Annotated in this window: 54 protein-coding genes, 4 tRNA genes and 1 pseudogene (1 of these 59 running past the window's edge); 39 read left to right on the top strand and 20 right to left on the bottom strand. The window is 72.5% G+C overall.

The window, feature by feature from the left end; genetic code table 11:
• From B5M43_RS07600 to putP, 4 genes are all read left to right on the top strand, one after another.
• Positions 1–248: transposase (locus B5M43_RS07600; RefSeq protein ID WP_230667788.1), on the top strand; the 248-nt coding region annotated here is incomplete at its 5' end.
• 63 nt (positions 249–311) lie between these two features.
• Positions 312–2651, top strand: a complete 2340-nt coding sequence (ligA, locus tag B5M43_RS07605) for an NAD-dependent DNA ligase LigA (RefSeq protein WP_055991233.1) — start codon at positions 312–314, stop codon at positions 2649–2651.
• 13 nt (positions 2652–2664) lie between these two features.
• Positions 2665–3654 (top strand): aldo/keto reductase, encoded by a 990-nt coding sequence (locus tag B5M43_RS07610; protein ID WP_134746835.1) that lies wholly within the window; start codon positions 2665–2667, stop codon positions 3652–3654.
• A gap of 102 nt (positions 3655–3756) precedes the next feature.
• Entirely contained in the window at positions 3757–5253 is a 1497-nt protein-coding gene (putP, locus tag B5M43_RS07615; RefSeq protein WP_055991239.1) for a sodium/proline symporter PutP, read from the top strand.
• Positions 5254–5310: 57 nt separating this feature from the next.
• Here the strand turns inward: putP and B5M43_RS07620 are convergent, their stop codons facing one another.
• The gene (locus tag B5M43_RS07620) at positions 5311–7110 is read right to left on the bottom strand and encodes a DEAD/DEAH box helicase (protein WP_134746833.1); all 1800 of its coding nucleotides are present in this window, start codon (positions 7108–7110) and stop codon (positions 5311–5313) included.
• A 38-nt stretch (positions 7111–7148) separates the two neighbouring features.
• Positions 7149–8846 (bottom strand): long-chain-fatty-acid--CoA ligase, encoded by a 1698-nt coding sequence (locus tag B5M43_RS07625; RefSeq protein WP_134746831.1) that lies wholly within the window; start codon positions 8844–8846, stop codon positions 7149–7151.
• Positions 8847–9138: 292 nt separating this feature from the next.
• Here B5M43_RS07625 and B5M43_RS07630 point away from each other — a divergent pair, with 292 nt between their 5' ends.
• The 12 genes and pseudogenes from B5M43_RS07630 (at position 9139) to B5M43_RS07680 (ending at position 19271) form a co-directional block, all read left to right on the top strand.
• Positions 9139–9525 carry a hypothetical protein gene (locus B5M43_RS07630; protein WP_134746829.1) on the top strand — a complete coding sequence of 129 codons (387 nt, stop codon included), beginning with the start codon at positions 9139–9141 and terminating at the stop codon, positions 9523–9525.
• Positions 9522–10730, top strand: a complete 1209-nt coding sequence (locus B5M43_RS07635) for an acylneuraminate cytidylyltransferase (RefSeq protein ID WP_134746827.1) — start codon at positions 9522–9524, stop codon at positions 10728–10730. Before B5M43_RS07630 ends, B5M43_RS07635 begins: the two co-directional genes overlap by 4 nt.
• A pseudogene (locus B5M43_RS07640) lies at positions 10727–11389 on the top strand (N-acetylneuraminate synthase family protein); the annotation flags it as partial. The gene B5M43_RS07635 and the pseudogene B5M43_RS07640, both read left to right, overlap by 4 nt.
• Before the next feature lie 288 nt (positions 11390–11677).
• On the top strand, positions 11678–11839 hold the full coding sequence (locus B5M43_RS15440; protein WP_374198161.1) for a DUF6716 putative glycosyltransferase: 162 nt from the start codon (positions 11678–11680) through the stop codon (positions 11837–11839).
• A complete protein-coding gene (locus B5M43_RS15445; protein WP_134746825.1) occupies positions 11797–12285 on the top strand; it encodes a DUF6716 putative glycosyltransferase in 489 nt (162 codons plus the stop codon). The genes B5M43_RS15440 and B5M43_RS15445 overlap by 43 nt, the downstream gene beginning before the upstream one ends.
• Before the next feature lie 9 nt (positions 12286–12294).
• Entirely contained in the window at positions 12295–12594 is a 300-nt protein-coding gene (gene gatC, locus B5M43_RS07650; RefSeq protein WP_055991257.1) for an Asp-tRNA(Asn)/Glu-tRNA(Gln) amidotransferase subunit GatC, read from the top strand.
• On the top strand, positions 12591–14105 hold the full coding sequence (gene gatA / locus B5M43_RS07655) for an Asp-tRNA(Asn)/Glu-tRNA(Gln) amidotransferase subunit GatA (protein WP_134746823.1): 1515 nt from the start codon (positions 12591–12593) through the stop codon (positions 14103–14105). Before gatC ends, gatA begins: the two co-directional genes overlap by 4 nt.
• Complete coding sequence (gatB, locus tag B5M43_RS07660) at positions 14105–15622, top strand: Asp-tRNA(Asn)/Glu-tRNA(Gln) amidotransferase subunit GatB (RefSeq protein ID WP_134746821.1); 1518 nt, start codon at positions 14105–14107, stop codon at positions 15620–15622. The genes gatA and gatB overlap by 1 nt, the downstream gene beginning before the upstream one ends.
• A 2-nt stretch (positions 15623–15624) precedes the next feature.
• On the top strand, positions 15625–16824 hold the full coding sequence (locus B5M43_RS07665) for a glycoside hydrolase family 3 N-terminal domain-containing protein (RefSeq protein WP_230667790.1): 1200 nt from the start codon (positions 15625–15627) through the stop codon (positions 16822–16824).
• Between the two features lie 35 nt (positions 16825–16859).
• Entirely contained in the window at positions 16860–18119 is a 1260-nt protein-coding gene (locus B5M43_RS07670; RefSeq protein WP_134745485.1) for a DNA polymerase IV, read from the top strand.
• Between the two features lie 257 nt (positions 18120–18376).
• Positions 18377–18697, top strand: a complete 321-nt coding sequence (locus tag B5M43_RS07675) for a hypothetical protein (protein ID WP_134745486.1) — start codon at positions 18377–18379, stop codon at positions 18695–18697.
• Positions 18681–19271 carry a hypothetical protein gene (locus B5M43_RS07680; protein ID WP_230667794.1) on the top strand — a complete coding sequence of 197 codons (591 nt, stop codon included), beginning with the start codon at positions 18681–18683 and terminating at the stop codon, positions 19269–19271. Before B5M43_RS07675 ends, B5M43_RS07680 begins: the two co-directional genes overlap by 17 nt.
• A 7-nt stretch (positions 19272–19278) precedes the next feature.
• On the opposite strand, the gene B5M43_RS07685 is transcribed toward B5M43_RS07680, so the two are convergent.
• The 5 genes from B5M43_RS07685 to orn form a co-directional block, all read right to left on the bottom strand.
• Positions 19279–19761 (bottom strand): DUF2017 family protein, encoded by a 483-nt coding sequence (locus B5M43_RS07685; protein ID WP_230667796.1) that lies wholly within the window; start codon positions 19759–19761, stop codon positions 19279–19281.
• Complete coding sequence (clpS, locus tag B5M43_RS07690) at positions 19758–20057, bottom strand: ATP-dependent Clp protease adapter ClpS (RefSeq protein WP_134745487.1); 300 nt, start codon at positions 20055–20057, stop codon at positions 19758–19760. Before clpS ends, B5M43_RS07685 begins: the two co-directional genes overlap by 4 nt.
• Positions 20057–20407, bottom strand: coding sequence for a metallopeptidase family protein (locus B5M43_RS07695; RefSeq protein WP_055991281.1), 351 nt, complete (start codon positions 20405–20407; stop codon positions 20057–20059). The genes clpS and B5M43_RS07695 overlap by 1 nt, the downstream gene beginning before the upstream one ends.
• Before the next feature lie 22 nt (positions 20408–20429).
• A tRNA-His gene (locus B5M43_RS07700) sits at positions 20430–20505 on the bottom strand.
• Positions 20506–20544: 39 nt separating this feature from the next.
• Positions 20545–21171, bottom strand: a complete 627-nt coding sequence (gene orn / locus B5M43_RS07705; protein WP_055991284.1) for an oligoribonuclease — start codon at positions 21169–21171, stop codon at positions 20545–20547.
• A gap of 75 nt (positions 21172–21246) precedes the next feature.
• Between orn and B5M43_RS07710 the strand changes: the two genes are divergently transcribed.
• Together B5M43_RS07710 and B5M43_RS07715 are read left to right on the top strand one after the other, a co-directional pair.
• Positions 21247–21319: transfer RNA gene (locus B5M43_RS07710), tRNA-Arg, on the top strand.
• Between the two features lie 125 nt (positions 21320–21444).
• Entirely contained in the window at positions 21445–22143 is a 699-nt protein-coding gene (locus tag B5M43_RS07715; RefSeq protein ID WP_230667798.1) for a hypothetical protein, read from the top strand.
• 52 nt (positions 22144–22195) lie between these two features.
• On the opposite strand, the gene B5M43_RS07720 is transcribed toward B5M43_RS07715, so the two are convergent.
• Positions 22196–22849 (bottom strand): YitT family protein, encoded by a 654-nt coding sequence (locus B5M43_RS07720; RefSeq protein WP_055991290.1) that lies wholly within the window; start codon positions 22847–22849, stop codon positions 22196–22198.
• 61 nt (positions 22850–22910) lie between these two features.
• Between B5M43_RS07720 and B5M43_RS07725 the strand changes: the two genes are divergently transcribed.
• Positions 22911–24344, top strand: a complete 1434-nt coding sequence (locus tag B5M43_RS07725; RefSeq protein ID WP_055991293.1) for a PLP-dependent aminotransferase family protein — start codon at positions 22911–22913, stop codon at positions 24342–24344.
• A gap of 16 nt (positions 24345–24360) precedes the next feature.
• On the opposite strand, the gene B5M43_RS07730 is transcribed toward B5M43_RS07725, so the two are convergent.
• On the bottom strand, positions 24361–24627 hold the full coding sequence (locus B5M43_RS07730) for a hypothetical protein (RefSeq protein WP_055991296.1): 267 nt from the start codon (positions 24625–24627) through the stop codon (positions 24361–24363).
• 121 nt (positions 24628–24748) lie between these two features.
• On the opposite strand from B5M43_RS07730, the gene msrA reads away from it, so the two are divergent.
• From msrA to sufU, 7 genes are all read left to right on the top strand, one after another.
• On the top strand, positions 24749–25291 hold the full coding sequence (gene msrA / locus B5M43_RS07735; protein WP_134745489.1) for a peptide-methionine (S)-S-oxide reductase MsrA: 543 nt from the start codon (positions 24749–24751) through the stop codon (positions 25289–25291).
• Positions 25292–25443: 152 nt separating this feature from the next.
• Entirely contained in the window at positions 25444–25950 is a 507-nt protein-coding gene (gene ssb / locus B5M43_RS07740; protein WP_055991302.1) for a single-stranded DNA-binding protein, read from the top strand.
• Positions 25951–25981: 31 nt separating this feature from the next.
• Positions 25982–26545 carry a hypothetical protein gene (locus B5M43_RS07745; protein WP_230667800.1) on the top strand — a complete coding sequence of 188 codons (564 nt, stop codon included), beginning with the start codon at positions 25982–25984 and terminating at the stop codon, positions 26543–26545.
• An 80-nt stretch (positions 26546–26625) separates the two neighbouring features.
• Entirely contained in the window at positions 26626–28308 is a 1683-nt protein-coding gene (ettA, locus tag B5M43_RS07750) for an energy-dependent translational throttle protein EttA (RefSeq protein ID WP_055991305.1), read from the top strand.
• 26 nt (positions 28309–28334) lie between these two features.
• A complete protein-coding gene (locus B5M43_RS07755) occupies positions 28335–28814 on the top strand; it encodes a thioesterase family protein (RefSeq protein ID WP_055991507.1) in 480 nt (159 codons plus the stop codon).
• Between the two features lie 76 nt (positions 28815–28890).
• The gene (locus B5M43_RS07760) at positions 28891–30147 is read left to right on the top strand and encodes an aminotransferase class V-fold PLP-dependent enzyme (protein WP_082543103.1); all 1257 of its coding nucleotides are present in this window, start codon (positions 28891–28893) and stop codon (positions 30145–30147) included.
• A complete protein-coding gene (gene sufU, locus B5M43_RS07765; protein ID WP_055991311.1) occupies positions 30144–30578 on the top strand; it encodes a Fe-S cluster assembly sulfur transfer protein SufU in 435 nt (144 codons plus the stop codon). The genes B5M43_RS07760 and sufU overlap by 4 nt, the downstream gene beginning before the upstream one ends.
• Positions 30579–30592: 14 nt before the next feature.
• Here the strand turns inward: sufU and B5M43_RS07770 are convergent, their stop codons facing one another.
• Positions 30593–31483, bottom strand: a complete 891-nt coding sequence (locus B5M43_RS07770) for an acyl-CoA thioesterase II (protein ID WP_055991314.1) — start codon at positions 31481–31483, stop codon at positions 30593–30595.
• Between the two features lie 38 nt (positions 31484–31521).
• Between B5M43_RS07770 and B5M43_RS07775 the strand changes: the two genes are divergently transcribed.
• Entirely contained in the window at positions 31522–32187 is a 666-nt protein-coding gene (locus B5M43_RS07775; protein WP_134745490.1) for a hypothetical protein, read from the top strand.
• 49 nt (positions 32188–32236) lie between these two features.
• Here the strand turns inward: B5M43_RS07775 and B5M43_RS07780 are convergent, their stop codons facing one another.
• From B5M43_RS07780 to pepN, 3 genes are all read right to left on the bottom strand, one after another.
• Complete coding sequence (locus B5M43_RS07780) at positions 32237–32668, bottom strand: globin (RefSeq protein WP_055991320.1); 432 nt, start codon at positions 32666–32668, stop codon at positions 32237–32239.
• A gap of 2 nt (positions 32669–32670) precedes the next feature.
• A complete protein-coding gene (locus B5M43_RS07785) occupies positions 32671–33837 on the bottom strand; it encodes a mechanosensitive ion channel family protein (RefSeq protein ID WP_082543104.1) in 1167 nt (388 codons plus the stop codon).
• Positions 33838–33922: 85 nt separating this feature from the next.
• Positions 33923–36472 carry an aminopeptidase N gene (pepN, locus tag B5M43_RS07790; protein WP_134745491.1) on the bottom strand — a complete coding sequence of 850 codons (2550 nt, stop codon included), beginning with the start codon at positions 36470–36472 and terminating at the stop codon, positions 33923–33925.
• Positions 36473–36682: 210 nt separating this feature from the next.
• On the opposite strand from pepN, the gene B5M43_RS07795 reads away from it, so the two are divergent.
• Genes B5M43_RS07795 through B5M43_RS07815 form a run of 5 tightly spaced genes read left to right on the top strand, consistent with a single transcriptional unit; the run spans position 36683 to position 41576 of the window.
• Positions 36683–37840 carry a ferrochelatase gene (locus tag B5M43_RS07795; protein ID WP_055991510.1) on the top strand — a complete coding sequence of 386 codons (1158 nt, stop codon included), beginning with the start codon at positions 36683–36685 and terminating at the stop codon, positions 37838–37840.
• 23 nt (positions 37841–37863) lie between these two features.
• Positions 37864–38352 carry a ribose-5-phosphate isomerase gene (locus B5M43_RS07800; protein WP_055991326.1) on the top strand — a complete coding sequence of 163 codons (489 nt, stop codon included), beginning with the start codon at positions 37864–37866 and terminating at the stop codon, positions 38350–38352.
• On the top strand, positions 38352–39380 hold the full coding sequence (locus B5M43_RS07805) for an Fpg/Nei family DNA glycosylase (protein WP_055991329.1): 1029 nt from the start codon (positions 38352–38354) through the stop codon (positions 39378–39380). The genes B5M43_RS07800 and B5M43_RS07805 overlap by 1 nt, the downstream gene beginning before the upstream one ends.
• Before the next feature lie 22 nt (positions 39381–39402).
• On the top strand, positions 39403–40065 hold the full coding sequence (locus B5M43_RS07810) for an FMN-binding negative transcriptional regulator (protein ID WP_055991332.1): 663 nt from the start codon (positions 39403–39405) through the stop codon (positions 40063–40065).
• Positions 40062–41576, top strand: coding sequence for an amidohydrolase (locus B5M43_RS07815; RefSeq protein WP_134745493.1), 1515 nt, complete (start codon positions 40062–40064; stop codon positions 41574–41576). The genes B5M43_RS07810 and B5M43_RS07815 overlap by 4 nt, the downstream gene beginning before the upstream one ends.
• 60 nt (positions 41577–41636) lie before the next feature.
• On the opposite strand, the gene B5M43_RS07820 is transcribed toward B5M43_RS07815, so the two are convergent.
• Both B5M43_RS07820 and B5M43_RS07825 read right to left on the bottom strand, forming a co-directional pair.
• Positions 41637–42122, bottom strand: a complete 486-nt coding sequence (locus tag B5M43_RS07820) for a Dps family protein (RefSeq protein ID WP_055991338.1) — start codon at positions 42120–42122, stop codon at positions 41637–41639.
• Between the two features lie 183 nt (positions 42123–42305).
• Entirely contained in the window at positions 42306–42488 is a 183-nt protein-coding gene (locus B5M43_RS07825) for a DUF1918 domain-containing protein (protein ID WP_055991341.1), read from the bottom strand.
• A gap of 110 nt (positions 42489–42598) precedes the next feature.
• Between B5M43_RS07825 and B5M43_RS07830 the strand changes: the two genes are divergently transcribed.
• Positions 42599–43138 (top strand): gamma carbonic anhydrase family protein, encoded by a 540-nt coding sequence (locus B5M43_RS07830; RefSeq protein ID WP_055991344.1) that lies wholly within the window; start codon positions 42599–42601, stop codon positions 43136–43138.
• 6 nt (positions 43139–43144) lie between these two features.
• Here B5M43_RS07830 and B5M43_RS15315 read toward each other — a convergent pair whose 3' ends face one another.
• Complete coding sequence (locus B5M43_RS15315) at positions 43145–46012, bottom strand: AAA family ATPase (protein WP_167626762.1); 2868 nt, start codon at positions 46010–46012, stop codon at positions 43145–43147.
• A 52-nt stretch (positions 46013–46064) separates the two neighbouring features.
• Positions 46065–46235, bottom strand: coding sequence for a hypothetical protein (locus B5M43_RS07840; protein ID WP_167626763.1), 171 nt, complete (start codon positions 46233–46235; stop codon positions 46065–46067).
• A gap of 194 nt (positions 46236–46429) precedes the next feature.
• Between B5M43_RS07840 and B5M43_RS07845 the strand changes: the two genes are divergently transcribed.
• The 4 genes from B5M43_RS07845 (at position 46430) to B5M43_RS07860 (ending at position 48847) form a co-directional block, all read left to right on the top strand.
• A tRNA-Gly gene (locus tag B5M43_RS07845) sits at positions 46430–46500 on the top strand.
• 81 nt (positions 46501–46581) lie between these two features.
• Positions 46582–46655, top strand: a tRNA-Pro gene (locus tag B5M43_RS07850).
• A 74-nt stretch (positions 46656–46729) separates the two neighbouring features.
• The gene (gene tig, locus B5M43_RS07855; RefSeq protein WP_134745495.1) at positions 46730–48274 is read left to right on the top strand and encodes a trigger factor; all 1545 of its coding nucleotides are present in this window, start codon (positions 46730–46732) and stop codon (positions 48272–48274) included.
• 72 nt (positions 48275–48346) lie between these two features.
• Positions 48347–48847, top strand: a complete 501-nt coding sequence (locus B5M43_RS07860; protein WP_055991353.1) for a tetratricopeptide repeat protein — start codon at positions 48347–48349, stop codon at positions 48845–48847.
• A 6-nt stretch (positions 48848–48853) separates the two neighbouring features.
• Here B5M43_RS07860 and treZ read toward each other — a convergent pair whose 3' ends face one another.
• From treZ to glgX, 3 genes are read right to left on the bottom strand one after another with little or no spacing between them, the layout of a single operon-like run.
• Positions 48854–50566 (bottom strand): malto-oligosyltrehalose trehalohydrolase, encoded by a 1713-nt coding sequence (gene treZ, locus B5M43_RS07865; RefSeq protein ID WP_134745496.1) that lies wholly within the window; start codon positions 50564–50566, stop codon positions 48854–48856.
• Entirely contained in the window at positions 50563–52857 is a 2295-nt protein-coding gene (treY, locus tag B5M43_RS07870; protein WP_134745497.1) for a malto-oligosyltrehalose synthase, read from the bottom strand. The genes treZ and treY overlap by 4 nt, the downstream gene beginning before the upstream one ends.
• Positions 52854–55019 (bottom strand): glycogen debranching protein GlgX, encoded by a 2166-nt coding sequence (gene glgX / locus B5M43_RS07875; protein ID WP_055991362.1) that lies wholly within the window; start codon positions 55017–55019, stop codon positions 52854–52856. The genes treY and glgX overlap by 4 nt, the downstream gene beginning before the upstream one ends.
• Before the next feature lie 220 nt (positions 55020–55239).
• Between glgX and B5M43_RS07880 the strand changes: the two genes are divergently transcribed.
• Both B5M43_RS07880 and B5M43_RS07885 read left to right on the top strand, forming a co-directional pair.
• Positions 55240–55833: an ATP-dependent Clp protease proteolytic subunit gene (locus B5M43_RS07880; protein ID WP_055991364.1), complete on the top strand. Its 594-nt coding sequence runs from the start codon at positions 55240–55242 to the stop codon at positions 55831–55833.
• Positions 55834–55864: 31 nt separating this feature from the next.
• Positions 55865–56249: the 5' portion of an ATP-dependent Clp protease proteolytic subunit gene (locus tag B5M43_RS07885; RefSeq protein WP_055991367.1), read on the top strand. 281 nt of this gene lie beyond the right edge of the window; 385 of the gene's 666 nt are visible here — the first part of the coding sequence; it begins with the start codon at positions 55865–55867; its stop codon lies beyond the right edge, outside the window.

Consider the following 56249-nt stretch of genomic DNA (forward strand, 5'->3'; position numbering starts at 1 on the left):
AGGCCGTGATCCCCGAACCGTCCGACCAGCAAGGACACCGTAAGCGGCGCGGATCACGCGGCGGCCGCCCCGTCGGACTGGACGCCGCCGACTACCGCAACCGCAATGTCATCGAGCGCCGCTACTGCCACATCAAGCAATGGCGCGGCCTCGCCACCCGCTACGACAAGCTCGCCGTCGTCTACCGCGCCGCCGTGATCCTCAACGCCGTCATCGCCTGGACCCGACAATTGTCAGACACGCCCTAGCTCCGGGCCCCGGCGCGGCGCAAGCGGCGGAGGAACGTCGGACCCCGTTCATAGACTGGGCAGGTGGCTGACGGCGAGATCGACCTTCCCGAACTGACCCTCGACGAGGCGCGCGCCGAGGCGCGCGAGCTGACCGACCGCATCCTCGAGGCGAAGGACGCCTACTACGGCCGCGACGTCTCGCTGGTCGACGACGCGACCTACGACGGGTGGATGCGGCGGCTCGAGCAGCTCGAGCGCGCGCACCCCGAGCTGCAGGGTCAGGACTCGCCGACGCAGATGGTGGGGGCGGCCGAGGGCACCGCGCTCGCGACGATCGAGCACGCCGAGCGGATGATGAGTCTCGACAACGTGTTCACGGTCGACGAGCTGCGCGACTGGTGCGCCAAGACGCAGGATGCCGCGGGCCGCCAGGTCGCGTGGCTGACCGAGCTCAAGATCGACGGCCTGGCGATCAGCCTGCGCTACGAGAACGGCGTGCTCACGTCGGCTGCCACCCGCGGCGACGGCCGGGTGGGAGAGCTCGTCACGGAGAACGCCCTGCGCCTCGCGGACATCCCCGAGCGCCTGGCGGGCGAGGGCCACCCGGCGATCGTCGAGGTCCGCGGCGAGGTCTTCATCCCGGTCGCCGCCTTCGAGCGGCTCAACGCGCTGCAGGCGGAGCTGCGCGACCGCGCGGTCGCCGAGGCGCGCGAGCGCTTCGGCGCGCGCCGCGCGGCGGCCGGCGAGTTCGACGAGGAGCGTGCCCGCACGGCGGCCGCGCGCCGGTTCCCCGCCTTCGCCAACCCCCGCAACGCCGCGAGCGGCGGCCTGCGGCAGCAGCTCGACAAGAAGCAGGGCCTCGACCTCGAGGCCGCCCTCGCGCGCGTCGGATCGCTGCGCCTGTACGTGCACGGCATCGGCGCGTGGCCGGACCCGCCCGTGGCCGCGCAGAGCGAGGTCTACGCGCTGCTGAAGGACTGGGGCCTGCCGATCAGCCCGCACCCAGCCGTGTGCCACGGCATCGACGAGGTGCTCGCCTTCGTGGAGCGCTACCGCGAGCAGCGGCACGCGATCGAGCACGAGCTCGACGGCATCGTCGTGAAGGTCGACGAGCTCGCGCTTCACGACGAGCTGGGCGCCACCAGCCGTGCGCCGCGCTGGGCGATCGCGTTCAAGTACCCGCCCGAGGAGGTGCACACGCGCCTGCTGGACATCGTGGTGTCGGTGGGGCGCACGGGCCGGGCCACGCCATACGCCGTCATGGAGCCCGCCCACGTCGCCGGGTCCGTCGTGCGTCAGGCCACGCTCCACAATCAGGACGTCGTCAAGGCCAAGGGCGTGCTGATCGGCGACACGGTCGTCCTCCGCAAGGCGGGCGACGTCATCCCGGAGGTGCTCGGACCCGTCGTCGAGAAGCGCGACGGCACGGAGCGCGCGTTCGTGATGCCCGCGGAGTGCCCCGAGTGCGGCACGCCGCTGCGGCCCATGAAGGAGGGCGACATCGACCTCCGCTGCCCGAACGCGAAGGACTGCCCCGCGCAGGTGCGGGGCCGCGTCGAGCACATCGGGTCCCGCGGCGCGCTCGACATCGAGGCGCTGGGCGAGGTCACGGCGGCCGCGCTGACCCAGCCGGACGCGCCGGCCGACCCGCCGCTCCACACCGAGGCCGCGCTGTTCGAGCTGACGCTGGATCAGCTCGTCCCGATCGAGGTGGTCGTCCGCGACGCCGAGACCGGCGAGAAGCGCGTCGACGAGAAGACCGGCGAGTACGTGCGCCGAGCCCCGTTCCGGCGCAATCCGACGGCGGCCGAGCGCAAGCAGGGGATCGAGGGGCCGCAGCCGTCGGCGCAGGCGCTCAAGCTCCTCGAGGAGCTCGAGAAGGCGAAGACGAAGGAGCTCTGGCGCCTGCTCGTGTCGCTGAACATCCGCCACGTCGGCCCGGTCGCTGCGCGCGCCCTGGCGGCGTGGTTCGGCTCGCTGGACGCCGTCATGGCCGCGGGCCGCGATGAGCTCGCCGCGGTCGAGGGAGTGGGCCCCACCATCGCCGACTCGCTGACCGAGTGGTTCGCGGTCGACTGGCATCGCGAGATCGTGGAGCGCTGGCGCGCGGCCGGCGTGCGGTTCGAGACCCCCGGCCACCCCGGGCCGGGCGCCGCGACCGCCGCCGGGGGCGTGCTCGAGGGGCTGACGATCGTCGCGACCGGATCGCTCGAGGGGTACACGCGCGAGGGCGCGCAGGAGGCGATCCTCAAGGCGGGAGGCAAGGCCGCGTCCAGCGTGAGCAAGAAGACCGACTTCGTGGCCGCCGGGCCCGGTGCCGGATCCAAGCTCGCGAAGGCCGAGCAGCTCGGCGTGCGGATCATCGACGCGGCCCAGTTCCACCTCCTCGTCACGGAAGGCCCGGGAGCGCTCCCATCCTGACTACGCTCGAGGTATGCAGCAGCGCACTCCCGGACGCACCGGACGCGACGTCTCCGTCATCGGCCTCGGCACCTGGCAGCTCGGGGCGGACTGGGGCGACGTCGACGAGGCCGACGCCCTCGCCGTGCTGGATGCGGCGCACGAGGCGGGGGTCACGTTCTTCGACACCGCGGACGTGTACGGCGACGGGCGCAGCGAGCAGCTGATCGGCCGCTGGCTGCGGAGCAACCCGGGCTCGGACGTGGTCGTCGCGACCAAGATGATCCGCCGCGCGGAGCGCCCCGACCTCGCTCACGCGACGCTCGACAACTTCCGCGCCTGGACCGACCGGTCGCGCCGCAACCTCGGCGTCGACACGCTCGACCTGGTGCAGCTGCACTGCCCCGCGAGCGAGGTGTACGAGGCCGACCGCGTCTTCGACGACCTGGATGCTCTCGTGGCGGACGGCGCGATCGCGGCATACGGCGTGAGCGTCGAGACCGTCGCCGAGGCGCTCCGGGCGATCGAGCGCCCCGGAGTCGCGAGCGTGCAGATCATCCTGAACGCCTTCCGCCGCAAGCCGCTCGACGCCGCCCTGCCCGCCGCCGTCGAGGCCGGCGTCGGCATCATCGCCCGCGTCCCGCTCGCGAGCGGCCTGCTGAGCGGCCGGTACACGCGCGAGACCACGTTCGCGGCCGACGACCACCGCACCTACAACCGGCATGGCGAGGCGTTCGACGTGGGCGAGACGTTCTCGGGCGTCGACTACGAGACGGGCGTCGACGCCGCGGCGCGGTTCGCGGGCCTCGCCCGGGAGGCCGGGCTCGAGCCGGCGACGGCGGCCCTCGCATGGGTCGCCCAGCAGCCCGGCGTGACCACGGTGATCCCGGGGGCGCGGAACCCGGAGCAGGCCCGGGCGAACGCCGCGGCGGGCGAGGTCGGGCCCCTTCCCGAGGCGTTCCTCGACGGCGTGCGCGACCTCTACGACGAGGCCATCCGCCCGCTGGTGCACGACCGCTGGTAGCCCGGGCCGGGGGAGCGGCCGAGTGGCGCGACGTGCTCGCGGTCGCCTAAGGTAGGCGGCCGTGCCCGGGAACCGCCGGGCGCTCGAGGAGGAGCACCACCCATGTCCCCACACACCTGGCTGATCATCGCCCTGGTCATCTACTTCGGCGCCATGATCGGCATCGGCGTCTACGCCGCCACCAAGACCAAGGACCACGAGGACTACATGCTCGGCGGCCGCAACCTGCCGCCGGCCGTCGCGGCGCTGAGCGCCGGAGCATCCGACATGTCCGGCTGGCTCGTGATGGGTCTGCCCGGCGCCATCTACGCCGCCGGCCTGATCGAGGCGTGGATCGCGATCGGACTGACCGTCGGCGCCTACCTGAACTGGAAGTTCGTGGCGCCGCGTCTGCGGGCCTACACCGAGGTCGCGAAGAACTCGATCACGATCCCGAGCTTCTTCGAGAACCGCCTGCGCGACCGCACGCGCCTGCTGCGCATCGTCTCGGCCGTGATCATCCTCGTGTTCTTCACGCTGTACATCTCGAGCGGCATGGTCGCGGGCGGCGTGTTCTTCGAGAGCTCGTTCGGCGGCGACTACACCGTCGGCATGCTGCTCGTCGGCGGCGTGACGCTCGCCTACACGCTGTTCGGCGGCTTCCTCGGAGCGTCGTTCACCGACTTCGTGCAGGGCCTCATGATCCTCGCCGCCGTGCTCATCGTCCCGGTCATCGCCGTCGTCGCGGTCGGTGGCGTCGGCGAGTTCGGCGCGGCGATCGACCCCGCCCACGTGTCGATGCTGGGCGGCGAGGCGCTCACCGGCGCCGCCGCGATCGGCATCGTCTCGTCGCTCGCGTGGGGCCTCGGCTACTTCGGTCAGCCGCACATCATCGTGCGCTTCATGGCGCTGCGCAGCGCGGCCGAGGCCAAGACGGCCCGCCGGATCGGCATGGCGTGGATGATCCTGTCCCTCGCGGGCGCGGTCGCCGCGGGCTTCGTGGGGATCGTGTTCTTCCGCGAGACCGGGGCCGAGCTCGCCAACCCCGAGACGGTCATCCTGGTCATGGCCCAGGCGCTCATGCACCCGCTGGTGGCGGGCCTCGTGCTGTCGGCCGTCCTCGCGGCGATCATGTCGACCATCTCGAGCCAGCTCATCGTCACGTCGTCGGCCCTGGTCGAGGACATCTACCGCGTGGTGGCGAAGCGCACGCCCTCGCAGCGGACGCTCGTCGTCCTCGGGCGCGCGTGCGTGCTCGTGGTCTCGATCGTCGCGGTCCTGCTCGCCCTGAACCCCGAGAGCACGATCCTCGACCTGGTCGGCTTCGCCTGGGCGGGCTTCGGCGCCGCGTTCGGCCCGATCATCCTGCTGTCGCTGTTCTGGCGACGCCTGACGGCCTCGGGCGCGCTGGCCGGCATGGTCGTCGGCGCGGTCGTGGTGTTCACGTGGCCGCTGCTCGGCACGGGCCTCTACGAGATCGTGCCCGGATTCGCACTCAACCTGCTCGTGGCGGTCGCCGTGAGCCTCGCGACCGCGAAGCACGACGAGGACATCCAGGACGAGTTCACCCGCACGGGCGCGATCGTCACGCAGCGTCCGGTCGCCGAGCCGACGCGCTGACCGTCGAGACGAGGACGCGCCCCGGGACGAGGTTCCGGGGCGCGTCGCCGTCTGAGCTCAGTCGCGGCCGTGGCGCGGCTTGCGCGCCGGGCGGTCGTCGCGCGCCGGCCGGCGGTCGCCGTCGCGCGGAGCACGGCGGGCACCGGGTCCGCGGTCGGGCTTGATCTCGATCAGGCGGCCCGAGATGCGGGTGTCGCGCAGCTTCTCGAGCACGCGGCGGTCGAGGTTCGCGGGCAGTTCGACGATCGAGAAGTCGGGGCGGATGTTGATGGCCCCGAAGTCGTCGCGGCCGAGGCCGCCCTCGTTCGCGAGCGCGCCGACGATCTGCCGCGGCTCCACCTTGTGCCGGCGGCCGACCTCGATGCGGTACGCCTCGTAGTCGCCGCGCCCGCGGCGCGCGGGCCGCTCGTCGCGCCCCGCGCGATCCGCCTCGCCGCGCTCGCGCTTCGGCCGGTTGTCCGCCGCCACCGCCGCGGCGAGCGCGTCGTCCTCGGCCTCGATCAGCGGCGGCTTGTCGCCCTGCGCGACGATCGCGAGCGCGGCCGCGACGTCCGCCTCGGGCACGTCGTGGTTCCGGACGTAGTGGGCGATCACGTCGCGGTACGTGTCCAGCCGCTCGGTGTCCTGCAGAGCCGCGGTGATCGCGTCGTCGAACCGGGCCAGGCGCGTGGTGTTCACGTCCTCCGCGGTCGGCAGCTGCATCTGGGTGGGCTGCTGGCGCGTGGCCTTCTCGATGTGGCCGAGCAGGTAGCGCTCGCGCGGCGTGATGAAGCTGATGGCGTCGCCCGTGCGCCCCGCGCGCCCGGTGCGGCCGATCCGGTGCACGTACGACTCGGTGTCGGTCGGGATGTCGAAGTTCACGACGTGGCTGATGCGCTCGACGTCGAGACCGCGCGCGGCGACGTCGGTCGCGACCAGGATGTCGAGCTTGGCCTCCTTGAGCTGGTTCACCGTGCGCTCGCGCAGGTTCTGCGGGATGTCGCCGTTGATCGCGGCCGCGGAGTAGCCGCGTGCGCGCAGCTTCTCGGCGAGCGTCTCGGTCTCGTTCTTCGTCCGGACGAACACGATCATGCCGTCGAAGTTCTCGACCTCGAGGATGCGCGTGAGCGCGTCCACCTTCTGCGCGTACGAGACGACCAGGTAGCGCTGCGTGATGTTCGCGTTCGTGGCCGTCTTCGACTTGACCGAGATCTCCTCGGGGTCGCGCAGGTACTGCTGGGCGATCCGGCGGATCTGCGGGGGCATGGTCGCCGAGAACAGGGCGACCTGCTTGTCCTCCGGCGTCTGCGACAGGATCTGCTCGACGTCCTCCGCGAAGCCCATCTTGAGCATCTCGTCCGCCTCGTCGAGCACGAGGTAGTCGAGCTCGGAGAGGTCGAGCGTGCCCTTCGCGAGGTGGTCCATCACACGGCCGGGCGTTCCGACCACGATGTGCACGCCGCGTCGCAGCGCCGACAGCTGCACGCCGTAGCCCTGACCGCCGTACACGGGCAGCAGGTGCACGCCCTTCATGCGCGTCGCGTACGCCTCGAAGGCCTCGGCGACCTGCAGCGCCAGCTCGCGGGTGGGCGCGAGGACCAGGGCCTGCGGCGTCTTGCGGGACACGTCGAGGCGCTCGAGGATCGGCAGCGCGAACGCGGCGGTCTTGCCCGTGCCGGTCTGCGCCATGCCGACCACGTCGCGGCCGGCGAGCAGAGTCGGGATCGTGGCGCGCTGGATGGGAGAGGGCGTCTCGTAGCCCAGGTCGCGGATCGCGGCCAGCACGGGGCCGGTGATGCCGAGGTCGTCGAAGCCCGGGAGGACGTCGGTGCTGTCAGGGGTCGCGCTCTCGGGCGAGGCGGCGTCGTCAGGGGTCACGTCGCCACGGTATCGGCTGCCGGTTGTGAATCAACCGGTCAGCTCGACACGAGCGCCTGGAGCTGCTCGCGCACGCGGCGCCGCAGGACCTTCCCGATCATCGACTTCGGCAGCTCGTCCATGACGAAGATGCGGCGGGGCACCTTGTACGGGGTGAGGATGCCGCGTGCGAACGCGCGCACGGCCTCGACGTCGAGCTCGGCCCCGGGCTCGACCACCACGGCCGCCACGACCTCCTCGCCGCTGTGCGCGCTCGCAAGTCCCACCACCGCGGCGTCCAGGACATCCGGGTGCTGCCGCAGGGCGCTCTCGACCTCGGTGGGGGCGACGTTGAAGCCGCCCGTGATGATGAGCTCCTTGATCCGGTCGACGATGCGCACGAATCCAGCCTCGTCGATCGTCACGATGTCCCCGGTGCGGAACCAGCCGTCGACGAACACCGCCTCGGTCTCCTCGGGCTTTCCGTAGTAGCCGCCGAACACCTGCGGGCCGCGCACCAGCAGCTCGCCGGGCGCGCCCGGCTCGACGTCGCGCGTCGGCTCGTCGGGGTCCACGACGCGGCACTCCGTCCCGGGGAGGGGCAGGCCGATGGTGCCGGCGACCCGGTTCGCGGCGACCGGATTGGCCATCAGGACGGGGGAGCACTCGCTGAGGCCGTAGCCCTCGACGAGGAACCCGCCGGTCTCCGCCTCGAACGGCTCGACCAGCGCAGGGGAGAGCGCCATGGCCCCCGAGATCGCGATCTCGATGCCCGCGAGCGACACGCCCCGCTCCTTCGCGCGCGCCAGCAGTCGCTCCGCGATGGGCGGCACGAGGGGCAGGAAGGTCGCGGGGTGCTTCTTGACGACGTCGAGCACCATGTCGGGATCGAACTTGGGGAACAGCACGAGGCGCGCCCCCATCGACATCGCGAACGTGAGGCACAGGGTGAGGCCGTAGGCGTGGAACATCGGCAGCACGGCGTACACGACCACGCCGTCGCCGCGCCGGATGGTCGGCACCCAGGCCCGCGACTGGGCGGCGTTCGCGAGCAGGTTGCGGTGCGTGAGCGCCGCGCCCTTCGGCGTGCCGGTGGTGCCGGACGTGTACTGGATGATCGCGAGGTCGTCGGCCGCGGGCCCCGGGTGGGCGGCGGGAAGCGGCGCGGAGGAGAGCAGCTCCTCCCAGCGGATCGCGCCGCGCACCTTCTCGGTGAGCTGCGCCCGCGCCTCGCGCGCCTTCGCGATCGGCAGGCGCAGGGCGGCGCGCGTGGCGAGCGGCATGGCGCGCGTCACGTCGACCGAGATCAGCGTGTCGACAGCGAGGTCTGCGGGGAACTCCTGCACGGTGCGCGCGACCTTGCTCCACACGATGGCGTGCTTGGCGCCGTGGTCCTCGAACTGCTTGCACATCTCGCGGGGCGTGTAGAGCGGGTTGTGCTCGACGACGACCGCGCCGAGGCGCAGCACCGCGTAGAACGCGACGATGTGCTGCGGGCAGTTGGGGAGGATGATCGCGACCGGATCGCCCTTGCGCACGCCGCGGGCGTGCAGGCCCGCAGCCGCGCGCTCGATCGCGTCGGCGAGTTGCGCGTAGCTCGTGGTGCGGCCGAAGAACTGCAGCGCGGGCGCATCCGGCAACTCCCGCGCGGACGTGGCGACGATGTCGACGAGCGAGCCCTCGATCGGGCCCAGATCGGCCGGGACGCCCTCCGCGTACGAGGTGATCCAGGGGCGAGGGGGATCGTATTCGGTCACCCGCCCAGCCTAGACAGCGCCCGCCCCGGCGATCGGCGGCGACCGGATGGGCGCCGGGGACGAACCGACCGTTCACCGCCCGGCGCGCGGCGGTTCACCCGGTCGCGACGCGGCTTTCACCGCCCCGGACGAACGTGGCCCGATACGGCCGCCCCGCTCGCCGGGCGGCTCGACGGAGGGACGGGATCGACGTGTCATCACGATCCGCGGCGCCGCTGGCCTGGGTGGAGTCGCCGCTGCGTTCGACCTCGGCGCCTCGCGGCTGGACGCGCTCGCCGACCGCGGCGCGCGCGTGGAACGCCACCGCTTCGAGTGGACCCGGCGCAGCGCGCCGCCGTGCGACATCCGCGGCCGCGTGATCCTCGGCGGCGCCCTGCCGGTCGACGGCCGGATGCCGCTGGCGGCCTACCTGGACTGGGTCGCGGTGGCGGCGGGGAGCGAGGGCGCCGTGTACCTGCCCCACCGGCGCGAGACCGCGCGCCAGCGCGACGCCGTCGCGCGCATCCCGGGCGTCGAGGTGCGGGTGACCGGGCTGCCGCTCGAGATCACGCTGGCGGGGGCGGCCGACGTCGACGTGCTCACGCTGTCGTCGAGCGCCCAGACGACGCTGCCGCTCGTGCTGGGGGAGCGCGCCGCGATCCGCTCTGCGGCCGATCGCCGGGCGGGGGAGCCCGCGTGACCGGCTGCGTCGCTGTCATCCCCGCGCGGGGCGGGTCCAAGGGCGTCCCCGGCGAGAACCTGCGCCGGGTGGGCGGAGTGCCGCTCGTGGTGCGGGCCGTGCGGGCCGCGCGCGCGGCCCACGGCATCGACCTGGTCGTGGTCTCGACCGACGACGACGAGATCGCCCGCGTCGCGGCCGGCGCCGGCGCCCGCATCGTGCGACGCCCCGCCGGGATCTCGGGCGACACCGCCGCGAGCGAGTCGGCGCTGGTTCACGCGCTGGACGAGCTGGCGGCCGACGGGCTGCACCCGCGGGTGCTGGCGTTCCTGCAGGCGACGTCGCCCTTCATCGACGTCGACGCGCTCGGCGAGGCGGTCGGCCGGGTGCTCGCCGGAGAGGCCGACAGCGTGTTCGCGGCCGTGCCGAGCCATGCGTTCCTGTGGCAGCGCACGGCGGAGGGCGTCACCGGAGTCGGGCACGACATGAGCAGCCGGCCGCGGCGGCAGGACCGGGACCCGCAGCACCGCGAGACCGGCGCGTTCTACGTGATGGACACCGCCGGCTTCACCGCCGCACGCCACCGCTTCTTCGGCCGCGTCGACGTGGCCGAGGTGCTCGAGCTGACCGCGATCGAGATCGACACCGCGGACGACCTCGCCGCGGCGAGCGCGCTGGCCGGGCTGCTGGACCGGCCCCAGCCGGTCGACGTGGACGCGGTCGTGACGGACTTCGACGGCGTCCACACCGACGACACCGCGGCCCTGAGCAGCGCCGGCGTGGAGTCCGTGACCGTGAGCCGTTCCGACGGCATGGGCGTGGCGCTGCTGCGCCGCGCGGGCGTGCCGCTGCTCATCCTCTCGACTGAGACCGACCCCGTCGTGTCCGCCCGCGCGCGCAAGCTGCGGGTCGACGTGCGCCAGGGGCTCGAGGACAAGGCGACGGCGCTGCGCGAGTGGGCCGAGGAGCGGGGTCTCGACCTCGGGCGCATCGCGTACGTGGGCAACGACGTCAACGATCTGGCGTGCCTGGAGGCCGTGGGGTGGCCCGTGACCGTTCCGGAGGCCCATCCGGATGTCCGCGCCGCCGCCCGCGTGGTCCTCACCCGGCCCGGAGGGCGCGGTGCCGTCCGGGAGCTCGCGGACCTGATTCTCGCCGCGCGCGCCGCGCGCGGTCCTGCCCCGGCGCACGCGGGTGCGCCGAACGACGACGGGAGACTGTCATGACCGTTTCACTCGGATCGCGGGTCATCGGCGGCGGCCGGCCCACCTACGTCATCGCCGAGATCGGCCTGAACCACAACGGCGACGTCGACATCGCGAAGCGGCTCATCGACGTCGCGGCCGACGCGGGCGCCGATGCCGTCAAGTTCCAGAAGCGCACGCCCGAGATCTGCACGCCGGAGCACATGCGCGACGTGCCGTGTGAGACGCCGTAGGGCACGATGACGTACCTCGAGTACCGCCACCGCGTCGAGTTCGACCGCGACGCGTACATCGAGATCGGCGACCACGCGACGCTGCGCGGCCTGGACTGGTTCGCCTCGCCGTGGGACGTGCCGTCGGTGGAGTTCCTCGAGGACCTCCGGGTGGTCGCGCACAAGGTCGCGTCGGCGTGCCTCACCGACATCGAGTTGCTCGACGCCCTGCGCGGGACCGGCAAGCCGATCATCCTGTCGACGGGCATGTCGACGATGGAGCAGATCGACGCCGCCGTGGAGCGCCTCGGCACGGACCGTCTCGTGCTGATGCACGCCACCTCGACCTACCCCATGGAGCCGGAGGAGGCGAACCTGCGGATGCTGGGCGCCCTCCGCGACCGCTTCCCCGGAGTGCCGGTCGGATACTCCGGGCACGAGCGAGGGATCCAGATCTCCGCGGCGGCATCTCGATCCCCGCGACCCGGCTGGCCCTGGACCGCCGCCACCAGGCCGACCTCATGATCCTGCACTCCCGTCGCGAGGTGCGGGAGTTCGGCCGGCTGGCGGCCGCCAACGGCTGGGATCATCGCCTGGCGCTCAGCCCGCTGCCGTTCCTCTCGCGGGAGCCGGCGACCGGACGGGGCACCGATCTGGTCTTCGCGGCCCAGGCGCTCGTGCCGCGCGAGCGGTGGCATCGCGAGGCGGTCGCGCGCGCTCGTGCGCGCGGCCCGCGCGGATCCGTCGCGGCGCGTGGTGCTCAAGCTGCGCGGCACTGCCGGCGAGCGGCAGACGCACCACGAGGATCTGCCGTACACCGAGCTGCTCGACAGGCTCGGGAACGTGCCCCCGAACCTGGTGACGTCGACCGCCCCATGGGCCGCGCGCTCGAGACGGCGGAGGGCATCGAGGCCGTGAGCTCGACCGCCGCCGTCGAGGCCGTCGCGCGCGGCGTGCCGGTGCTGGCGCTCGACATGTTCGGCGTGAGCGACGAGCTGATCAACACGGTCTTCGCAGGCAGCGGACTCCTGGGCGGCGCGGACGACCTCGTCGCGCGGCGGTTCCGCCACCCCGATCCCGGCTGGCTCGCGGACAACTACTTCCATCCGTCGGAGGACGACGACTGGACCGCGGTCGTGGCCGAGCTGGTGGGCCGGCGGCGCGCCGGCGAGCTGCCGCCCCGCGAACCCCTGCCGCGCCGCGGCGGCCCGCTGCGCGAGGCATGGCACCGCAAGCGCGTCCTGGGGCCGTACGACCGCAGCGTCGCGGGCGCGGCCGCGCTCGCGCTCGGGCACCCGGCGCGGGCGGCCGTGATCGGCGCCCACCGCCTCCGTCGGGCGTGGGGCGCGGGGCGCGCCGACTAGACTCGGGGGGTGTCTGAAATCACCCCCGATCTCGTGCGCCATCTCGGTGTGCTCGCCCGGATCCAGCTGAGCGACGAGGAGGTGAGCCGCCTGACCGGCGAGCTCGACGCGATCGTCGACAACATCGCCAAGGTCTCGCAGGTGGCCACCCCGGACGTCCCCGCGACGAGCCACCCGATCCCGATGCAGAACGTCTTCCGCCCCGACGAGGTCGCCGAGACGCTGACCACGGCGCAGGCGCTGCAGAACGCGCCGGACGCCGACGGCTCGCGCTTCCGCGTGACCGCGATCCTGGGGGAGGAGCAGTGAGCGACGTGATCCGCCTGAGCGCCGCCGACCTCGCGGCCAAGCTGGCCGCGCGCGAGGTCTCGAGCGTCGAGGCCACCCAGGCCCACCTCGACCGCATCGCCGCCGTGGACGGCGACGTCAACGCGTTCCTGCACGTGTCGACGCGCGCGCTCGACGTCGCCGCCGACGTCGACCGCCGCCGGGCCGCGCGCGAGGAGCTCGGCCCGCTCGCGGGCGTGCCGCTCGCGATCAAGGACGTGCTCGTCACGACCGACATGCCGTCGACCTCGGGCTCGAAGATCCTCGAGGGCTACATGTCGCCGTTCGACGCGACCGTCGTCGCCCGCTCCCGCGCGGCCGACCTCGTGCCGCTCGGCAAGACCAACATGGACGAGTTCGCGATGGGCTCGTCGACCGAGCACTCCGCGTACGGTCCGACGCGCAACCCGTGGGACCTGGAGCGCATCCCGGGCGGCTCCGGCGGTGGCTCGGCCGCCGCGGTGGCCGCGTTCGAGGCGCCGCTCGCCCTCGGCTCCGACACCGGCGGCTCGATCCGCCAGCCCGCGCACGTGACCGGCACGGTGGGCGTCAAGCCGACCTACGGCGGCGTCAGCCGCTACGGCGCGATCGCCCTCGCCTCGAGCCTGGACCAGGTCGGCCCCGTGACGCGCACCGTCCTGGACGCCGGCCTGCTTCACGACGTGATCGGCGGCCACGACATCCACGACGCCACCTCCATCCCGGACGCGTGGCCGTCGTTCGCCGACGCCGCCCGCGAGGGCGCTCGGGGCGACGTGCTCGAGGGCCTGCGGATCGGCGTCGTGAAGGAACTTCCGGACAGCGGCTTCCAGGCCGGCGTCGCCGCGTCGTTCCACCAGGCGCTCGCGAAGATGGAGGCGCAGGGCGCCGAGATCGTCGAGATCAGCGCGCCGCACTTCGAGTACGCGGTCGCCGCGTACTACCTGATCCTGCCCGCCGAGGCGTCGAGCAACCTGGCGAAGTTCGACTCGGTGCGCTTCGGTCTGCGGCTGGACGTGCCGGGCGGCACGGTCGAGGACGTCATGTCCGCCACGCGCGACGCGGGCTTCGGCCCCGAGGTCAAGCGCCGGATCATCCTCGGCACGTACGCGCTGTCCGCCGGCTACTACGACGCCTACTACGGCAGCGCCCAGAAGGTGCGCACCCTCATCCAGCGCGACTTCGACCAGGCGTTCGCCGACGTCGATGTGATCGCGACGCCGACGGCGCCCACCACGGCCTTCAAGCTCGGCGAGAAGGTCGACGACCCGCTGTCGATGTACCTCAACGACCTGACGACCATCCCCGCCAACCTCGCGGGAGTGCCCGGCATCTCGGTGCCGACGGGTCTCGCGGAGGAGGACGGCCTGCCGGTCGGCATCCAGTTCCTCGCGCCCGCGCGCGAGGACGCGCGCCTCTACCGCGTCGGGGCGGCGCTCGAGGCGATGCTGGTGGACGAGTGGGGCGGGCTGCTGCTCGATCGTGCGCCCGAGTTGAAGGGAGCGGCCCGTTGATGGCGACCGCGAAGCTGATGGACTTCGACAAGGCGCTTGAGCTGTTCGAGCCCGTGATCGGGCTCGAGGTGCACGTCGAGCTCAACACCAGGACCAAGATGTTCTCGCCCGCGGCCAACCCCGCGCACGCCGACAACCACGACGCCGAGCCCAACACGCTCGTGGCGCCCGTGGACCTCGGGCTGCCGGGATCGCTGCCCACGGTGAACGCGGAGGCCATCCGGTCCTCGATCAGCCTGGGCCTCGCGCTCGGGTGCTCGATCGCGCCCTCGAGCCGCTTCGCCCGGAAGAACTACTTCTACCCGGACCTCGGCAAGAACTACCAGATCAGCCAGTACGACGAGCCGATCGCGTTCGAGGGCCAGGTCGAGGTCGAGCTCTCCGACGGCGAGATCGTGGTCGTGCCGATCGAGCGCGCGCACATGGAGGAGGACGCGGGCAAGCTGACGCACGTCGGCGGCGCCACCGGCCGCATCCAGGGCGCCGAGTACTCGCTCGTCGACTACAACCGCGCCGGCGTGCCGCTGGTCGAGATCGTCACCAAGCCGATCTTCGGCGCCGAGCACCGTGCGCCCGAGCTCGCCAAGGCCTATCTCGCGACGATCCGCGACATCGCGATCGCGCTCGGGATCTCCGAGGCGCGGATGGAGCGCGGCAACATCCGCTGCGACGCCAACGTGTCGCTGCGCCCGCGCGGCGAGCAGAAGCTCGGCACCCGCACCGAGACGAAGAACGTCAACTCGATGCGCTCCGTGGAGCGCGCGGTCCGCTACGAGATCCAGCGCCAGGCGGCGATCCTCGCCGACGGCGGCACGATCACGCAGGAGACCCGCCACTGGCACGAGGATACCGGCACGACGTCGCCGGGCCGCCCGAAGTCCGACGCCGACGACTACCGCTACTTCCCCGAGCCGGACCTGCTCCCGGTCGAGCCGACGCCGGCGCTGATCGAGGAGCTGCGGGCCGCGCTGCCCGAGCTGCCCGCGGCACGCCGCCGTCGCCTGAAGGGCGACTGGGGCTTCACGGACCTCGAGTTCCAGGACGTCGTGAACGGCGGGCTGCTCGCCGAGGTCGAGGCCACGGTCGCCGCCGGCGCGGCGCCGCAGGCCGCGCGCAAGTGGTGGACGGGCGAGATCACGCGCGTCGCCAACGTGCAGGGGCGCGAGCCCGCCGACCTGGTGTCGCCCGAGCACGTCGCGCAGCTGCAGGGCCTGGTCGACGCGGGGACGCTCACCGACAAGCTCGCGCGCCAGGTGCTCGAGGGCGTCATCGCGGGCGAGGGATCGCCGCAGGAGGTCGTCGACGCCCGCGGGCTCGCGGTCGTGTCGGACGACGGCGCGCTGATCGCCGCGATCGACGAGGCGCTCGCCTCGCAGCCTGACGTGCTCGCCAAGATCCGCGACGGCAAGGTGCAGGCCGCCGGCGCCGTGATCGGCGCGGTCATGAAGGCCATGAAGGGCCAGGCGGACGCCGCGCGCGTGCGCGAACTCGTCCTGGAGCGCGCCGCGCAGGCGTGATCATGCTCCGTCCCGACCGAGGCCGGTCGGCGTGGCTCGCGGCCACGCTGATCGGCCTCGTCGCCGTGTCCGCGGCCCCCGCACCGGCCCACGCGGTGGCCACGACCTCGCTCGCGTCCACGGTGGAGCCGGCGCCCGCCTCGCGAGAGGAGATCGCGGCCGCGGTGGCGGAGCTCATCGTCGACGCCATGAGCGCCGAGGAGCGCGCGTCGGCCGTCGTGATGGGGCACGTGGGCGGCACGGACGCGGGCGCGCTGGCGCGCTACGTCGACGACCGCGATCTCGGCGGGTTCATCCTGATGGGGTCGAACGTGCCGAAGGACCCTCGGGGCCTCGCACGGCTGACGGACGGGATCGACGGCGAGGACGGCGCGCTGCCCCCGCTCGTCGCCGTGGACCAGGAGGGCGGCGTCGTGTCGCGCCTGGCGTGGGACGACGGACCCGCGGGCGCCGAGCTGGCGCGCCGCTCGCCCGAGTCCACCCGCGAGGCGTTCGACGCGCGCGGCGCGCTGCTCGAGGCCGCCGGCATCAGCGTGAACTTCGGGATCGTCGCCGACGTCGGGACCGCCACCAGCGGGTTCATCCGCCCGCGCACCCTCGGCGGCGACCCCGACGCCGCGTCCGAGCGCGTGGCCGCCGCGGTCGCGGGCGAGCGGCAGCACGCGTTCTCCACGCTCAAGCACTTCCCGGGCCACGGCGCGGCGCCGGGCGACTCGCACAGCGTGATCCCCGAGACGGACATGACGCTCGAGGAGTGGCGGGCCGAGCACGCGCCGCCGTTCGCGTCGGGCATCGAGGCGGGTGCGGAGCTCGTGATGACGGGTCATCTCCGCTTCACCGCCGTGGACGACGTGCCCGCCTCGGTGTCGCCGGAGTGGTACCGGATCCTCCGCGACGACCTCGGCTTCGAGGGCGTGGCAGTCACGGACGACCTGGGGATGCTCCTCGCCTCGGGCGAGGAGCGATACGCCGACCCGGTGGACAGCGCGGTCGACGCGATCGCGGCCGGCGCCGACCTGGTGCTCATGGTGGCCGGCTCGAACGCGCGCACGGCGGGGGACATGGCCGACGGCATCGGCGCGGCCGTCCGCGACGGTGACATCCCGGAGGACCGGCTGCGCGAGGCCGCGACCCGCGTCGTGACCCTGCGGGTTCTCGCGTCGGGCCTGCTGGACGGCCCGGAGTTCGACCCGGCCGGCTGAGCGCGGATGTCCCCGCCCGCGGGGAGAATGGACGCATGGGGCGAGCGGACGGATCGGGGCGCATCGTTTCGCCCGACGACGCCGACGACTCCGGCACCGGCATCCTGCACGTCGACATGGACGCCTTCTACGCGTCGGTGGAGGTGCTCGACGACCCGTCGCTGCGGGGCAAGCCGGTCGTGATCGGCGCGCCCGACGGCCGCTCCGTGGTGTCCAGCGCGTCGTACGAGGCGCGGCGCTTCGGCGTCCGCTCCGCGATGCCGATGGGGCAGGCGCTGCGTCTCTGCCCGCAGGCCGTCGTGGTGCTGCCGCACTTCGACCGGTACCAGGCCGTCTCGGCGCAGGTGATGGACGTGTTCCGCAGCTTCACCCCGCTGGTCGAGCCTCTGTCGATCGACGAGGCGTTCCTCGACGTCCGCGGGGCGCGGCGGCTGTGGGGCAGTCCGGGGAGGATCGCGCGGCTCATCCGCGAGCGGATCGCGGCCGAGGTGGGCATCACCGCGAGCGTGGGCGTGGCGGCCACCAAGCACGTGGCCAAGATGGCGTCGACGATGTCGAAGCCGGACGGGCTGCTCATCGTGCCGGCCGACCGCACCCAGGAGTTCCTGGACCCGAAGCCCGTGCGCGCGATCTGGGGCGTGGGGCCGAAGGCCGCCGAGGCGCTCGAGTCGCGCGCGATCCGCACGATCAAGGACGTCCGCACCACGCCGCCGCACGTGCTCGAGCGGATCGTCGGCCATGCGGGCGCCGAGCGGCTGGCGCAGCTCGCGCGGGGCATCGACGTGCGCGAGGTCGAGACCTCGCGCACCGAGAAGAGCATCGGACACGAGGAGACGTTCGAGACCGACGTCGCCGACGTGGAGCTGCTGCGCGCCGAGCTGCTGCGGCTCTCCGACCGCGTCGCCGCCCGGCTGCGACGCGCGGGCTTCGAGGCGGCGGGTGTCGCGATCAAGGTGCGGTTCTCGGACTTCTCCACGATCACCCGCTCCGCCACGCTGCCGGAGCCGTCGGCCGTGGGCCAGCGGCTCGGCGAGGCGTCGCGGGATCTGCTCGCGAACGTCGACCTGCGCCTGCCCGTGCGTCTCATCGGGGTGCGCGCGGAGCGCCTGCGGCCCGCGGGCGCGGGAGGCGTGGCGCTGTGGGACGACGACGCGGACTGGAAGCGTATCGAGGGCACGCTCGACGACGCGCTCGCCCGGTTCGGGCGCGGCGCCGTGACGCGCGCGACCTTCCTCGGACGTGAAGACCGCCGGCACTTCCCGTCGCACCCGCGCCCACCTGCCGACTCGGACTGAGTTCCCCTTTCAGAAGCGTCTCGCACGCTGCGGGGCCGCAAGCGGCACCCTTGCGAGCGAGGCTGCTCGCTTCGCTCCCCGCGGCAGCGCTGACGCGCTGCGGGAGTCGCTTCGCTCCACGCTCGCTTCGCTCGCACGAGGTCGTTGCCCGGCCGTTGAGCGGAGCGACCGCACCTCCACCGGTCGTTGAGCGGAGCGAAGCGGAGTCGAAACGGTCGAAGCCTCCCGCTCGGCATCGCCACGGGTACGGTGGGGACATGCCCAACATCGCACTCGAACTCGGCAGGATCTCCGCGAACATCGGCGTGAACAGCGCCTATGGCGAGCAGCAGGACGTCGACGGCGTGCGCATCGTCCCGGTCGCCGCGACCTGGACAGGCTTCGGCGGAGGGTCGGACGAGTCCGGCAACGGCGGCGGGGGCGGCGGCGGCTTCTCGGCACCCATCGGCGCGTACGTGCGCCGCGGCGAAACCCTCACGTTCGAGCCGAACATCGTGTCGCTCCTGGCGGTCGGGATCCCGTTCATCTGGGTCACCGGGCGCGTGCTGGCCCGCATCATCCGTGTCCTCAAGAAGTAGCGCCGCAGAGTCCTTCCGGAGCGCTCACGACGCCGCGTTCCGGGCGGTCGCGACCGCGGTCGCGCGCCTGGACGTCGCGGCTCCGCGCGTGCTGATCGACGGGCGCAGCGGCAGCGGCAAGACGACGCTCGCCGCCCGGCTCTCAGCGGAGTGGCCGCGCGCGGGGGAGCGGCCCCAGCTGGTCGCGCTCGACTCGCTCTACCCCGGATGGGACGGGCTCGAGGAGGGGACGCGGCTCGCGCACGAGTGGCTGCTCGTCCCGCACGCCGCCGGGATCGAGGGGCGGTGGCGCCGGTTCGACTGGGACGTCCAGGCGTTCGCCGAGCCGCACGTGGTCGCACCGGACCGTCCGCTGATCGTCGAGGGCTCCGGCGCTCTGACTCCGGCCGCGGCCGGTCTGGTGCACGTCGCCGTGTGGGTCGACGCGCCCGAGCCCTCGCGGAAGGCGCGCGCCCTCGAACGCGACGGCGACACGTACGCGCCCCACTGGGACCGCTGGGCGGCTCAGGAGGCGCGCCACATCGAGACGCACGACCCCCGAGCGCTCGCAGACCTCGTCTTCGATCTGCTCTAGAGGCGGATCAGGCCGTGTCGCGCTGCTCGGCCGCCTGCACGAGGCCCTCGAGGCGGTAGCCGAGCCAGTCGTACACGCCGTAACGCGGGTCGTCCGGGTCGTGATCCTGATCGTCCTCGACGATGCCGAGACGGTTCGCGATCACCAGGCGCACGGCGGCCAGCGTGCGCAGCCAGGACTCGATGCTGTCTCCCTCGAGCGACACGTCGACCGGCGCCAGCTCGTCCTCCACCCGCTCCACCCGGGCGAGGTCGTCGAGCACCACGCGCGCGTCGTGCGCGCGCCGGCGCAGCAGGTCGGCCCGCGTGACCGCGCGGAACTCGCGGGACGCCTCCGGGTCCTCGGGATACACGTCCGGCGTGAGCCGCTCGATCGCGGGATCCGGGAGCGTGGGCGTGCTGTCCACGAGATCCGCGAACTGCCGCACGAGGTCGGCGAGGTGCGTGACCTCGATGCGGGTCAGGGTCAGCAGGACGATCCTGTCGCTCACTGGGGGCTCCTCCGTACGGTGGCCCACAGGCCGTAGTCGTGCATGGCCTGCGCGTGCAGCTCCATCTGCTCGCGGGCGCCTTCGGCGACGACCGCGTGTCCCTCATTGTGGACCGCGAGCATCAGCTGGGTCGCCCGCTCGACGCTGTACCCGAAGTACTCGCGGAACACACGGACGACGTAGCTCATGAGGTTGACCGGGTCGTTCCAGACCACGGTCTGCCAGGGGACGTCGGCGGCCTCCTGCTCGTGGAGCCGGACGTCCTCATGGAGGTCGGGGAGCGCGGCGCCGGCCATCACGCCCACCCCAGCTCGTGCAGGCGCTCGTCGTCGATCCCGTAGAAGTGCGCGATCTCGTGCACCAGCGTCGTGTGGATCTCGTCTCGCAGCTCGTCCTCCGTCTCGCACGCGGCGAGATGCGGCTCGCGGTACACGATGATCCGGTCCGGGAGCTCGCCCATGCCGTATCGATCCCGCTCGGTGAGCGCGAGCCCGTCGTAGAGCCCGAACAGATCGAGCGATCCGTCCTCCGGGCGATCCTCGACGACGAACACGACGTTGTCCAGCCCGTCGACCATGTCGTCGGGCAGCCGATCGAGCTCGTCGACGACGAGCCGCTCGAAAGCGTCGGCGTCCATGTCGATCATGAGGACTTCCGCCAGGAGTGAGTGGGGTGGCTGACGGGGCTTGAACCCGCGACCCCCGCGACCACAACGCGGTGCTCTACCAACTGAGCTACAGCCACCGTGGCCCCCGATGTCTCGGGGACAACCTCTTCATTCTGTCACATGTCCGAGGCAAATGACGAAACGACCGACGAAGCGATCGCGCGTGCCGCGTCGCTGGTGGGACCCGGCTCGGCCACGAACACGGCGCGACGGTAGTACTCGAGCTCGCGGATGGACTCCAGGATGTCCGCGAGTGCGCGGTGGCCGCCGTCCTTCGCGGGCGCGTGGATGTACGCCCGCGGGAACCAGCGCCGCGACAGCTCCTTGACGCTCGAGACGTCGACGTTCCGGTAGTGCAGGTAGGTGTCGACCTGGGGCATGTACTTGGCCAGGAACATCCGGTCGGTGCCGATCGTGTTGCCGGCCAGCGGGGCCTTGCGCTCCTGGGGGGCGAAGCGGCGGATGTACTCGAGCGCGAGGCGCTCGGCCTCCTCGAGCGGCACGCCGCCCGGGATCTCGTCCAGCAGACCCGACTTCCGGTGCATCTCCGTGACGAACTCGCCCATGTGATCGAGCGCTGCCTGCGACGGCTTGATGACGACCTGGAAACCGGGGTCGAGGATCCGCAGCTCGAAGTCGGTCACGACGATCGCGATCTCGACCAGCTCGTCGACCGCGAGGTCGAGGCCCGTCATCTCGCAGTCGATCCAGACGAGCCGGTCGTTCTCGGAGGCGCCTACCATGCGCTCCAGCCTATCGACGGCCGCTGACGCACGCCGACGCGGCCGCGTGGGCCGGGCGCGGTACCGTAGTTGCAGGCCCCCTTAGCTCAGTGGACAGAGCAGCAAGCTTCTACCTTGTCGGTCGAGGGTTCGAATCCTTCAGGGGGCGCTTCGCGGTGAACCGTCTGTTCGGTCAGCGGCCCGTTTGCGGGCCCGGAGCTCGCGAGTGTAGTCCCGCCGTCGGGTACGGCAGGGCTCGCAAGGGCAGTCGCGGCGGCCCTTCGCGCCTCCGCCATGGGGAACGAACCGGCGGTCCTCCGGTGGGTCGACGACCGGGTCCGGCACATCRTCCCCGGCATCGAGCAGGTGCCTGCGGAAGCCTGCGCGGTTCGCGGTGCGCCGACGGTGGCAGTTGGCGCACACGACCTCGCACTTCTCGATCTCGGTGAGGATGGCGCGCCACGATCGGGTGGAGGCGCCGACTGCGCGACTGATGTCGAACTTCTTGTCAGTCCCGGGGAGATGGTCGAACTCGAGCATCACCAGGTCCGGCTCGCCGCAGTCGGAGCAGGGGTGCGCTCGGAGGTACTCGACCATGCGCGGGAAATTGCGATGTCGATGGCGCGCTTGAAGCTCGTACAGGCGTTCACGGGAGATGGCCATGCCCGCGACATTAGAACATACCTCCGACATCGCTGCGGGAGTGCGCCCACCGATGTCAAGGGGTTCCGCCCATCCGTTCGCGGGCGTAACGTGCGAGGCGAGCGGAAGGAGTCGACGATGATGACGACGCACACACGGCGTCTCTATGTGGCGTACGGACCGAACGGGGCCGTCGGATCGATCCGGGAGGTCGACGACGGGTCCTGGGCGGTGACCATGAGCGGCGCGGAGGCGCCGATCGGTCAGTATCCGTCGCTGGACATCGCCAAGAACGCGTTGACCTCGCACCTGCGACCGGGGTCCGCACGCCCCGAGTTCCGGGAGCACTGAGCCACCGGAGCACGCCCGCTCGATGCGGGCGACGAACCCCGCGCTCGCCCGGTCATGCAGGGACGGGCGCGGGGTTCGCGCGTGCGCGGGGTGCGCGCGTGTCGAGCAGGCGCAGCGCCACGTCCACGCACGGGCCGATCAGCACCGCGAACGCGACCGTGCCCCAGCCCACCGTGCCGCCCAGAAGCCACCCGAGCGCCAGGACCGTGAGCTCCACGGTCGCGCGAGCGCGCCAGACGGGCCAGCCGGCCCGGCGATGCAGGCCGGTCATGAGCCCGTCCCGCGGGCCGGCCCCGAAGCGCGCGCCGATGTACAGGCCCGACGCGAGGCCGACCAGGGCGATTCCGCCGAACAGCGCGGCGATGCGCCAGCCCAGGGCGTCGATCGGCGGCATCAGGTCGAGCGTCACCTGCAGGGCCGCGCCGACGATCAGGATGTTGAGGATCGTGCCCATCCCCGGCCGCTCGCGGAGCGGGATCCAGGCGAGCAGCACGAGCGCGCCGATCAGGATCGTCACCCATCCGATGCCGATGCCGGTGCGCACGGACAGGCCCTCCGCCAGGACGGTCCACGGATCCAGACCCACGCCCGCCTCCACGGTCAGGGCCACGCCCACCCCGTAGAGAGGGAGGCCGACGAGGAGCTGGACGATGCGGCGGGCGAGGGAGCGGGGCGGCGCGGACGGGTCGGCGGAGGGTGCGGGCATGCCATCAGTCCACCGCGAGATTGGCCTTCGGTAAAGAGGCCAATCCGGCTATGGTGGCTCCATGCTCGACTCCCGACTCTCCGCCCGAGCGCTGGACGCGCTGCTCGGCCCCTGGCGCACGCGCGAGCCCGCCTACGAGGCCCTCGCGGATGCGATCCGGCTGCTGTGCCTGGACAACCGGATCGCGCCGCACACGGCGCTGCCCGCCGAGCGGGAGCTCGCGTCGCGCCTCGGCGTGAGCCGGACGACCGTGGCGGCCGCATACCGCAGCCTGCGCGCGAGCCGGCACATCGACAGCGTCCGCGGCTCGGGCAGCATCACGCGCCCGCTGGGCCGCCGCGACCTCGGCCGGATCGCCGCGGACGAGGGCATGGTCGACCTGCAGCAGGCGAGTCCCGCGGCATGGCCCGGGCTCGCGGCCGTGTACGCCGAGACGGCCGGCGATGCGCCCGCCCTGATGGCCCGGCCCGGCTACGACGTGACCGGCCGCCGCGGGCTGCGCGAGGCGATCGCGCGGCGCTACACCGAGCGCGGCCTGCCCACCGAGGCCGCGCAGATCCTGGTCACGAACGGCGCCCAGAGCGCGATCTCGCTGGTCGCCACGCTGCTCGTCGCGCGCGGCGACCGCGTGCTGCTCGAGACGCCCACCTACCCGCACGCCGCGGAGGCGTTCGCGCGGCAGGGCGCGCGGCTGGTCGGCGTCCCGGTGACCGTGGGCGAGGGGTGGGATCTGGAGCGCGCGGAGCACGCCATCCTGCGCTCGCGCCCCACCGCCCTGTACCTCATGCCGGACTTCCACAACCCGACCGGCGAGTCGATGGCGGTCGAGGCAAGAGGGCGGATCGCCGAGCTCGCGCGATCGGTCGGCGCCCACGTGATCGTCGACGAGACCACCGCGGAGCTCGGCGTCGAACGGGTGATCTCGCCGCTGCCGTTCGCGTCCGTCGACGCGGGCGAGGGCGTGATCACGCTGGGCTCGTTCGGCAAGACGGTGTGGGGCGGTCTGCGGATCGGCTGGATCCGCGCCGACGTCGACATGATCCGCAGGCTCGCCGCCGCTCGGCCGACCACGGATCTCGGCACGCCCGAGTTCGAGCAGGCGGTCGCCGAGCGGCTCCTGCCGCGCATGGGGGACATCCTGATCCAGCGGTCCCAGCTGCTGCGCGAGGGGCGCGACGCGCTCGTGCGCGTGCTGGGACCCGCGGTGCCGGAATGGGACATCCCGTCGGTCGCCGGCGGGGTCGCCCTGTGGGTGGGCCTCGGCGCCCCACGCAGCTCGGCGCTCACGCTCGCCGCGCGGCGGCGCGGCCTGCTGCTGTCAGCCGGGCCCAGGTTCTCGGTCGGCGGCGGTCACGAGCGCCACATCCGCGTGCCCTTCACGGCTCCGGCGCCGGTGCTCGACCGCGCCGCGCTGATGCTGGTCGACGCCTGGCGCGACGTCGCCGACGGGGGAGCCGAGGCCGGCGAGGCCGCTCCGCTCGACGCCGTCGTCTGAGCCGCGCCGCTGCGCGTCACACGCGCAGGCTCGCGACCGCCTCGTCGGCCGACCAGAACTCGCCGACGACGAGGAAGCGCGCGGTGGCCGCCTGCAGCCTCTCCGCGCGGTACCGCGTGCCGAGCGGGTGCTCGACGACCCGCAGGTGGCCGATCACGGTGCCGCCGCGCCCCAAGACGCGCCAGAGGGCGGCGCCGGCGCGCACGAGCGTCTCGCGTCCTCGGACGGCCGGGGCGGGGACCGGGATGACGGGCGCGGCTGCGGCGAGTGCGGTGTCGTGCATGAGTGCTCCTCTCGCGACAGACGGTACGGGGGGCCGCCGACATCGGCCGGGACCCCGGAACACCTGCGGACGCGTAGCGTTGTGAAGGATGTGCCGCATTCGGCGGCGAGAGGAGTTGGACATGCAGACCTTCGTTCTGGCCGGCGGATGCTTCTGGTGCCTGGACGCGGCGTATCGCGCGCTGTCCGGGGTCGAGAGCGTCGTCTCGGGCTACACGGGCGGAGCCATGCCTCACCCGAGCTACGAGCTGGTGTGCACCGGCACGACCGGTCACGCCGAGGCGGTCAAGGTCACGTTCGATCCCGAGCGCATCCCGGCCGACGTCATCCTGGACGCGTTCTTCACGATGCACGACCCTCGGCAGCTGAACCACCAGGGGGCCGACACCGGCACGCAGTACCGCTCGGCGATGTTCCCCGCGGACGACGCGCAGCGCGAGCAGTTCGAGGCCGCGCGCGAGCGCGCCTCCGAGATCTGGGATGCGCCGATCGGCGACGTGGAGGGGACGATCGTCACCCGGATCGAGCCGCTCGGCGCGTTCTACGACGCGGAGGACCACCACCAGGACTTCTTCGCGAAGAACCCGAACCAGGGCTACTGCCTGGCGGTGGCCGTCCCGAAGGTCAACAAGGTGCGCGCCCGGTTCGCGGAGTACGTCGCCTGACGATCGCGGGGCTCGTCCCCAGGCGTCGGATCCGCCCCCGTTCCCCATGGAACGGGGGCGGAGCCGCATCCGGGGCCGTCTGTCGCGTCACAGTCGTCCCGAGGCCGACCAGCGGCCGACCGGAGACGTCTCCGGCGAGAGAAGGGACGACCATGGGCGACATCATCACGATCACCGGCAACATCGCGACCGAGCCCGAGCGGAACACGCTGCCGAGCGGCATCGCCGTGACGCGCTTCCGGCTCGCGAGCCCCACACGGAGGTACGACCGCGCGGCGAACGCATGGGTCGACGGCGCCACCAACTGGTACAGCGTCTCGGCGTACCGCGGGCTGGCAGACAACGCCGCGGCGTCGCTGCACAAGGGCGAACGCGTCGTCGTGTCGGGCCGGCTGCGCCTGCGCACGTGGGAGTCCGACGGTCGCAAGGGCATGGAGGCGGAGGTCGACGCCGACGCGCTCGGCCACGACCTGCGGTTCGGCACGACGGCCTTCCAGCGCACGGCGCCGCGCAGCGCGGCCGCGGACGCTCAGGGCGCGAGCGGCGCGCAGGAGGGCGTGCAGGACGACTGGGCGCCGGCGCAGTCCACCGCCGGCGCGGACGATCCCGAGGCGGAGACGCTTCCGGATCCCGAGCTCGCCGACGCCACGCCGTTCTGAGCCGCCGCGCGGCCACCCTAGACTCGGCGGCGTGACCCCGCGACGCGACCCCTCCGCGACGGCCAGCCGCCGCCCGAGGCACGGCCGCACCCGGGCGGGCGCCGTGGCGACGGTGCTCGCGACGGCCGCGATGCTCGCGGGGTGCGCCGCCGACGCGCCCCGCCCGGGCCGGTCCGATGCGCCGACGGTCTCGGCCCCGGCCGCGCCGTCCGCCTCGGCGACGGCATCGGTCGCGCCGTCGGAGCCCGCGGAGGGGTCGACGGCACTGGTGCCCGACGGCACCGCCGCCGACAACCTGGCCCTCTTCACCGAGGTCGCCGAGCGGGTGTGGGCCTCGGACCGCCGGGCCGAGGGGCGTGCCTACGTCGACGCGCTCGTCGCCGCCGGATTCGACAAGGCGGCCATGCAGGTCACCGAGGACCTGAGCACGGTCGGCAACCCCGCTGAGTCCCTGCAGTTCTCGGTCCTGTGGGGCGACGAGTGCCTGGTCGGCCAGGTCGGTCCCGACATCGGCGAGGCCGTCACGCGAGTGCTGCCCGCCCTCGAGGAGGGCACCATGTGCCTGGTGGGGGAGACCCGTCCCATCGACTGGTGAGCCGCGGGTCGCCGCCGCGGCGCCGCGCGGGCCGCATGCGCCCCATCCGTCCAGGGTCAGCGCCCTAGACTGGGAGCCAAATGGCTGAATACATCTACTCAATGGTGCGCGCCCGCAAGAAGGTGGGCGACAAGCTCATCCTCGACGACGTGACGATGGCGTTCCTGCCCGGTGCGAAGATCGGCATGGTCGGTCCCAACGGCGCCGGAAAGTCCACGATCCTCAAGATCATGGCGGGCCTCGACACGCCGTCGAACGGCGAGGCGAAGCTGACCCCCGGCTACAGCGTCGGCATCCTGATGCAGGAGCCCGAGCTCGACGAGTCGAAGACGGTCCTGGAGAACATCCAGGACGGCATCGCCATCAAGGCGAAGGTCGACCGCTTCAACGAGATCTCCGCGCTGATGGCCGAGCCGGACGCCGACTTCGACGCGCTGCTGGCCGAGATGGGCACGCTGCAGGAGGAGATCGACGCGGCCGACGGCTGGGACCTCGACTCGCAGCTCGAGCAGGCCATGGACGCGCTGCGCACGCCGCCGGCCGACGCGGCGATCGCGCCGCTGTCGGGTGGTGAGCGCCGCCGCGTGGCGCTCGCGAAGCTGCTGCTCCAGAAGCCCGACCTGCTGCTCCTGGACGAGCCGACCAACCACCTCGACGCCGAGAGCGTGCTGTGGCTCGAGCAGCACCTGCAGGCGTACAAGGGCGCCGTCATCGCGATCACCCACGACCGGTACTTCCTCGACCACGTCGCGGAGTGGATCGCCGAGGTCGACCGCGGGCGCCTCTACCCCTACGAGGGCAACTACTCGACCTACCTCGAGAAGAAGGCCGACCGCCTCGAGGTCCAGGGCAAGAAGGACGCCAAGCTCCAGAAGCGCCTCAAGGAGGAGCTCGAGTGGGTGCGCAGCAGCGCGAAGGGCCGCCAGGCGAAGTCCAAGGCCCGTCTGCAGCGCTACGAGGAGATGGCGGCCGAGGCCGAGCGCACGCGGAAGCTGGACTTCGAGGAGATCCAGATCCCGGCCGGCCCGCGCCTCGGCAGCGTGGTGATCGACGCGAAGAACCTGAAGAAGGGCTTCGACAGCCGCGGCACGCTGATCGAGAACCTCAGCTTCAACCTCCCCCCGAACGGCATCGTCGGCATCATCGGCCCGAACGGCGTCGGCAAGACCACGCTGTTCAAGACGATCGTGGGCCTCGAGCCGCTCGACGGCGGCGAGCTGAAGATCGGCGAGACGGTCAAGATCAGCTACGTCGATCAGAACCGCTCCAACATCGACCCCGACAAGACGCTGTGGGAGGTCGTCTCGGACGGTCTGGACATCATCACGGTCGGAAAGACCGAGATCCCGTCGCGCGCCTACGTGTCGAAGTTCGGCTTCAAGGGCCCGGACCAGCAGAAGAAGGCCGGCGTGCTGTCGGGCGGTGAGCGCAACCGCCTGAACCTCGCGCTCACGCTCAAGCAGGGCGGCAATCTCCTGCTCCTCGACGAGCCGACCAACGACCTCGACGTCGAGACCCTGAGCTCGCTCGAGAACGCGCTGCTGGACTTCCCGGGCTGCGCCGTGGTCATCACGCACGACCGGTGGTTCCTCGACCGCATCGCGACGCACATCCTGGCGTACGAGGGCACGGACGAGAACCCGGCGCAGTGGTACTGGTTCGAGGGCAACTTCGAGTCGTACGAGGCGAACAAGATCGAGCGCCTCGGCCCGGAGGCGGCCCGCCCGCACCGCACCACGCACCGCAAGCTGACGCGCGACTGATGCGCCGCCCCCTCGAGCAGCCGCGCATGACCCGCGTCCACATCCCGATCCACCGTCGCTGGGGAGACCTCGACGCGCTCGGGCACGTGAACAACACGTCGATGCTGAAGCTGCTCGAGGAGGCGCGCCTGCGCGCCTTCTGGCGGTCCGAGGATCCCGCCGACCAGGCGCCCACCGCTGTGTTCGACGCCGACGTGCTTGAGGGCGGCGGCGCCGTCGCGACCCTCATCGCACGGCAGGAGATCGAGTACCTCAAGCCGGTGCCGTACGGCCACAAGCCGCTCGACGTGCAGCTGTGGCTGGGGCGGATCGGCGGCTCGAGCGCCGAGGTCTGCTACGAGGTGTTCAGTCCCGCCGGCGGCGAGCCGCAGGAGCTCTACGCCCGCGCCTCAGCCGTGGTGGTGCTCGTCGACACCGCCAGCGGCCGGCCCACACGGCTTCCGGCGGCCGTGCGCGACGCCTGGGCGCCGTACGTCGAGGAGCCGATCGCCTTCGGCCGCCGCTGACCGCATCCGCGACGACCCGCGCGGCCTCAGGATGCGGGAGACTGGAAGACGGCCATCTCGCCGACCAGGGAGCCTCATGACCATCAGCACCGCCGACGCCTTCGCGCGCGAGCGATACCCGTACCTTCGCGCGCACGCGGACCGCGTCTACCTCGACTCCGCGGCGACGTCCCAGCGACCGGACGCCGTGCTCGAGGCCGAGGACGCCTTCGCGCGCACCGAGTACGCGGCCGTGCACCGCGGCTCCAGCATGGCGACGGGTGAGGCGACCTGGGCGTTCGAGGGCGCGCGCGAGAGGATCGCGAGGTTCGTCGGCGCGGGGGAGCGCGAGATCGTCTTCACCGAGAACGCCACCGACGCGCTGAACGTGGTCGCCCTCGGCCTGTCGGACGCGTCCGCCGGGCTCGGCGCGCCCGAGCTGGCCCTGAAGCCCGGCGACGAGATCGTCGTGACCACGGCCGAGCACCACGCCAACCTCATCCCGTGGCAGCGCCTCGCGCGCCGCACGGGCGCGATCCTGCGCGCGGTGCCGGTCGACGAGCACGGCGTCTGGTCGGTCGACGACCTCGCGGCCCTCGTGTCGGATCGCACGCGGATCGTCGCCTTCGCGCACGTCTCGAACGTGACCGGCCACATCGCCCCGGTCGCCGACGTCGTGGAGATCGCCCGTTCGGCGGGTGCCCTGACCGTCCTCGACGCGTGCCAGTCCGCGCCGCACCTCCCGCTTGACCTCGGCGCCCTCGGGGTCGACTTCGCCGCCTTCTCGGCCCACAAGATGCTCGGCCCGACCGGCGTCGGCGCCCTGTACGGACGCGCCGAGCTGCTCGACGCGCTGCCCCCGGCGCGGACCGGCGGGTCCACGATCACCACCGTGACGCTCGACGACGCCGAGTTCCTGCCGTCGCCGCAGCGCTTCGAGGCCGGCACGCAGCCGGTCACGCAGGCCGTCGGCTTCGGCGCGGCCGCCGAGCACCTCTCCGGCATCGGCATGGACCGCGTCCGCGCGCACGAGGCCGAGATGGCCGGCCTGCTCGTCGACGCCGTCCTCGCCGTGCCGGGCGTGCGGCTCGTGGGCCCGCAGGCGGGCGCCGAGCGCGCCGGCCTGGTGAGCTTCGTCGTCGACGGCGTGCACGCGCACGACGTCGGCCAGTTCCTGGACGATCGGGGGATCACCGTGCGCACCGGACATCACTGCGCGCAGCCGCTGCATCGCGCGCTGGGCGTCGCCGCGACCACGCGGGCGAGCGCCTACGTGTACACGACCGCCGACGACGTGGCCAGCTTTGGCGCGGCCCTCGCCGAGGTGCGCGGATTCTTCGGAGCGGACCGATGAGCGCCGAGCTCGAGAGCCTGTACCGCGAACTGATCCTGGATCACTCCCGCAACCCGGTCGGCAAGGGCGACCCGTCCACGACCGCGCACACGCACCACGAGCTCAACCCGTCCTGCGGGGACGAGATCACGATGGGCGTCACGCTCGACGCCGACGGGCGGATCTCGGAGCTCGTGTGGGAGGGGCAGGGCTGCAGCATCTCGATGGCGTCCGCGTCGGTCATGGCCGACATGCTCGCGGGCGCGCCCAAGGCGGATGCACTCGAGCGCATCGAGGAGTTCCGCACCATGCTGCGCTCCCGTGGCGCCGGCGAGCCGCCGGAGTCGCTCGAGGACGCGGCGGCGTTCCAGGGCGTCGCGAAGTACGTGATGCGCATCAAGTGCGCGATGCTCGGCTGGGTCGCGCTCGAGGCCTGCCTGAACCAGGCGTGAGGTCCCGCGGCTGATCAGCCGCGCTCGGGCACGCGCAGCATGATCTCCTGCGCCACCGTGGCGAGCAGCTCGCCGTCGCGGGCGTACAGGCGTCCCTGCGTGAGTCCGCGCCCGCCGCGCGCGCTCGGCGACTCCTGCACGTAGAGCATCCACTCGTCGGCGCGCCCGAAGCGGTGCCACCAGATCGCGTGGTCGAGGCTCGCGGTCTTGATGCCCGGCGTCGCCCAGGACAGCCCGTGCGCGCGGAGCACGGACTCCTGGATCGTGAAGTCCGTGAGATACGCGAGCGCCGCGCGGTGCAGCAGCGGGTCGTCCCCGATCGGCCGCCGCAGGCGCGTCCACACCGCCTGCCGGGGCGCGCGCTCCGCGGCCTCGAGGTAGATGTCGCCCTCGACGTGGCGCACCTCGATCGGGTTCGCCCGGATGATGAGGGCGGCCTCCGGACGCCCGCGCACGACGTCGGACGGACCCGGCAGATCCTCGGGCCCGGGCACGTCGGGCATCGGCAGCTGGTGCTCGAGGCCGGGGTCTTCATCCTGGAACGAGGCGATGCCCGAGAAGATCGGCTCGCCGTCCTGGAACGCCTGGATGCGGCGCCGCGAGAACGATCGGCCGTCGTGGATCCGGTCCACGGCGAACGTGAGCGGCTTGCGCACGTCGCCGGGGCGCAGGAAGTAGCCGTGGAACGAATGGGGAGCGCGATCGTCGGGGAGCGTCCGCCCCGCCGCGACGACGCACTGGCCCAGCACCTGGCCGCCGAAGACCCGTCCGCCGGGCATCGGGTGGGACGAGCCCGTGAAGATGTCCTCGCTCGTGCGGGCGCCGGTCTCGCCGAGCGAGAGGACGCGGAGGAGCACGTCGATCGGGTCGGCAGCGGGGGCATCCGGTCGGGTGGCGTCTGTCACCTGCTCAGTCTAGGTTTCGGACGCCTAGGCTTGATCCAGTGACCGCACGCCTCGTCCTCGCAGACGCCCCCACCGCCCAGGATGCCCTGACCTTCGCGCGCCGCGCAGCGAGGGCCGGCGACGAGGGCGTGCGGCTGCAGGCGGCGGGCGGCGTGCTCGCCATGTCGACGGCCGCGCTCGCGCCCCGAGGGCTTCTGGACCGCACCCCGACCGTGATCGGGATGCGCGTCGTCGCGGCCGACCCCGAGCTCCAGTGCGACCTGGTGGTGTCGGAGCTCTCCGAGACCGACGACGCCGCCGCGCTGGGCCTGCCGGAGACCGCGCTGGCGCCCGCCTGGGCCGGCATCGCGCCGCCGCGCGCCGGCTGGGAGCCGGTCGGCACGATCGCCGCCGCCACGCTCGCGTCCCGCGCGCAGTGGGGGATCGCCGCGGTCGCGGAGCGGGTGCCGACCGACGCCGGCGAGGACGTGGTCCGCGCCATCCGGGGAGACGTCTGGGGCGCCCCCGACGAGGCGCTGCTCGGCCTGCCGCTCGGCGTCGCGTTCGCCGCGTTCTCGCTCGGCTTCATCGGGGGCGAGGAGGACGCGCGCGTGACGTCGTCGGGCCGATGGACGCGCGTGACGCTGCACCGCGGCCATATCCTCACCCGCGGCCCGGCCGCCACGGGTCTCACCCCCGTGCGCCGCACCGGGAGTTCGCTCTAGCCCGGGCGGCGGCTTCAGGCGTTTCGACTCCGCTCCTTCGTGGCTCCGCTCAACGACCGGAGGGAGGTGTGGGCTCGAACGTGTTGACCATGGCCTGGGCGGCGCGCTCGAGGTAGTCCCAGAGCGTGGCCTCGTGCAGCGGCGACAGGCCGAGCTCGTCGACCGCCTTGCGCATGTGCTTCAGCCAGCGGTCGCGCGCGTCGGGGTTCACGTGGAAGGGCATGTGCCGCATGCGCAGGCGCGGGTGGCCGCGGTTCTCGCTGTACGTCGTCGGGCCGCCCCAGTACTGCTCGAGGAACAGGGTGAGACGCTCCTTGGCTGGGCCCAGGTCCTCCTCGGGGTACATGGGTTTGAGGACCGGGTCCTCCGCGACGCCGCGGTAGAACACGTCCACCAGCTTCACGAACGTCTCGTGGCCGCCCACCGCCTCGTAGAACGTGGTCGACGGGTGCTCGCCGTGGCCCTCGGGCCGGATTCCCATCGTCACAGCGCGGTGTCCTTTCCGTGCGGGTGCGGGCCGTCGCCGTCGGGCGCGAGCTCGGGGGCGTCGGAGGAGGGCGCCGTGTCGTCGACCGGGGCGTCGGCCCCGGCGTCCTCGGCGGCCGGCTTCGTGACAGGTCCCGCGCCGTTCCTGCCCCGGGGCCGCCACGACGGGCGCTCCGGCAGCGGCTGGGGCTCGGTGCGGGGCGGGTTCGCGCCGCGCACGCGCAGCGCGCCGTCGGCGCCCTCGAGCGTGACGGTCGTGAGGGACGGCAGCTCCAGTCCCAGGGCGTGAACGGCGTCGCGCAGGCGCATCCGGAGCTCGCGCGCGACGTCGTCCTTCGCGCTGGGCTTGGCCCGCAGCACGAGCCGGATGCTGAGCGTGTCCCCGTCGACGGACTCGAGCCCCCACACCTCGGGGTGGTCGACGATGCGGGAGCGCCAGCGCGCGTCCTTCGCGAGCTCCTCCGCGGTGGCGAGCAGCGCGTGCTCGACCTCGTCGATGTCGACGTCGGCGGGCAGGCCCAGGTCGATCACGACGCGCGACCAGCCCTGCGACATGTTGCCGATGCGCGTGACCTCGCCGTTGCGGACGTACCAGAGGGTGCCGTTCACGTCGCGCACGTGGGTGATCCGGACGCTGACGAACTCGACGACGCCGGTCGCGAGCCCGAGGTCGACGACGTCGCCGATGCCGACCTGGTCCTCGGCGACGATCAGGATGCCGTTCAGCACGTCCTTGACGATGTTCTGCGCGCCGAAGCCGAGGCCCGCGCCGATCGCCGCGCTGATGAGCGCGAACGAGCCGAGCAGGTTCGGATCGATCGCCTTCACGATCAGGATCAGCGCGATGATGACGATCGTCGTGTTGACGATGTTGTGCAGGATGGAGCCGAGCGTGCGGGTGCGCTGCACCAGCCGCACGGAGGCGAGCGGGGAGCGCTCCAGGGCACGCGTGTCGTCGACCTTGGCGCGGCTCTTGGCGCCGCGGACGATGCGGTCGACCACGCGCCGGATCAGCGAGCGCAGGAGCCACGCGATCAGCGCGCACACCAGGATGATGGCCGCGATGTGGACGAGCTTCCAGCCGATCTCGATCAGCAGCGCGAGCGCCTGCTCGGAGAAGGGCTTGACGTCTTCGGCGGTGTCGGTGGAGATCGTGGGAGTCATCCCCTCCAGCGTATGCGGCGAGCCCCGGCGCCCGCTGTGCGCGGTGCCGGGGCTCGCCGGGAGATCGAGGCGGGTCAGACGACCATCACTCGGCGTCGCGCGCCTGGGCGGCCAGCGCGCGCTCGACGCCCGCGAGGTTCTCGAGCACGATGCGGCGCAGCGCCGCGGGGGCCTCGGGGTTCTCGGCGAGCCAGGCGCGCGTCGCGGTCAGGAGCTCGGCGTCGGCGAGCGGCGCCGGGTAGAGCAGCTCGCACAGGTACTCGGCGATCTTGTACGAGCGCGACTCCCAGATGGGCAGCAGCATGTCGAAGTAGCGCGTCGTGTACTCCGGCAGCAGGTGCCGCGACGCCGGGTGCACGAAGCCGACCGACGCGGCGCGCACGAGCGTGTTCGGCAGCGTGTCCTGCTCGACCAGCGACGCCCACGCCGCGGCCTTGGCCTCGGGGGTGGGGATCGCGGCGCGCGCCTGCGCGGCGAATTCGCCGCCCTTCGCCGTGTTGTCGGCGGCCAGGGCCTCGTCGATCGCGGCGTCGTCGGCGATGCCGCCGGCCGCGAGGGAGACCAGCAGCTGCCACGACAGGTCGGTGTCGATCGCGAGGCCGTCGAGCGCGATCTCGCCCGAGCGGAGCTGCCGGACGGTCTCCCACTGCGCCGGGGTGGACGCGGCGGAGGCGAAGGCCGTCACGAACTGGAGCTGCGCGTCGCTGCCGGCCTCCGCGGCCTGCGCCAGCCGCCACAGTCCCTCGGCGACCTTCGCGCGCGCCGCCTCGCGGCCCTCGGGCGCGACGTACGCGTTCGCGGCGAGCTGCAGCTGCGCGAGCGTGGTGCGGATCGTGGTCGACTCGGTCTCGCGGCCGATGTTGCGCAGCACGAGGTCGATGTAGTCGGCCGCTGCGGACTCGGCGTCCCGGGTCTGGTCCCACGCGGCGCCCCACACGAGCGACCGGGCCAGCGGGTCGGCGATGTCGGCCAGGTGGTCGATCGCCGTCACCAGGGAGCGGTCGTCCAGGCGGATCTTGGCGTAGGCCAGGTCCTCGTCGTTGAGCAGGACGAGCGCCGGGCGGCGGGCGCCCTTGAGCTGGGGCACCTCCGTGAGGTCCCCGTCCACATCGAGCTCGACGTGGTGGGTGCGCGTGAGCGCGCCGTCGACGAGGTCGTAGAACCCGATGCCCAGGCGGTGCGGGCGGATGGTCGGGTAGTCCGCCGGGGCGGTCTGCGTGATCGCGAAGCGCGAGATCGTGCCGTCGGCCGCCTCGTCGATCACGGGCGACAGCGTGTTGACACCGGCGGTCTCGAGCCACTTCGCGGACCATCCGGACAGGTCGCGCCCGCTGGTCCGCTCCAGCTCGACGAGCAGGTCGCTCAGCTCGGTGTTGCCGAAGGCGTGCTTGGCGAAGTAGGCGCCGACGCCCGAGAAGAACGCGTCGATCCCGACCCAGGCGGCCAGCTGCTTCAGCACCGATCCGCCCTTGGCGTACGTGATGCCGTCGAAGTTGACCTGGACGTCCTCGAGGTCGTTGATCTCCGCGACGACGGGGTGCGTGGACGGGAGCTGGTCCTGGCGGTAGGCCCAGGTCTTCTCCATGGCGTTGAACGTCGTCCAGGCCTCGGTCCACTCGGTCGCCTCGGCGGTGGCGATGGTCGAGGCCCACTCGGCGAACGACTCGTTGAGCCACAGGTCGTTCCACCACTTCATGGTGACCAGGTCGCCGAACCACATGTGCGCGAGCTCGTGCAGGATCGTCACGACGCGCCGCTCCTTGACGGCGTCGGTGACCTTGCTGCGGAAGACGTACGTCTCCGTGAACGTCACGGCGCCCGCGTTCTCCATCGCACCGGCGTTGAACTCGGGCACGAAGAGCTGGTCGTACTTCTCGAACGGGTACGGGTAGCCGAACTTCTCCTCGTAGTAGGCGAAGCCCTGGCGCGTCTTCTCGAAGATGTAGTCGGCGTCGACGTGCTGCCAGAGGCTCTTGCGCGCGAAGATGCCGAGGGGGATGACCCGGCCCTCCGAGTTGGTGAGCTCCGAGCGGGTCTCCTCGTACGGCCCCGCCACGAGCGCCGTGATGTAGGACGAGATGCGCTGCGTGGGCGCGAAGCCCCACGTGGCGTTCTGGCCGTCGTCGTGGGGGATCGGCTCGGGCGTCGGAGCGTTGGAGACGACCTTCCATCCGGCGGGGGCCGTGACGGTGAACTGGAACGTCGCCTTGAGATCGGGCTGCTCGAACACCGCGAACATCCGGCGCGAGTCCGGCACCTCGAACTGCGAGTACAGGTACACCTCGTCGTCGACGGGGTCGACGAACCGGTGGAGGCCCTCGCCCGTGTTCGTGTAGAGGCAGTCCGCGTCCACCACCAGCTCGTTCTCCTCCTCGAGCTGGTCGAGCTGGATGCGGGAGTCGTGGAAGACGGCGGCGGGGTCGAGCTCGCGGCCGTTCAGCGTGATCTCGCGCACCTCGCGCGCGATCAGGTCGATGAAGGTGGACGCTCCGGGGGTCGCCGCGAATCGCACGACGCTGCGCGATCCGAAGATCTCCGCGCCCTTCGTGAGGTCGAGCGAGACCTCGTAGGAGCGCGTGTCGACGACGGCACGGCGCTCATGCGCTTCGATGCGGGTGAGGTTCTCTCCAGGCACTGATGAGCTCCCGTGGGATCTGGGTCGGGGGGTGCGGCCGCCCGTGGTGCAGGCGGCAACTGGTCAAGCCTACGTCGTCGGGCCCCTGCGCTCACGGAAGCCGGATGCGCCGCGTCCCCGGACTTCTACAGAGGTGAGAAAATGGAGCACGTGAACGAGCAGCGCGACGAGACCCAGACCACCGCAGCGACCCTCGAGCAGCGAGGCCCGCTGTTCGCCTCGGCGGCTGCATCGTCGGGGGAGCCGTTCATCGAGACGCCGGTCGCGTACGACGCGATCCTTCTCGCGAGCTTCGGCGGTCCCGAGGGGCAGGATGACGTCATCCCGTTCCTGCGCAACGTCACGCGGGGCCGCGGCATCCCGGACGAGCGGCTCGAGGTCGTCGCCACGCACTACCGTCATTTCGGCGGGGTCAGCCCGATCAACGCGCAGAACCGAGCGTTGAAGGCGGCCCTCGAGGCCGAGATCGCGCGTCGCGGGCTCGACCTCCCGGTGTACTGGGGCAACCGGAACTGGGCGCCGTTCCTCGACGAGGCCGTGACGGCCGCGGACGCCGCGGGCGATCGCCGCCTCCTGGCGATCGCCACCAGCGCCTACAGCTCGTTCTCGAGCTGCCGCCAGTACCGCGAGGACTTCGCGCGCGTCCTGACCGAGACGGGACTGGGCGATCGCGTCACGATCGACAAGGTCCGTCAGTTCTTCGATCACCCGGGATTCGTTCAGCCGTTCGTCGACGGCGTCGAGGCGGCCGTGCGTGGGTTCCTCGCCGACGGCGTGGCCCCCGAGCGCATCACCGTGCTGTTCTCGACCCACAGCGTGCCGATGCAGGACGCGGAGCGTTCCGGCCCGCGCGACGTCGACTGGGGCGAGGGCGGCGCCTACGCTGCCCAGCACTTGGCCGTCGCGGAGGCGGTCATGGCCGACATCGCGCAGCGTCTGCCGGAGGCCGCCGACGTGCCGTGGAAGCTCGTCTACCAGTCCCGCTCCGGCCCCGCCTCGCAGCCGTGGCTCGAGCCGGACATCAACGACGTGATCGCTGAGCTGCCTGACGCGGGAGCCGAAGCCGTGGCCATCGTGCCGCTGGGGTTCGTGAGCGATCACATGGAGGTCATGTGGGACCTGGACAACGAGGCGATGCAGTCCGCGGCGGATGCGGGCATCCGCGCGGTGCGGACGCCGACGCCCGGGGTCGACCCCGCATACGTGTCAGGGCTGGTCGACCTCGTGGAGGAGCGTCTGCGGGGCACACCCGTCTCCGAGCGCCCGCACCGGACCGCGCTGGGGCCGTGGTTCGACGTCTGCCGTCCAGGCTGCTGTGAGAACGTCCGCGCCGGATTCAAGCCCGCGGCCGCGGGCATCCTGCCCTGATTCGAGTCAATAGGATCGTCCCCATGCGCATCCACATCGCGACCGACCACGCCGGCCTCGAGTTCTCGACCCAGCTGCAGCACCACCTCGCCTCCCAGGGGCACGAGGTCGTCGACCACGGGCCGATCGAGTACGACCCGGTCGACGACTACCCGGCGTTCTGCATCCGCGCGGCCCAGGCGGTCGTGAGCGACCAGGCGGCGGGCGTCCCCGCGCTCGGCATCGTGTTCGGCGGCTCCGGGAACGGCGAGCAGATCGCCGCGAACAAAGTCGCGGGAGTGCGCGCGGCGCTCGTGTGGAGCATCGCGACGGCCGAGCTCGCCCGCGAGCACAACGACGCCAACGTGATCGCGATCGGCGCGCGGCAGCACTCGTTCGACGACGTGGTGCGCTTCATCGACCGCTTCATCGAGACGCCGTTCTCGAACGACGAGCGTCACGTGCGCCGCATCGCGCAGATCGCCGCGTACGAGACGGACGGGACGCTCGAGCCCGACCCGCGCGCGGCCTGATGCCCGAGGGCCATTCTGTCCATCGCATCGCGCGGCAGTTCGCACGCAATTTCGTCGGCCGGCCCGTCACGGCATCCAGCCCGCAGGGACGCTTCGCCGCGGGCGCGGCCGAGCTCGACGGGCGCGTGCCGACGCAGGCGCGCGCGGTCGGCAAGCAGATGTTCCTCGAGTTCGACGGCGACGTCTGGCTGCGCGTGCACCTCGGGCTCTACGGGGCGTGGGACTTCGCGGGCGAGATCCTCGTCGACCCGACGATCGCGGCGGCCAACGGCCGGATGGGCCAGACCAACCAGCGCGGCACGGACCTCGCCGCACCCGACGACGCGCCCGTCTTCGACGACGCGGGGGAGAACTCGCTCGCGTCGATCGGCGCCCCTCGCCGCACCCGCGTGCACGTGCGGATGTCGGAGCAGACGAAGGGGCTCGACGAGGCCGACGGCCTCGAGGCGCCCGACGCCGAGTGGCCGCCGCCCGTCGTGGGCCAGGTCCGGCTCCGCCTGATGACCGACGTCACGTGCGCCGATCTGCGCGGGCCGACCGCGTGCGTGGTCGAGACCCCGGAGCAGGTCGACGCCGTGATCGCGCGCCTCGGACCGGATCCGCTCGTGGGCGACCCGGTCGAGAACGAGGAGCGGTTCGTGCGCGCCGTGCGGCGGCGGAACGTCGCGATCGGTCAGCTGCTCATGGACCAGGCCGTCGTCAGCGGCATCGGGAACGTGTACCGGGCCGAGATGCTCTTCCGCGCGAACCTCGATCCGCACACCCCGGGCAGGGCGATCCCCGAGGAGGTCGTGCGCGGGCTGTGGCGCGACTGGGCGGGCCTGCTGCGGATCGGCGTCGAGACCGGGCAGATGATGACGATGGACGGCCTCGAGGGGGACGCCTGGCGGCGCGCCATGGCCCACCGCGACGACCGCCACTGGGTGTACCACCGCGCGGGGCTGCCGTGCCGGGTGTGCGGCACCGAGATCGTGCTCGAGGAGATGCAGGCCCGCAAGCTGTACTGGTGCCCGCGCTGCCAGCGCTGAGCGCCGCCGTACGATCGGTCTCATGCGCCAGAACCCGAGCTTCGCGTTCACCGATGTGGGCGAGCTGAGACGGCTGATCGACCGGAACCCGTGGGTGACGCTCGTCAGCGACACGGATGAGGGCCTCGTGGCCTCCCACTACGCCGTGCTCCTGGACGACGCGCGCGACGACCTCACGATCGTGGGGCACGTCGGCCGGCCCGACGATGCGATCCACGGGCTCGGGGAGCGGGAGCTGCTCGTGGTCGTCCAGGGGCCGCACGGCTACATCTCGCCCGGCTGGTACGGCGACGGCCCGGCGGTCCCCACCTGGAACTTCGTCTCGGCGCATCTCGCCGGCGTCCCCGAGATCCTGAGCACCGAGGAGAACCTCGCGGTGCTCGACCGGCTCGTCGCTCGTTTCGAGTCACGCCGCGACGACCCGCGGCTGATGTGGGAGCGTCCGAACGACCGCGACTTCGTCGAGCGGCTCGAGCGCGGCACCGTCGGCTTCCGCCTGACGCCGACGCGCGTGACCGCCAAGCGCAAGCTCAGCCAGAACCGGCCCGACGAGGTCGTGGAGACGATCATCGGCGAGCTGGCGGGCGACGGCCCGTTCCGCAACCCTGCGCTGGCCGAGGAGATGCGCCGGAGCCAGGACGCGCGCGCGGCCGCGAGGGCCCGCGCCGAGGAGGAAGCCCGATGACGGCGGCGCGTGGCGCCCGCGTGGACGTGATCTCGGATGTCCGGATCGCAGGCGAGGGCCGCGAGCTGCTTCCCCTCGCGGCGATCGATCCCGGCGCCCGGTACGACGTGCACCTCGCCCACGGGATCATCGCCGACATCGCGCCCGCGGGCGCCCTGCCCCGGCGCGGCACGGTGCTCGACGCGGACGGCGCGTGGCTGATCCCGGGGCTGTGGGACCACCACGTGCACGTGCTGCAGTGGGCGCTCGGCCTCGAGCGGGTCTCGGTGAAGGACGCCGCGTCGCCCGCCGAGGCCGCGCGGCTCGCGGCAGCCGCGCCGGTGCGCTCCGACGGGCGCCGGATCGCGGTCGAGATGCGCGACGCGCTGTGGCCCGAGCCGCCGTCGACCGCGGCGCTCGACGCCGTCACGGGCGACGTGCCGACCTACCTGCTCAACCTCGACCTGCACTCGGTGTGGATGAACTCGGCCGCGCTGCGGCGCGAGGGGATCGCGTCGGACGGCGTGGGCGTCGTGCGCGAGGAGGCGGCGTTCGCGATCGCCCGGGTGCTGAACGACGTGCCGGTCGCCGACGGGGACGCGGCCGTGGCGCGCGCGGCGCAGGCGGCGGCCGGGCGCGGCCTGGTCGGGCTCGTAGACCTCGACATGACGTGGAACGAGGACCCGTGGCGTCGCCGGCTGGCCGGCGGGTTCGACGCGCTGCGCGTCGACTTCGGCATCTACCCGCAGCACCTCGACCGCGCGGTCTCCCTGGGCCTGCGTTCCGGGGATCCCCTCGACGCGTCCGAGCTGGTGCGGGTCGGCCCTCTGAAGGTCATCACGGACGGGTCGCTCGGCACGCGCACGGCGGCGTGCTCGCACGGCTATGCCGACGACCCCGCCAACCACGGCGTGCTCACGGTCGGAGACGACGAGCTCGTGGAGCTCATGACCGCCGCGACCGCGGCCGGGATCGGATGCGCGATCCACGCGATCGGGGATGTCGCCAACACGCGCGCGCTCGACGCCTTCGGCGCGACGGGGGCCGTCGGCCGGATCGAGCATGCGCAGCTCGTGCGCCATGCCGACCTGGCGCGGTTCGCGCGTCTCGACGTGGGCGCGAGCATCCAGCCGGCCCACGCAGTCGACGACCGCGACCTCGCCGACGAGCTGTGGCCGGGGCAGACCGCCTTGGCGTATCCGATGCGGTCCCTGCGCGATGCGGGCGCGAACCTGCTGCTGGGCTCGGACGCGCCGGTCGCGCCGCTCGACCCGTGGGCGTCGATGGCGGCCGCGGTGTTCCGGACCCGTGACGGCCGGGCGCCGTGGCGCCCGGAGGAGCGTCTCGATCCGGCGACGGCCCTGGCCGGCTCGACATACGGCGGCTCGCTGGCGGGCGCGCGCATCGAGCCGGGCGCTCTTGCGGATCTCGCGGTCGTCGCCCACGACCCGCTGACGGCTTCGGAGCCGGACCTGAGGACCATGCCGGTGCACGCCACGATGATCGCGGGGCGCCTCACCCACCTCGCCTGAGGGCGGCGAGCACACGACGAAGGCCCCGGACGCGTCCGGGGCCTTCGTCGTGGAGGCGGCTTACTCGGCGATGTGGGCGACGAGGAACCAGCGGTCCTTCTCGAGGCCCGCCTTGATGCCGATCGCGATGTCCTGGCTGGTGAGGTCGATCTCGTCCAGGCCGTCGATGGCGGCCTGGAGGTCGGCGATCACCTTGTCGATGTCCGCGACGACCGCGCGGATGACGTCGCCCGACTGCGCGAAGCCGGCGGACACCGCCGTGCCCGCGCCCTTCTGGGCGACGGCCTCGAGTCGTGCGTCGATCGGGAGGCCGAGCGCGACGATCCGCTCCGCGGCCTCGTCCGCCCAGGCGCCGGCGTGCTCGACGAGGGTGTCGAGGAACTCGTGCACGCCGATGAAGTTCGCGCCGCGCACGTGCCAGTGCGCCTGCTTGCCGTTGACCGTCAGGGCCTGCAGGCCGAGGACGACGGGGGAGAGGAACTGCGAGGCGCCCGCGGCGACGGTCGGGTCGGCGGCAGTGGTCGAGATGGTCTGGTTCTTGCTCATGACGTTCCTCCGGTTGATGGCTCAGGTGCCTTCTACGTAGCTCCAACGCTACTCACGCCACGGCATTCCGCAAGCAAGTGAAGGCTGGGCTAATTACCGCTTCACCGGGGGAAAGCAAGGCTATCCATACCTCGGGTGGGCGCACGTCGCGCTTGCCGCCCCCGGATGGATGCCCCGCCTCGCTCAGGCGGGGACGATGTGCGCATCCGGGCCGGGGAACACCAGGCCCTCGTGTCCGTCCGCCCACCGCACCAGGTACGGCGGCTCCCCGTCGGCGCCGCGCACCTCGAGCACCACGGCCTCACGGCGGTGCTGCTCGGCGGTGTGGCCCTCGACCACCAGTCGATCTCCGCTCTTCGCGCCCATGTGCGACCTCCCGTCCTCTTCGAATGGGCCTGTCTCCACGATGCTCCGAAGGGCCGGTCCAGGCAAGGGCCCGGAGGCGCTCGGGCGCACGAGGGCCTAGCATCGGCCTCATGCCGGTCTCGACGCTCGCCTCGATCCTCCCGCTCGACGACGACGTGCCCGCCCTGCACCCCGACGCGTTCGTGGCGGACGGGGCGCGCATCGTCGGCGCGGTCGCGCTGGGCGACCGGGCGAGCGTCTGGTACAACGCCGTGGTGCGCGGGGACGTGGAGTCGATCACGATCGGGGCCGGGAGCAACCTGCAGGACAACGTCTCGGTGCACGTGGATGCCGCGAATCCGGTGGAGATCGGCGAGCATGTGTCGGTCGGGCACAACGCGGTCGTCCACGGCTGCACGATCGGCGACGGCTCGCTCATCGGCATGGGCAGCGTCGTGCTCTCGGGCGCGGTGATCGGCGCCGGAAGCCTGGTCGCGGCGGGCGCGGTGGTGCTCGAGGGCACGGAGATCCCGCCGCGGTCCCTGGTCGCGGGCGTGCCTGCGAGGGTGCGCCGGGAGCTCACGGACGAGGAGGTCTCGTCCCTGCGCGCCAACGCGGAGCGCTACGTCGCCCACGCCGAGCGGCACGGCTCGGCGCTGAGGGGGAGCTGAGCGGTCTCAGCCCGCGACGAGGTCGTGCGCGAGATGCGCGGCCTCGGCCCGGTTCGACGCGCCCAGCTTGCGCAGGATCGCCGACACGTGGACGCTCGCGGTCTTGCCGCTGATGAACAGCCGCTCGCCGATCTGACGGTTGCTCAGCCCGGCGGACACGAGCTCCAGCACCTGACGCTCGCGCTCGGTGAGGCCGTCGGCGGGAGTGCGTGAGCCGTCGCGGAGCAGGCCGCTGGAGCGTCCGAAGCCGAGGGCCGCGTCGCGCACCGCCAGCACGCCGAGCGCCTCGGCCTCGTCGACGGCGTGCTGGAGCGTCTCGCGCGCCGCGGCACGGTCGGCGTCGGCGAAGCGCGCCTGGGCGAGCCGCAGCCGGCTGTACGGGCGCACGAGGACGGGCAGCCGCTCGTCCGCGGCCGCCGTCGCGGCGGCGTCCCAGGCTGCGGCCGTCTGAGCGAGCTCGGCCTCGATGAGAGGGCGCCAGGCCGCGTGGGTGGGCCACCACGCGAACCGGTCGAGGATCGCCCGCAGGGCGGCCGGGGCACCATCCGCCGCATCGGCGTCGACCGTGCCCTCGCCCGCGCGCGCGATGACCCGGGCGACGCTCCAGCCGAAGGGCGGCACGTGCCCCGGATGAAGGCGCTCGGGATCCGCGGCGAGCAGCGCCTGCGCGTGGCGCCAGGCCGCGGCCACGTCGTCGGTCGCGAGCGCGACCTCGGCCGACACGTGGCTCACGGTCAGCCTCGACTGCAGCTCGAAGGCTCCCGTGGACGCGAACATCGCGAGCGACCGCTGCAGGGTCTCGTGCGCGCCCTCGGCGTCGCCCCGCCACAGCTGCAGCCAGGCCTTCCCGCGTGCCAGATACGAGCGCGAGGTCGACGGCGGGGCGACCTGAAGGGACCGGTCCAGCAGCTCCGCTGCCTCGTCCCAGCGGCCGAGCGCCATGAGCGGGTCCACCGCGTTCGAGGCGAGCACCATGCCCGATGTGCGGTCCGCGCCGAGCCTGCGCGCGGCGACCATCCCCTCGCGCGCGATGTCCAGCGCCCGCGGGAACTCGCCCAGGTGGAACGCGAGATCGGACGCGTTGACCCAGTACCGCAGCAGCGCCGTGCCGTCCTCGCCCGCGAGCTCGCGCGCCCGCTCCAGACCCGTGATCGACTCCTGTACGCGCCCCAGATGACCGTGGCACAGCGCGGCGATGTTGACGCCCACGGACTCGAGCCGCCGTGCTCCCGCCGCATGCGCGAGCGCCGCGCCCTCGGTCGCGAGGGTGAGCGCATCCTCGTCGTCGCCGTTCAGCATCAGCCGGCCGGCGAGCGAGATCATGACGTCCGCGCGCATGGTCTCGATGCCGGGCTGCGAGGCCAGCCCGTCGAGCGTCGCGAGCGCCGCGCGATACGCCTCGACGGCCCCGGGCCTGGCGATCTGCGCGAGACCGCGACCCTGGTTGTTCAGCAGCCGCGCGTGATCCAGCGTGCCCGGTGGGCATTCCGCGAGAGCGGACCTCAGCACCGCGAGCGAACGCTCCACGTCGCCGGCGTTGCGCAGATACGTCGCCGTGCGCCCCATGAGCTCGAGGCGGGACATGCCGCCGGTCGCCTCCGGATCGTCGACCACGTCCCACAGCGAGAGCGCGCGCTCGGCGTGCTGCGCCGCCGACGCGTAGCCCATCGCGGTGCGCGCCTCGCGCATCGCGCGCAGCCAGGCGGGGAACGCGCGGCGCGCGTCGCGGGCGCCGGACCAGTGGTGGGCGACGGACGCGGCGACCGGCCGCCCGCGACCGGCGCAGGCCTCGTACTCGAGCGCGTAGCGCTCGTGCAGCCGCTCCCGCTCGCCGGGCAGGACGTCGTCGAGGATCGCCTCCCGCACGAGGGCGTGCCGGAAGCAGTAGCCGGTCTCGGTCGCGAGGATCACGCCGGACGCCACCGCCTCGCGGATCGCGGGTTCGATGTCGTCGGGCTCCGCTCGGAGCACGGCGGCCAGGAGGTCGTGGTCCACCTCGACGCCCCCGACGGCGAGGTGGCGCGCGATCCGCTGGGCCTCTTCGGACAGGCGCTCGTAGCGCACGAGCAGGAGCTCGCGAAGGCCCTCCGGGAGCTGGGGCGCGCCGTCGCGGCACCCGTCGAGGTCGACCAGCTCCTCGATGTAGAAGGGGACCCCGTCGGTGCGCTCGAGGAGCGCGTCGACCTCGGCCTCGGCGGGCGGGGCGCCCGTCAGGGCCTGCATGAGGAGCCGTGTGCCGCGGCGGTCCAGCCGCGCCAGCTCGACGCGCCTCGCGCGCCGGTCGCGGGCGAGCTCGGCGAGGAACGGCCGCGCGACGTGCCCGCGGCCGATCTCATCGGAGCGGAACGTGACGACCAGGAGGACGCGGGCGTGCGCGAGCGCCCTCGTGAGGAAGCGCAGCACGGCGAGGCTCGCCGGATCGACCCAGTGCAGGTCCTCGATCACGAGCACGACCGGCGCATCCGCGGCCGCGGCCTCGAGCAGCAGCGCGATCGCCTCGTGCAGTCCTCCGCCCGCGGCCGGCGCGCCGGGGTCGCCCAGCTGCGGGAACAGGCCCTGCAGCGCACGATGACCGCCCGCTCCGACGACCGCGCGCAGCTCGTCGCCGTAGTCGATCGCGAGCGGCCGAAGCGCACCCGCGATCGAGGTGTAGGCCTCGCCGGCGCCGCCGAGGTCGACGCAACGCCCCACGAGCACGCGCGCCTCGCGGGCGTGGCGCTCGAGGAACTCGGTCACGAGGCGGGTCTTGCCGATGCCGGCCTCGCCGCCCACGACGACCGTGCGCGGCTCGCCCGCGGCGACCTCCGAGAGGGCGGCCGCCAGCTCCGCGAGCTCGGTGTCGCGCGCGACGAGATCGACTGTGTGCGGTCTCACCTCTTCATGGTCGCACCGGCCGCCGACATCGGCGCCGGCCGCGGCGACGAGATCAGGCACCGAGCCGCGGCAGCAGCCGGTGGAGCGCCCGCCGGGGCCGCGCGCCGGAAGCCGGACGCTCCTCCCGCCGCTCCTCGAGCGCGCGCAGGCGCGCGATCCGGAGCTCGGCGGCGCGGACGTCCTCCTCGTACCGGATGATCCCGATCATCGGATCGATGTGCATCTCCCGCTCCATCCCCTGTGGTGGGGCCGCACTGTCGGCGGCCGATGGGTCCACGCTCGTCTCTGAGGTGGGGCGGGGACGTCGGGAGGATGCCGTATCTCTCGTGCTCCGGGGCCCGGTCGCCCGCATAAGGCGGGAGCGTCGGGGGTGGTGCGCGGAATCGGCTAGACTCGAACGCGCTGCCCGGCAGCCCCGGGGATGTAGCTCAATGGTAGAGCCCCAGTCTTCCAAACTGGCTACGCGGGTTCGATTCCCGTCATCCCCTCCGCACGCGGCCCCGTGAAGACCCGCCGACTTCGTCGGCTAGACTTCACGGGGCCGTTTCGTGTTCCCAGCGGGGGATCCCCGGGGCGTAGCTCAGCTTGGTAGAGCGCCCGCTTTGGGAGCGGGAGGCCGCAGGTTCAAATCCTGTCGCCCCGACATACGGCCACCCAGACCTATGAGCCCGACGCGCGGCCTGCGCGCGGGCACCGCAACGAGGAGAACGAAACCTTATGGTCAACAGCACCGTCGAGAAGCTCAGCCCGACGCGGGTGAAGCTGCACATCACGGTCAGCCCCGAGGAGCTCAAGCCGAGCATCCAGCACGCCTACGAGCACATCGCCCGCGACGTGCAGGTCCCCGGCTTCCGCAAGGGCAAGGTTCCGGCTCCGATCATCGACCAGCGCATCGGCCGCGGCGCCGTCATCGAGCACGCCGTCAACGAGGGCCTCGACGGGTTCTTCCGCGCCGCCGTCGCCGAGCACGAGCTGAAGATGCTCGGCCGCCCGTCGGCCGACATCGTCGAGTGGCCGAGCGAGAAGGACTTCTCGGGCGACCTGGTCGTCGACGTCGAGGTCGACGTGCGCCCCGAGTTCGACCTGCCCGACTACGAGGACCTCACCATCACGGTCGACGCGACCGAGGTCGACGAGTCGGCGCTCGACGAGGAGCTCGACCGCCTGCGCGCCCGCTTCGGCACGCTCATCCCGGTCGACCGCCCGGCCGCCAAGGGCGACTTCGTCGAGCTGGACCTGGTCGCCACGATCGACGGCAACGAGATCGACCGCGCCGAGGGCGTCTCGTACGAGGTGGGCTCGGGCGAGCTGCTCCAGGGCATCGACGAGGCCATCGAGTCGCTCACCGCGGGCGAGGCCACCACGTTCCGCTCGACGCTCGTCGGCGGCGACCACGCCGGCGAGGAGGCCGAGGTGGCCGTGACGGTCAAGGCCGTCAAGGAGCGCGAGCTGCCCGAGGCCGACGATGACTTCGCACAGATGGCGAGCGAGTTCGACACGATCGCCGAGCTGCGCGACAGCCTGCGCGAGCAGGTCGAGTCGCGTGGCGCGTTCTCGCAGGGCTCGGCGGCGCGCGACAAGCTCGTCGAGACCCTCCTCGAGAAGGTGGAGATCCCGGTCCCCGCGCAGCTCATCGAGGACGAGGTGCACAACCACCTCGAGCAGGAGAACCGCCTCGAGGACGACGCGCACCGCGCCGAGGTCGCGGAGGCCAGCGAGAAGCAGTTCCGCACGCAGATGCTGCTCGACGCCCTCGCCGAGAAGCTCGAGGTGCAGGTCTCGCAGGACGAGTTCACGCAGTACCTGATCCAGATGTCGGGCCAGTACGGCATGGCGCCGCAGCAGTTCATCGAGGCGCTCCAGCAGGGCAACCAGCTGCAGGCGGTCATCGGCGACGTGGCCCGCAACAAGGCGCTCGCGATCGTCCTGGGCAAGGTCGAGGTCGTCGACACCAACGGCAAGGCCGTGGACCTGTCGGGCTTCGCCGCGACGGACGAGGACGAGGCGGTCGACGCCGAGGAGGCCGCCGAGAAGCCCGCGGCGAAGAAGGCCCCCGCCAAGAAGGCGCCGGCCAAGAAGGCCGCGGCCGAGGAGTCCGCGGACGCCGACGAGGCTCCGGCCGAGAAGGCTCCGGCCAAGAAGGCGCCCGCCAAGAAGGCTCCGGCCAAGAAGGCCGCCGCCGAGGAGGCCCCGGCCGAGGAGGCCGAGGCCCCCAAGAAGACCACGCGCAAGAAGAAGGTCGAGGCCGAGGCCGCGGAGTGATCCGCGACTGACGCCCGCGAGGGGGACGGATGCCGTGGCATCCGTCCCCCTTTCCGCACCCCGAGGAGGACCATGACCGCTCACGGCTTCGACGACTGGCAGCGGCGGATCGACGCGGTCTGGGCGGATCCCGCGCTGACGGATGAGGATCGCGTGGCGCGCATCGACGCACTGGCCGCCGAACGGGGCCCGGATGACGCGGTCGCGCTGTTCGAGCGCGCCGGCGCGCGCGACAGCGCGGGCCTCGAGACCGAGGCGGAGCCGCTGTACCGGCGCGCGATCGAGGCGGGGCTGGACGATTCCCGGCGGACGCAGGCGACCATCCAGCTGGCGAGCACGCTGCGCAACCTGGGCCGCGTGGACGAGAGCCTCGCATTGCTGCACGCCGAGTCGGAGCGCGGAGGCGCGCTGCGCGACGAGCTCGCCGCGTTCACGGCCCTCGCCCTCGTCTCGAGCGGCGATCCCGTGCGGGCGGCGTCCGTCGCGCTGACGGCGCTCGCTCCGCACCTCGGGCGCTACTCGCGCTCGGTCACCGCCTACGCGGCCGAGCTCGTCGAGGTCCGCGAGCCCTGAGGCTGCTCAGGCGCGGATGATCGCGCCGGACCGCGGCGGCACGGAGCCCGCCTCGAGCGGACGCGTCGCGAACAGCACCTCGCGCGGCTCGCCGATCTCCAGCGGCGCGTCGGCGAGGTTCACGACGATCTCGAGCGCGCCGCGGCGCAGGCGGATCCACCGCGGATCCTCGCTCCACTCGGCGCTCAGGCGGGAGAACCGCGGGTCGGTGAGGTCCGGCTCCCGGCGACGCAGGGCGGCGAGCTCACGGTGCACGGCCAGCAGCCGCGTGTGCCGCGAGTCGCCGGCCTCCTCCGGGTACGGCTCGGCCCAGTCGAGCTTGGATCGCCGGAACGTCTTCGGATCCTGCGGGTCGGGGACCACCTCGGGGTCCCAGCCCATCCGTGCGAACTCCGCGATGCGGCCCTTGGCCGTGGCGGCACCGAGGTCCGGCTCCGGATGCGCCGTGAAGAACTGCCACGGCGTGGAAGCCGCCCACTCCTCGCCCATGAAGAGCATGGGCGTGAACGGCCCGGCCAGGGTGAGCATCGCGGAGATCGCGAGCGCGTCGTCGTCCAGCGTCTGCGAGAGCCGGTCGCCGGTGGCGCGGTTGCCGATCTGGTCGTGGTCCTGCGCGTACGCGACCAGGCGCCAGGTCGGGGTCTCGGGCGGGATCGGGTGGCCGTGCCGGCGCTCCCGGAACGACGACCACGTGCCGTCGTGGAAGAACCCGCGCGTGGCGGCCTTGGCCAGCGCCTCGATCGGCTCGAAGTCGGCGTAGTAGCCGGCGGTCTCGCCCGTGAGCGCGACGTGCACGGCGTGGTGGTAGTCGTCGCTCCACTGCGCGTGCAGGCCGTACCCGCCCGCCTCGCGCGGCATGATCAGCTTCGGGTCGTTCATGTCCGATTCGGCGATGAGCGTGAGCGGGCGCCGCAGATGGGCGCTCAGCGCATCGACCCGCTCGGCCATCTCCTGCAGCAGATGCGTGGGGGAGTCGTCCACCAGGGCGTGCACGGCGTCCAGTCGCAGGCCGTCGACGTGCATGTCCCGGAGCCACATGAGCGCGTTGTCCACGATGTAGTCGCGCACCTCGCGGCGGGACAGGTCGACCGACGAGCCCCACGTGTTGGCGCTGTCCTCGCGCAGGTACGGCGCGTACCGCGGCAGGTAGTTGCCGCTGGGCCCGAGGTGGTTGTAGACGACGTCCTGGATGACCGCCAGGCCCGCCGCGTGGCACGCGTCGACGAACCGCCGATAGGCGTCGGGGCCGCCGTAGGTCTCGTCGACCGCGTACCAGAACACCCCGTCGTAGCCCCAGTTCCAGTCGCCGTTGAAGGAGTTCACCGGCAGCAGCTCGACGAAGTCGACCCCGAGGTCGACCAGGTGCGGCAGGCGGCCGATGGCGGCGTCGAGCGTGCCCTCGGGGGTGAAGGTGCCGAGATGCATCTCGTAGATGAGCGAACCGGCCAGCTGCCGGCCGGTCCAGCGGTCGTCCGTCCACGCGAAGCCGCCGAGGTCGTGCACCCGGCTCAGGTCGTGCACGCCCCGCGGCTGCCGCAGCGAGCGGGGATCGGGCAGCGGGGTCGGATCGTCGTCGAGCAGGAAGCCGTAGTCCTGCCCCGGCCGCTGCTCGACGTCCGCGCGCCACCAGCCGTCGGGGTTTCGGCGCATGGCGTGCTCGGCGCCGTCCAGGAGCAGGCGGACGGACGCCGGGCGCGGCGCCCACAGCTCGAAGCTCACGACGCGTCCTCCTCACGCAGCAGCAGGGCCACGGGGTATCGCGCCAGCAGGCCCGCCAGGCCGACGGCCCCGCCCTGCACGCTCTCCCCGGTGATCGTCTCGGTGTAGCGGCCGGGCGGCACGAGCACGACCGTGTCGCCCCAGCCCCCGCGGCGCTCCAGGCCGATCGGGAGCCGCGTCGCGACGGTGACCGCCCCGCCCCGGTCGAACGCGATCGCGTGGTCCGTGGCCGCACCGACGACCTCCAGCCCCGCGTAACGGGTGAACAGCTCGGGTCGGTCGCGACGCGCGTGGAGGGCGCGGGTCGTGACCAGGAGCTTGGCGGCTCCGGTCTCGTCCAGCTCGGGCAGCTCGCCCGAGCCGATCCCCTCCAGGATGGCGCGCCGCGCGTCGTAGTCGACGGGCAGCCGGTTGTCGGGGTCGACGAGCGACCGGTTCCACAGCTCCGAGCCCTGGTAGACGTCCGGGACGCCCGGCGCCGTCAGCTGGAGGAGCTTCGCCGAGACGGAGTTCGACCATCCCGCCGCCTGCACGAACGCGACGCACTCCTCGAGCGCGGTGCGGGCGACGTCGTCGTCGAACGCCGCGTCGACGAGCGCGTGCAGCCGCGTCTCGAACTCCTCGTCGGGCTCCGTCCACGTCGTCCCCGTGCCGGCCTCGCGGGCGGCCTTCTCGGCGTACGCGTGCGCGCGCTCCCGGGACAGCGGCCACGCCCCGAGGATCGAGGCCCACAGCAGCGCCTCCAACGGCCCGTCGCCGAGCGGCGCCCGGCCGCGCAGCGTGCGCAGGGTGCTGGCCCAGAGCCCGGGCACCTCGGCCAGCGCGTCGATCCGCGCGCGGGTGTCTTCGCCGCGCTTGGTGTCGTGCGTCGACAGGGTCGTCATGGACAGCGGCCAGGAGGCCTGCCGGACGCGCTGGCGGCGGTGGAACTCCGCGACGTCGATCGCGAACTCGGACGGGTCGCCGCCCACCTCGTTCAACGACGCGAGCCGCCCGTACCGGTAGAACGCGGTGTCCTCGACGCCCTTGGCCATCACGGCGCCGGACGTCTGCTGGAACCGGATCGCCGCGGCGTGCGCCGGATCCGACAGCGCCGGCAGCAGGCGGTCGATCGCGGCGGCGAGGTCGGGGCGGCGCCCGCGCGCCGCGTGCGCGGCCTCGTGCAGGTGCTCGATCCCGGCTGGCAGGTAGGAGCGGTACACCGGGAAGCACGCGAGCAGCTCGGCGAGCGCGTCCTCGGCATCCGGCCCATCCGGGACCAGCCGGGCGAGCCGGCGCACCTCGGCGTGGAGCAGCCGGTCGGCGATCGCGCGCTTGCCGTCGTGCACCATGGCGGCCCAGTCGACGGCGCCGCCGCGCGATTCGACCTCCAGCTCGTCCAGCGCGCCCCGGCCGGCGGGGTCGACCAGCACGCGGTCGACGTCGCCGAGCGCGTCGTATCCCGTGGTGCCCGCCGTCGCCCAGTGGGCGGGCAGCTCCTCGCCGGGCTCGAGGATCTTCTCGACCAGCACGTACGCACCGTCCGTCGCCTCGGCCAGCCGCTCGAGGTAGCCGCCCGGGTCCGTGAGCCCGTCCGGGTGGTCGATGCGCAGCCCGTCCACGAGCCCCTCGCGCACCCAGCGCAGGATCTCGGCGTGCGACTCGTCGAACACCCACGGCACCTCGACCCGCACCGCCGCGAGCGTCGAGACGGCGAAGAAGCGCCGGTAGTTCAGCTCGGAGTCGCCGCGCCTCCAGTGCACGAGCTCGTAGTGCTGGCGCGCGTGCACCTCGGCGGGCGGGGCGCCGTCGTCGCCCGTGCCCGGCGCGAGCGGGAAGCGGTGATCCCAGTACCGCAGCGTGCGGTCCTCGACCCGCAGGGGCGGGTCGTCCTCGCCCAGCACCGGGATCCGGATGCGCCCGCCGCCCGCGTCCCAGTCGATGTCGAACGCGTCGGCGTAGCGCGAGCCGCGGCCGTGCGTCAGCACGTCCCACCACCAGGGATTGAGGTGCGGCGTCGCGACGCCGACGTGGTTCGGCACGACGTCGGCGAGCACGCCGAGGCCCGCGTCGCGGGCCGCCTGCGCGAAGCGGGCCAGCCCCTCGGCGCCGCCGCGCGCCGGATCGACCTTCGAGTGGTCGACGACGTCGTAGCCGTGGTTCGATCCCGGCTCGCTGGCCAGGAGCGGAGAGAGGTACACGGTGTCGATCCCGAGATCCGCCAGGTATCCGACGATCTCCGCGGCGGCGTCGAGCGGGAACTCCTCGCGGATCTGGAGCCGGTAGGTGGCGCGGGGGACGCGGCGGCTCATGCCTTGCCCCGCATGTGGCGCACCGACGCGGCGGGGGAGTAGTCGGTCGCCGCCTCGGGGTCGCGCCACTCCTGCAGCACCACCACGGAGCGCGCCTCGACCGGCAGGGCGCTGCCGGCCTCGCGCTGCGACGGATCCGGTCCGTTCGCGGTGTTGAGCACGATCTCCCAGGACGCGCAGTACTCGGCGGCCGGCAGCGTGAAGTCCACGGGCTCGGAGTGCGCGTTGAAGCAGATCAGGAAGTGCCGGTCCGTGATCCGCTCGCCGCGCGAGCCGCGCTCGTGGATGCCCTGGCCGTTGAGGAACACGCCCAGCGAGCGCGCGTAGCTCGTCTGCCAGTCGCTGTCGTCCATGGCCGTGCCGTCGGGGCGGAGCCACGCGATGTCCGGCACCGGGCCGCCCTCGCCGCGCCACACGACGCGCCCGTCGAAGTAGCCCCAGCGGCGGAATGCGGGGTGCTCCCGGCGCAGTCGGGCGACGTGGGCCGTGAACTCGATGAGCGGCTCGTCGGCCTCGTCCCAGTGGATCCAGCTGAGCGGCGTGTCCTGCGCGTAGCCGTTGTTGTTGCCCTCCTGCGTCCGGCCGAGCTCGTCGCCGTGGAGCAGCATCGGCACGCCCTGCGACAGCAGCAGGGTCGCGATCATGTTGCGCTGCTGGCGGGCGCGGAGCTCGAGGATCTCCGGATCGTCCGTCGGGCCCTCGACGCCGAGGTTGTACGAGCGGTTGTGCGACTCGCCGTCCTTGCCGCCCTCGCCGTTCGCGTCGTTGTGCTTCTCGTTGTAGGACACGAGGTCGCGCAGCGTGAAGCCGTCGTGCGCCGTGACGAAGTTGATGGACGCGATCGGGCGGCGCGCATTGGCCTCGTACAGGTCCGCGGAGCCCGTGAAGCGCGACGCGAACTCGCCCAGGGTCGCCGGCTCGCCGCGCCAGAAGTCCCGGACCGTGTCGCGGTACTTGCCGTTCCACTCGGTCCACTGCGGCGGGAAGTTGCCGACCTGGTAGCCGCCGGGGCCGACGTCCCACGGCTCCGCGATCAGCTTGACCTGCGACACCACCGGATCCTGCTGCACCAGGTCGAAGAAGCTGGAGAGCCGGTCGACCTCGTAGAACTCCCGCGCGAGCGTCGCGGCCAGGTCGAAGCGGAACCCGTCGACGTGCATCTCGGTCACCCAGTAGCGCAGCGAGTCCATGATGAGCTGCAGCGAGTGCGGGTTGCGGACGTTGAGGGTGTTCCCCGTGCCCGTGTAGTCCATGTAGTACTGCTTGTCGTCCTCCACGAGGCGGTAGTACGCGGCGTTGTCGATGCCCTTGAACGACAGGGTCGGCCCCAGGTGGTTGCCCTCCGCGGTGTGGTTGTAGACCACGTCCAGGATGACCTCGATGCCGGCCGCGTGCAGCGCGCGCACCATGGCCTTGAACTCCTGCACCTGCTCGCCCTTGTCCCCGCTGGACGAGTACTCGCCGTGGGGCGCGAGGAACCCGAGCGTGTTGTAGCCCCAGTAGTTGCGCAGCCCCCTCTCCAGCAGCACCGAGTCGTGCACGAACTGGTGCACGGGCATCAGCTCGATCGCGGTGATGCCCAGGCGCTGCAGGTGCGCGATGACCGCGGGATGCGCGACGCCTGCGTATGTGCCGCGCTGCTCCTCGGGGATCTCGGGGTGCAGCTCCGTGAGGCCCTTCACGTGCGCCTCGTAGATGAGAGTGCGGCCGTACGGCGTGCCGGGGCGGCGGTCGCCGCGCCAGTCGAAGTACGGATTGATCACGACCGACCGCATGGTGTGCGGGGCCGAGTCGTCCTGGTTGCGCACGTCGGGGTCGTCGAACGTGTGGTCGAACAGGGCGGGATCCCAGTCGATCGAGCCGGACATCGCCTTGGCGTAGGGGTCGACCAGCAGCTTGCTCGGGTCGCAGCGCAGGCCGTTCGCGGGGTCGAAGGGCCCGTGCACGCGGTAGCCGTACTCCTGGCCGGGGGCCACGTCGGGCAGGTACGCGTGCCACACGTTGGCGTCGACCTCGATGAGGGGCACGCGCGTCTCCGTGCCCGCGTCGTCGAACAGGCACAGCTCGACCTTCTCGGCGACCTCGCTGAAGAGGGCGAAGTTCGTGCCGTCGCCGTCATAGGTCGCGCCGAGGGGATAGGGACGTCCGGGCCACGTTTCCATGCGCACCTGCCGTTCTGGTTGTGGTCCTGAGGAGGGTCTCGGCTCGACGCTAGCGGGGTCCCGGACGCCGGGAAAAGGGCTTGCCGGTTGAGCGCGGACCCGGTATCGCGCGCCCCACGCTGGGCCTCCGCGACGCGAACGTATGCCCACGGCGAACACGCGCGAGGCCCGGATACCCCGCGGGTAGGGTCATATCGACGCACCACTGAATGGAGTGAGAATGCCCGAACCGCTGATGGCACAGAGTGTCTTCGACCGGCTGCTGAAGGACCGCATCATCTGGCTTGGCTCGGAGGTGCGCGACGAGAACGCGAACGAGATCTGCGCGAAGATCCTGCTGCTCGCCGCCGAGGACTCGCAGAAGGACATCTACCTGTACATCAACTCGCCCGGCGGCTCGATCACTGCGGGCATGGCGATCTACGACACCATGCAGTTCGTGCCGAACGACATCGTCACGGTCGGCATCGGCATGGCCGCCTCGATGGGTCAGCTCCTGCTCACCAGCGGCACCAAGGGCAAGCGCTACATCACCCCGAACGCCCGCGTGCTGCTGCACCAGCCGCACGGCGGCTTCGGCGGCACGGCCAGCGACATCCAGACCCAGGCCCAGCTGATCCTCGACATGAAGCGCCGCCTGGCCGAGATCACGGCCGCACAGACCGGCAAGACCGTCGAGCAGATCAACGAGGACGGCGACCGCGACCGCTGGTTCTCGGCCGAGGAGGCCCTCGCGTACGGCTTCGTCGACCACATCCGCGAGCACGCCGTCGACGTCACCGGTGCCGGCGGCACCGACCGCGCGGCGAACTGAGCCGGCAGCCACAGAGAAGGACGTATCGAAGATGCACACCCCCTACACCGGCCAGACGTCGCCCCAGGGCCTGCAGATGCCCGGCAGCCGCTACATCCTGCCCCAGTTCGAGGAGCGCACGGCCTACGGCTACAAGCGTCAGGACCCGTACAACAAGCTGTTCGAGGACCGCGTGATCTTCCTCGGCGTGCAGGTCGACGACGCGTCGGCCGACGACGTGATGGCGCAGCTGCTCGTCCTGGAGAGCCAGGATCCGGACCGCGACATCATCATGTACATCAACTCGCCCGGCGGCTCGTTCACGGCCATGACGGCGATCTACGACACGATGCAGTACATCTCGCCCCAGATCCAGACCGTGGTCCTGGGACAGGCGGCCTCCGCGGCGGCCGTGCTGCTCGCGGCCGGCGCGCCCG

The organism is Microbacterium sp. MEC084 (assembly GCF_004514465.2).
GTDB lineage: Bacteria > Actinomycetota > Actinomycetes > Actinomycetales > Microbacteriaceae > Microbacterium.

Bases quoted from the DNA above. Each gene is read 5' to 3' on its own strand.
- B5M43_RS07695 (WP_055991281.1), bottom strand. From the start codon at position 20,407: ATGATCGACATGGACGCCGACGCTTTCGAGCGGCTCGTCGTCGACGAG.
- B5M43_RS07800 (WP_055991326.1), top strand. From the start codon at position 37,864: ATGCGCATCCACATCGCGACCGACCACGCCGGCCTCGAGTTCTCGACC.
- msrA (WP_134745489.1), top strand. From the start codon at position 24,749: ATGCAGACCTTCGTTCTGGCCGGCGGATGCTTCTGGTGCCTGGACGCG.
- B5M43_RS07720 (WP_055991290.1), bottom strand. From the start codon at position 22,849: ATGCCCGCACCCTCCGCCGACCCGTCCGCGCCGCCCCGCTCCCTCGCC.
- orn (WP_055991284.1), bottom strand. From the start codon at position 21,171: ATGGTAGGCGCCTCCGAGAACGACCGGCTCGTCTGGATCGACTGCGAG.
- B5M43_RS07725 (WP_055991293.1), top strand. From the start codon at position 22,911: ATGCTCGACTCCCGACTCTCCGCCCGAGCGCTGGACGCGCTGCTCGGC.
- B5M43_RS07860 (WP_055991353.1), top strand. From the start codon at position 48,347: ATGACCGCTCACGGCTTCGACGACTGGCAGCGGCGGATCGACGCGGTC.
- B5M43_RS07785 (WP_082543104.1), bottom strand. From the start codon at position 33,837: ATGACTCCCACGATCTCCACCGACACCGCCGAAGACGTCAAGCCCTTC.
- B5M43_RS07675 (WP_134745486.1), top strand. From the start codon at position 18,377: ATGCCCAACATCGCACTCGAACTCGGCAGGATCTCCGCGAACATCGGC.
- B5M43_RS07830 (WP_055991344.1), top strand. From the start codon at position 42,599: ATGCCGGTCTCGACGCTCGCCTCGATCCTCCCGCTCGACGACGACGTG.
- gatB (WP_134746821.1), top strand. From the start codon at position 14,105: ATGGCGACCGCGAAGCTGATGGACTTCGACAAGGCGCTTGAGCTGTTC.
- B5M43_RS07780 (WP_055991320.1), bottom strand. From the start codon at position 32,668: ATGGGAATCCGGCCCGAGGGCCACGGCGAGCACCCGTCGACCACGTTC.
- B5M43_RS15445 (WP_134746825.1), top strand. From the start codon at position 11,797: ATGGGCCGCGCGCTCGAGACGGCGGAGGGCATCGAGGCCGTGAGCTCG.
- ssb (WP_055991302.1), top strand. From the start codon at position 25,444: ATGGGCGACATCATCACGATCACCGGCAACATCGCGACCGAGCCCGAG.
- B5M43_RS07730 (WP_055991296.1), bottom strand. From the start codon at position 24,627: ATGCACGACACCGCACTCGCCGCAGCCGCGCCCGTCATCCCGGTCCCC.
- putP (WP_055991239.1), top strand. From the start codon at position 3,757: ATGTCCCCACACACCTGGCTGATCATCGCCCTGGTCATCTACTTCGGC.
- B5M43_RS07610 (WP_134746835.1), top strand. From the start codon at position 2,665: ATGCAGCAGCGCACTCCCGGACGCACCGGACGCGACGTCTCCGTCATC.
- treY (WP_134745497.1), bottom strand. From the start codon at position 52,857: ATGAGCCGCCGCGTCCCCCGCGCCACCTACCGGCTCCAGATCCGCGAG.
- sufU (WP_055991311.1), top strand. From the start codon at position 30,144: ATGAGCGCCGAGCTCGAGAGCCTGTACCGCGAACTGATCCTGGATCAC.
- ettA (WP_055991305.1), top strand. From the start codon at position 26,626: ATGGCTGAATACATCTACTCAATGGTGCGCGCCCGCAAGAAGGTGGGC.
- tig (WP_134745495.1), top strand. From the start codon at position 46,730: ATGGTCAACAGCACCGTCGAGAAGCTCAGCCCGACGCGGGTGAAGCTG.
- B5M43_RS07670 (WP_134745485.1), top strand. From the start codon at position 16,860: ATGGGGCGAGCGGACGGATCGGGGCGCATCGTTTCGCCCGACGACGCC.
- B5M43_RS07810 (WP_055991332.1), top strand. From the start codon at position 39,403: ATGCGCCAGAACCCGAGCTTCGCGTTCACCGATGTGGGCGAGCTGAGA.
- clpS (WP_134745487.1), bottom strand. From the start codon at position 20,057: ATGGCCGGCGCCGCGCTCCCCGACCTCCATGAGGACGTCCGGCTCCAC.
- B5M43_RS07755 (WP_055991507.1), top strand. From the start codon at position 28,335: ATGACCCGCGTCCACATCCCGATCCACCGTCGCTGGGGAGACCTCGAC.
- B5M43_RS07760 (WP_082543103.1), top strand. From the start codon at position 28,891: ATGACCATCAGCACCGCCGACGCCTTCGCGCGCGAGCGATACCCGTAC.
- B5M43_RS07840 (WP_167626763.1), bottom strand. From the start codon at position 46,235: ATGCACATCGATCCGATGATCGGGATCATCCGGTACGAGGAGGACGTC.
- B5M43_RS07820 (WP_055991338.1), bottom strand. From the start codon at position 42,122: ATGAGCAAGAACCAGACCATCTCGACCACTGCCGCCGACCCGACCGTC.
- B5M43_RS07825 (WP_055991341.1), bottom strand. From the start codon at position 42,488: ATGGGCGCGAAGAGCGGAGATCGACTGGTGGTCGAGGGCCACACCGCC.
- B5M43_RS07880 (WP_055991364.1), top strand. From the start codon at position 55,240: ATGCCCGAACCGCTGATGGCACAGAGTGTCTTCGACCGGCTGCTGAAG.
- glgX (WP_055991362.1), bottom strand. From the start codon at position 55,019: ATGGAAACGTGGCCCGGACGTCCCTATCCCCTCGGCGCGACCTATGAC.
- B5M43_RS07815 (WP_134745493.1), top strand. From the start codon at position 40,062: ATGACGGCGGCGCGTGGCGCCCGCGTGGACGTGATCTCGGATGTCCGG.
- B5M43_RS07665 (WP_230667790.1), top strand. From the start codon at position 15,625: ATGCTCCGTCCCGACCGAGGCCGGTCGGCGTGGCTCGCGGCCACGCTG.
- B5M43_RS07805 (WP_055991329.1), top strand. From the start codon at position 38,352: ATGCCCGAGGGCCATTCTGTCCATCGCATCGCGCGGCAGTTCGCACGC.